Origin of the sequence: Enterobacter cloacae complex sp. P24RS, assembly GCF_014982165.1 — a bacterium.
Classification (GTDB): Bacteria; Pseudomonadota; Gammaproteobacteria; order Enterobacterales; family Enterobacteriaceae; genus Enterobacter; species Enterobacter quasihormaechei.
On sequence record NZ_JADCKU010000007.1, the window covers coordinates 1 to 56,753 of the forward strand.

The window sequence follows — 56,753 nt, forward strand, 5'->3', positions numbered from 1 at the left end:
ATATTCAACACATTTATAACTTTGAATGTTGAATCCTGAGTGATAAAAATCTATATGATAATAAAATGTTGCTTTCATTCTCTGTTTTTTAACAATATTTAAACGTCAGAACATTTATCTAATTAAAGTTTCTTTATGGATTTATATAAAAAACAACCAAAAATTATCTTAATTTTCAATGACTTGTGATTATCAATTAAAGGCGTTAAGCCATATCCTAACCAGGTGGATTTAGGAATAGTCAAAACAGCGCGTTAAATCCGCTTAAAACTCTGGCAACATAAATGAATCTAAATTAACAAATGGTAACCCCGAACAATATCTTGCAACATGGTTAGGAGAATAATCTATTCAAATCAGCAGGTTACCTGCATGTGAGCGAGGTCATTATTTCCCCATATCGGTAACCCTCTAAAAATCTCCTGGATCAACATCCAGGACTGAACATATATAAAGGAAAAATGACCATACCTGTGCCACAGCTGTCTGGCGTAGGCAACTATATAGTCAACAGTGTAAACATTTCACGGACTGATATCATTACGCCAGGGTATTAATAATATTTTAATAATCATCTTTAATTGAATGATGATTGAATGCGCGCGCGTAGGGTGAATAAGTGATTAGTTAATCGCTTTGAATTACGTATGGGCTCCCGTTGTATACCCGCCCTTTGTAAAAGGTTATCCGTGCGCTGCTTTACACAAAACAGTTCATTGCATTCAACAAAGTTTCTTTTACTAACATCAAAATAATTGGGGGAGCTTAGTTCTGTATAGGTGAGAACAGGGTGGTTGCCCAATTTAACAAGGGTAACAGTGCATTTTTCGCCATTTCACCCGTCATTATGCGCTGCACGCTGCTGCTTCAGATAAGCGGAATTCTCGCATGCTTTTCGCCATGTTGCTGACCTGAACCCAGACGGTCTTAAGATTTTCTGAGCATAACTGCGCTTTAAAGCATAGGCCGGATCGTAATAACCTTGTCCGCCCTGGATTTTTGAAAAAGGTTTAACACGGTTTCCCTGTGGGGTGTTGTGACTGTAGTTGTTTTTTCAACAACCTTAATGATTTAAATATGTGATGAAATCAATTCACATTTTGCGCTATTTTGTGTGTGGCTATTGCTATAGAGTGAAGTCTCAGGAGGATCTCATGGAGCCAAAACTCGAATTTTCTTTCAGTGTTGATATTGTTGTCGATCGGCCGATCGTTGTTTCTAACTCTCCTGTGACAGGAAAGCGTCAGTTAATACCTATTTTGAGTGGAAAAGTTTCCGGGGGACTAACGGGTGAGGTTCTGCCTGGTGGTGTTGATAGTCAGATCATAGAGCCTAATGGAGTCTGCCGACTTTCTGCAAGGTATGCTTTAAAGGTCTCAGAAGGGACAATTTATATTGAAAATAACGGTATACGCAAAGTGCCAGCAGAGTTTACACATTTGCTTTTTACCGAGGACATGAGTTTTTTCAATCACATTTTACCCTCTGACATTTATTTTAAAACGGTGCCTGTTTTTGAGGTCGATTCGCCTGAACTTGAATGGCTGAGGACATCAATTTTTATCTGTTCTGCAAGCCGTACATCTGATGGTGTAAAGCTAGATTTTTATCGTGTGAGCTGATTTCCGTCTCGTATATTTTTGACTACTCCCCACCGTAACCTTTATAGCAGTGATGGGACTAAGAATTGACAGGCTCTCCGTGGGATAAACCTGCCCGCCCGGGAGTTTACATATTACCCAGTAGTATTACGTTCTCCCATCACCCGCCTCAGTGCGCCGTTATATAAGGCTCTTTCACAAACTCCGCCAGCAGCCAGACCATATCATGCAACAGCCCGGTGAGTTCTTTCGCCACGCTCGCAGGCAACGTCCCGCCCATCACCGCCAGCGTTAACGCCACGGCATAATCCACCTGTAGCGCCGTTTCTTGCCAACATTCCGGCACGCAGGAGGCGATCTTTTCCCCCGCAATGAGCCGTTCAACCAGATACGGCGGAAGTGCCGAGTCACAGCATTCGCGCAGCCGCTTCAGCGTAGCCAGCAGTCGCTCGCATAGCGTGGCAAATGTCACTGCGTCGTCAGTTTCCACCAGTACGCTTACGTAAGCGGCGCAGGCATCGGCCAGTTCGAAGAGATCCGCAGAGTCGGAAATTGGGTGGTTGATGAGCTGATGAACAGCACTTTCCTCAGAAAGCGCGTAGGAAAATTCAGGGGTAGTCGCCATTTAGCATCCTCTTGGTCCAAACATGTTATGTCATGCTAACGGGTTCCTACGCCCGGTTGCGGATGTGCCGCAACGCAGGCACTTTACGACCGCGGAGAAGGGATGAAAAGGGATAACCATGAATTACATAAGGTTGCTTGCAGGTTTGCGAGGCGGCTTCCAGAAAGGCATTGCCGGGTGGCGGCTACGCCTTACCCGGCCTACAAAACCCAAAGCCCCAACCCGCGACACGAACCGTAGGCCCGCGCAAGCGCAGCGCCGCCGGGCACAGCCGCACCGTAGCTACCCCTCGCTCATCATCGCCAGAAACCGCTTCACCGTCCGCGAGCGTTCAAACCGCCGCCAGCAGAGCGCGATATCGGTATAAAGCTCCGGTGAGCGCAGCGCATGATAGGTGACATTCGGCGGCGAAATAGCGGCCATGGATTTCGGCACCAGCGCGAACCCGCCGCCGGCGGAGACCATGCTCAGGGAAGAAGAAAGTTGTGAAGATTGCAGCATGTGCTGCATATCGATTCCGGCCCGCTCGCAGCTGCCGTAAACGCGGTCGTACAGCCCCGGCGCGACCTCCTGCGGGAACAGCACCACCGGCGTATCCCGAAGTTCCTCCAGCGCCAGATCGCCGCATGTCGCCAGGGGATGATCGCGATGCAGCGCCACCACCATTGGCTCCCGGTCGAGGATTTTTAATTCGAACACCTTGCTGCTTTCGCACGGCAGGCGCACAAAGGCGATATCCAGCTCACCCTCCGCCAGCATCGTGGTCAGCGAGGACATGTTGGCTTCCACCTGATGAACCTGCACCGCCATGTTCTGCACCTGAAACTGGCGGATCAGGGCGAAGATCTTGGGATGAAAGGCATCCGAACTGGTAATGCCAATCGACAGGCTGCCGTTCAACCCGCGCGCGATGCCCCGGGCCTTTTCCAGCGCGGCGTCGCTCAGCGCCAGGATCTTACAGGCGTCCTCATAGAAGGCTTCTCCCGCCTCGGTCAGCTCCACGCCCCGCGTCAGGCGCCTGAACAGCGGCGTGCCCACTTCCTCCTCAAGCCGTTTGATCTGCTGGCTCAGAGGAGGTTGTGAAATACCCAGCGCGTTGGCCGCCCTGGTGAAGTGTCGCTCGCGTGCTACCGCGACAAAATAGCGCAGATAACGAAGTTCCATATCAAAAACGTCTCAAACCAGCATGGATTCTATATTGGAACTCTCTGCTGAATCGGGTCAACATTTATTTAACCTTTATAAATAAAGTTGAAGAGGACGAGCATGATGATGCATTCATCTGCATGCGACTGTGAGGCGAGTTTATGCGAGACCCTGCGCGGGTTCTCGGCTCAACATCCTGACAGCGCGATCTATCAGACATCGCTAATGAGCGCCCTGCTAAGCGGCGTGTACGAAGGGGAGACCACCATCGCCGACCTGCTGGCACACGGTGATTTTGGCCTCGGCACCTTTAACGAGCTGGACGGCGAAATGATTGCCTTCAGCAGCCAGGTGTACCAGCTGCGCGCCGACGGCAGCGCCCGCGCCGCGAAGCCGGAGCAAAAAACGCCGTTCGCGGTGATGACCTGGTTCCAGCCCCAGTACCGCAAAACCTTTGACGGGCCGGTCAGCCGTCAGCAGATCCACGACGTGATCGACCAGCAGATCCCCTCCGATAACCTGTTCTGCGCGCTGCGCATCGACGGCAACTTCCGCCATGCCCACACCCGCACCGTTCCGCGCCAGACGCCGCCGTACCGGGCGATGACCGACGTGCTGGACGACCAGCCGGTGTTCCGCTTTAACCAGCGCGAGGGCGTGCTGGTGGGGTTCCGTACCCCGCAGCATATGCAGGGGATAAACGTGGCGGGCTATCACGAACACTTCATCACCGACGACCGACAGGGCGGCGGCCATCTGCTCGATTACCAGCTGGAAAGCGGCGTCCTCACCTTCGGTGAAATCCACAAGCTGATGATTGACCTGCCTGCCGACAGCGCGTTTTTACAGGCCAACCTGCACCCCAGCAACCTTGATGCGGCTATCCGCGCCGTCGAAAACTAACAGGAGAACTACCGTGAACAGTGATAAACAGTCACGTCAGTGGGCGCACGGCGCCGATATGGTTGTCGGCCAGCTGGAAGCGCAGGGCGTGAAGCAGGTGTTCGGGATACCGGGGGCGAAAATCGACAAGGTTTTTGACTCCCTTCTGGACTCCTCCATCGAGATCATTCCCGTACGCCACGAGGCCAACGCGGCGTTTATGGCGGCGGCAGTGGGGCGGTTGACCGGCAAAGCCGGGGTGGCGCTGGTCACCTCCGGACCGGGCTGTTCAAACCTGATCACCGGTATTGCCACCGCCAACAGCGAAGGCGACCCGGTGGTAGCGCTGGGCGGGGCGGTGAAGCGGGCAGATAAAGCCAAGCTGGTGCATCAGAGCATGGACACCGTCGCAATGTTCAGCCCGGTGACGAAATACGCCGTAGAAGTAAACTCCCCGGACGCGATTGCCGAGGTGGTGTCCAACGCGTTTCGCGCCGCCGAGCACGGCAGGCCGGGCGGGGCGTTTGTCAGCCTGCCGCAGGATATTGTCGACCAGCCCACCACGGGGGCGATCCTGCCCGCCAGCGGTCCGGCGCTGATGGGCCCGGCACCGGAATCCGCCATTAACGACGTGGCGAAGCTTATCGAAAAGGCCAAAAACCCGGTCATCTTACTCGGCCTGATGGCCAGCCAGCCCGCGAACAGCGCCGCGCTGCGCAAGCTGCTGGAGAAAAGCCGTATCCCGGTCACCAGCACCTATCAGGCCGCCGGGGCGGTCAATCAGGAGCACTTCACCCGCTTCGCCGGGCGCGTCGGCCTGTTTAACAACCAGGCGGGCGACCGGCTGCTGCATCTGGCGGACCTGATTATCTGCATCGGCTACAGCCCGGTGGAGTACGAGCCTTCTATGTGGAACAGCGGCGACGCCACGCTGGTGCACATTGACGTGCTGCCCGCCTATGAGGAGCGCAAGTATGTTCCCGATCTGGAGCTGGTGGGGGATATCGCCGCCACGCTGAACCTGCTTGCTAACCGGATCGATCGCAAGCTGGAGCTGAGCCAGCGTGCGTCAGAAATTCTGGTCGATCGCCAGCATCAGCGGGACCTCCTCGACCGCCGCGGCGCATCGCTTAACCAGTTTGCCCTGCATCCGCTGCGCATCGTGCGCGCCATGCAGGACATCGTGAACAGCGACGTGACGCTCACCGTCGATATGGGCAGCTTCCATATCTGGATCGCCCGCTACCTCTACAGCTTCCGCGCGCGTCAGGTGATGATCTCCAACGGTCAGCAAACCATGGGCGTGGCGCTGCCGTGGGCGATTGGCGCGTGGCTGGTCAACCCGGGGCGCAAGGTCGTGTCAGTCTCCGGGGACGGCGGCTTTTTGCAGTCGAGCATGGAGCTGGAAACCGCCGTGCGCCTCAACGCCAACGTGCTGCACATCATCTGGGTGGATAACGCCTACAACATGGTGGCGATCCAGGAAGAGAAAAAATACCAGCGTCTTTCCGGCGTGGAGTTCGGCCCGGTCGACTTCAAAGCCTATGCCGACGCGTTCGGCGCAAAAGGTTTTGCCGTCGAGAGTGCCGACGCGCTCGAATCGACGCTGCGTGCGGCAATGGATGTCGACGGCCCGGCCGTGGTGGCCATTCCCGTCGACTACAGCGATAACCCGCTGCTGATGGGCCAGCTCCATCTCAGCCAGATTTTGTGAATCAACATAAGGACAGAGAAATGCAAAAAGTGGCTCTCGTAACCGGCTCCGGCCAGGGGATTGGCAAAGCGATCGCGCTTCGTCTGGTGAAGGATGGTTTTGCCGTCGCTATCGCCGATTACAACGAAGCGACGGCGAAAGCGGTTGCCGATGAAATCATCCGCAGCGGCGGGAAGGCCGTCGCCGTGAAGGTCGACGTCTCTGACCGCGAGCAGGTGTTTGCGGCCGTGGAGAAAGCCCGTACCGAGCTGGGCGGCTTCAACGTCATCGTCAATAACGCCGGGGTTGCGCCGTCTACCCCCATCGAATCCATCACCCCGGAGATTGTCGACAAAGTCTACAACATCAACGTGAAAGGGGTGATCTGGGGCATTCAGGCCGCGATTGACGCGTTCCGCAAAGAGGGGCACGGCGGCAAAATCATCAACGCCTGCTCCCAGGCGGGGCATACCGGTAACCCGGAGCTGGCGGTATACAGTTCAAGCAAGTTCGCGGTACGCGGCCTGACCCAGACGGCCGCGCGGGATCTCGCCCCGCTGGGGATCACCGTTAACGCCTACTGCCCGGGCATCGTCAAAACGCCGATGTGGGCGGAGATCGACCGTCAGGTCTCCGAGGCGGCGGGCAAACCGCTTGGCTATGGCACGGAAACCTTTGCCAAACGCATCACGCTTGGCCGTTTGTCCGAGCCGGAAGACGTGGCCGCGTGCGTCTCTTACCTTGCGGGGCCAGACTCCGACTACATGACCGGCCAGTCCCTGCTGATTGACGGCGGGATGGTGTTTAACTAAAAAATAACGATAAGCTCTGACATGAACTTTCCCCTGCTCCCGTGCAGGGGCTTTTTTTGTCTCCTCAGCCATTGTGGATTACACTGCGCGCTGCAAAACTTTAGTCTTGAGATCTGACAGGCGGTAACAGCGATGAACGGTACAATCACAACGTGGTTTAAAGATAAAGGCTTTGGATTTATCAAAGATGAAAACGGCGACAACCGCTATTTTCATGTGATTAAGGTCGCCAACCCTGATCTGATTAAAAAAGATGCGGCGGTGACCTTCGAGCCAACCACCAACACCAAAGGCCTTTCCGCGTATGCGGTGAAGGTGATCCCGGAGAGCAAGCATCTCTATATCGCGGGCGAGCGCGTGAAGCTCACCTCGATCAAGTCCTTCGTGGTATTCAGCGAGGAAGAGCCCGTTGAGACCAAAATCGACAAAGAGAACGCGGTGCTCTCGGTGGGGCTGCTGATGAACAGCATCAAACCAAAATCCGACAAGAAGCCGGGCGAAATGCGTACGGTGAAGAAGCTGGCGATCACCACCTTCCAGAACACGACGATGATCTTTACCGAAGATGAAATCGACATCGACGCCACGGTAAAACTGCTGAAGTAATCTTATGCCGGGTGGCGGTTCCACGTTACCCGGCCTGCATTTCCTCTCTTTTCGTCCGCTTTTTAACCTGCTATAACACACTCCTTACCTTTCAGGGAGTCATCGCCGTGCCCGAAATCAATCAACATGGTCAAACCGTTAACGATATCGTCCCGGACTGGAAATGCGCCCGCGCGCTGGCCCGCACCGCGCTCGTTGGTCAGTATTGTCGTCTGGAGCCGCTCGATGCCGATCGCCATTCCGCGGATCTGTATGAAGCGTATGCCCTGGGCGACGACAGCGACTGGACGTGGCTTGCCAGCAGCCAGCCCATGAGCGTGGAAGCCACCGCGCACTGGGTGCTCGGCAAAGTGCTGGATGACGATCTGGTGCCCTATGCCGTGATTGATTTGCGCACCGAGCGCGCCGTGGGGCTGGTCTGCTACATGGCGATAGAGCGGTTCCAGGGCTCGGTGGAGATCGGCCATGTGACCTGGTCGCGCAGAATGAAAGGTACCCGCATTGGCACCGAAGCGGTGTGGCTGCTGCTGAAAAATGCCTTCGAGCATAAATACCGTCGGCTGGAGTGGAAGTGCGATTCGATGAACACCGCCTCACGCAACGCGGCGGAGCGGCTGGGGTTTGTCTGGGAAGGACGTCTGCGCCAGAAGCTGGTGCGTAAGGGGCGTAACCGCGACAGCGACATGCTCTCTATTATTGACGGCGAATGGCCGCAGAGGGACGCGGCGCTGCGCGCGTGGCTGGCAGCAGAGAATTTTGACGCGCAAGGGCATCAGATTAAGCAGCTTGAGGCATTGCGCTAGAACGGTATCGCGGGCAGAGCGCAATGCGGCTGCTCTGCCCACGAACGTTATTTCTCGATCATCTGGATAATTTGGTCGCGGTTGATAGCATGTTCATTGCCCGCAACGTCCTCATAGGTAATTAAACCGTTGTCATCATCGACTTCCGGCTTTCCGTGGGTAATAATCATTTCGCCATTTTTCTTTTGTAATACGTAGTCGCTGGAGCACCCTGTAACCGTCAGGGTCATCAGTGCCAGACTCATTACTGCTGCTAAATTTTTCATCTTAATGCCTGTAATTAAAAAGACCACCGGGGCCGAATAAGGTTACTGACATTCACCTCATAAAAAGGGAGATATCAGTAACACTGTATATATTAAAAACATAAACAGGAGCGTCACAATAACAACGCGACGTTCAAGGGGCGTAACGGCCGCTTTAGATCTTTCATCTGGTTTCGTTGACATGATTTTCTCTCATTTAGCCTGCGAGCGTTAGACTAAGCCGTGACCACGCCAGTAATAGCGTGCCAGTGACAAATAAACAGCAAAAAAGCAGTTCAGGATGATATACCTGCGTAATGACAACGTTATTTATTTTTCCCGAGCGCCAGGTTAAGCGTAAGGCGACATGAATAGACCTCACGCTATTTAATAAAATATAAAGCGTTTATGATAATTCGCAGCAGTAACCCGACTGGATCCTTTCACCCACGTTTACGCAGCACGTCCGTGTGCTTACAGAATAAAGGTTCCTTCAATCATCAGGCACGCTTTGCCTGAGAGCTCGACGCGTCCGTTGTCCTTAACATGGCAAATCAGTTCGCCTTTACGGCTTCCGCCCTGTTGCGCGCGCAACGTCTTCTTCGACAGTTTTTCGCTCCACAACGGTGCCAGAAAGGTGTGGGCAGAACCCGTCACCGGATCTTCATTTACTCCCACCTGCGGGCCGAACCAGCGGGAGCGAAAATCGAAGGTGCGTGAGGCGGCAGTAACCACCACGCCGCGCGTGTTAAACCTTTCCAGCGCGGAAAAATCAGGCTTCAGCGCATCCAGCCTGTCTTCATCATCAATGACGACGATGAGATCGGACGCCTGCCAGGTTTCTCCGGCGTTTTCCTCCAGCCCTAGCGCCTTAAACAACCCTTCCGGAGCGGTAATGCGGGACGGGATCGCCTGCGGGAAATCCAGCGTGTATTGCTCACCATCCGAGGTGACGTTCAGCTCGCCGCTGCGGGTGAAAAAACGCACGCTTTCAGAGGCGTGGTCACGGCTCAAGAGAACGCTCGCAGCGGCAAGCGTCGCATGACCGCAAAGATCCACTTCCACCGCAGGGGTGAACCAGCGAAGCGCGAAGCCGTCGTCCTGCTTAACCACAAACGCGGTCTCGGAAAGATTGTTTTCCGTAGCGATACGCTGGAGAACATGCGCGTCCGGCCAGGCGTCCAGCAGGCAGACGGCCGCGGGATTGCCCGTAAAGGGACCGTCAGAGAAGGCGTCAACCTGGTAAAACGGAATGCGCCGGGGACTGTTATTTTTCACCCATCACCTCAAGATCGTTATAAACCGTATAGCGCGTCACGCCCAGGGCCTGTGCCGCGTGCTGGACGCCACCCCGCATTTTGAAAATGCCTTTCGCATGCATTTCAGCGACTATTTTAAGCCGCTGCGCTTTCTGAACCTTTTTGCCCGGGACCGAATGTTTATCGATGATTTCCTGGATTGACTGCTCGATGATGCCGCCCAGGTTCATATCCTGCGGGTCTGAATCGGCAAGCGGGCTGCCCGTAATCGCGTCCAGGCACTTGCGCATTTGCTCGTAAGGAGAGGTATCGATATTGATGCAAAAGGCCATCAACGGTACGCCTTCCTCGCTGTAGTAAATTGTCGAGGCGCTGCTCAGGATCCGTCCGGACGCCGTGACGGTTTTATAATTTTTTACCGTGACCGGGGTGCTGTCTTTGCTGTTTTTAAGCAGCAGGGCAAATCCTTTGTCTTTTTCCGGGCCGGACAAAAGATTGTCACCCGCTTGTCTGCCGCTGACGTGCCCGTTGATGATTTTTACCACGGACTGCTCTGGCATGGTGAGGTTGTGCAGGACTATCTCATGGTTCGCCGACAACGTACCTGCAAGCGCTTCCATTGCCGCTTCCAGCGGCCCGGAAATCAGTTCAATCTGTTTGGCGTAATCTGATTTCATCGTTGTTCCTTTATGTTTGGCATGGTCAGATGTCGTGCTTAAAACCTCACTTAGCTTAAAATATATCGATAGTGTTTAATTATCAACAAAAAGTTGATAAAAGCGTCGCTTGCGCGTAGATTTAATGCCGTACCAGGCGGTTAAAGAGACCGTAACCAACTAATGCTTAAAGGATAAAATGAAATTTCTGACTGTGATTGTGGCTGTTTCGCTGCTGACGGCATGCCAGCTGGTACGTCCCTTTGGCAATGCGACCACCTATAAACCTTTTACCGTATCAGCGCATCCTGGACTGGATGGACGATATCACTGTATGCGAAGCGCGCTTGAGGCCGAAGGCTATGAGGTGGAATACATCTTCCCCGAGCGGGATACGCCTAACTTTTTTGATATCTCCAGGGGGAACCGGCTGATTGCCCAGGTTGATATGACTCATACCACAGGGGCAAACTTTCTGGATATTACGCTTATATCGGGGTCAAAGCAGACTAATGAAGAGCTTGGCCGGGCAATTGCACCCTGTGTCAGCAGATGAGCATCCATTAAATAAAAAAGCCTCTGGTGAAAGAGGCTCAGGGGTTCGTATTCTCAGCGGTTTTGAAGGGCATGACGCGTTTTGCCGTGAGGGCAGGACTTGAAAATGCAGCGGGTTGTGGTCGTACAATACGGATTTTCAGGTTCTCTGTCTCCCGGACAGCTGGACATATTGTGCATTACCCGCCAGAGCGTTGGGCTGTATTTATCAATCTGAATAATGTTCACCGAACGTAGTTTCCCGGAAATAACAAAGCCTTTGTTACTAACCTTAATGTTATCTCCCGGCTTGATAAGATAGTCGCCATTATACCAGAGCAGATATTTATGATTATGTTGTGTAACTATTTTAGTGAAAAACGTTCCAGTAATAGGGCTGACAATCGTCCCTAACGAAATCCATAATTTTGTTGTTTCCACTTATTTACCTTTTTAACAAATAATATACTCTTTGAAAGCAGTTTAGCTACCTCCGTAAAGAGTACATAATAGATATTGCCTATCCATCGGATTAACGCCGATATGCATCGAATAAATCTTCTGTCAAATATATCGTCAATAATTTACATTAATAAAACTTTGCGTTGAAATTTTCACAAAAACGTCTTCACGGTGTTGATGCAGGCGAAGGATATAGGGGAGTCTGATTAATGCTCATCCCAGAGAGACAGCACCTCCTCGACGCTTCTTACCCCATCGCGAAAGAAATTAACATGACGCTTTTCGATATAAAGAATTTCAAGCGTTAACACCAGAAAGAGAAACACAACGAAGCAGATTAAAAGATTTTTGATCATAAAGTATACCGGGCGACGTGATACCTGACGGGATAAAGCTGCCGCTCAGTGTCCTGTTGAATTCGAAAACAGATTTATCACCATCACGCCGGCAATAATAAGGCCTATTCCTGTCAGGGCCGCCATATCCAGCTTTTGACCATAAATAATCCATCCTGCCAGGCTAATCAGTACGATCCCGGCCCCTGACCACACCGCATAAATAATTCCCGTTGGGATTGTTCTCATGGGGATGGTTAATGACCAGAACGCAATGATGTAAAACATCACCGTGATGAGGGAGGGCCACAACCGGGTGAAGCTGTCGGATAGTTTTAATGCCGTCGTCGCAATGACTTCAGATGCTATTGATAATAAAAGAAAAAGATAGGTATTCATTCAGCTGCCTGTTTTTTGATACTCCGGTTTCCCAGGTGGGGGGAAAAATATTATCAACAATAAGTTGTAAATTAAACTCATTGTTTAATTTGTGTGAGCCAGCGCACCTTCTTTGGCCTGAAGGACGGCAGCCGGAGAATGGCTGAGGGGAGCAATCAGAGGACGTTCACTCGATTGGATATAATTTGACCTAATTTGTCGTTCTGTAAAAAACGTAATAATAAGTAATGGATATTGTCACGCAGCGGGATAATCGGGATAGTGCGCTTCACAGGAAAAAACCACATAAGGAAAATGGTTTATGAAAACGTTCGTTTCTCTTACCGTACTTCTCGGGATTGCCTCAACTTCTGCTTTTGCCGCGACCGCGCCTGACTGCGTAAAAGCGGATAATCAGCAAATTGAAGCGCTTTTTGATAAATGGAATGCTTCACTCCAGACGGGAGATGCCCATAAGGTCGCGGAGAATTACCTGAGCGATGCGGTTTTGCTGCCGACCATATCCAATCAGGTCCGGCTGACCGATCAGGAGCGCGTGGATTACTTCCAGGATTTTCTGAAGAAGAAGCCGTTCGGGAAAATTGATAGCCGCACCATTCGTCTCGGCTGCAATAAAGCGATTGATACAGGGACCTACACGTTTACCTTTGCCGATAAAACGTCCGTGACCGCACGTTATACCTTCACCTACGCGTGGGATGGAAAAGCGTGGAAAATTTCATCGCACCACTCTTCAGCGATGCCAGAAGGGTAAATTCTGTCCCCCTCGCCCTGGCGGGGAGAGGGGGAATGTCTTATCGGCGAACCGGCGCGCCGTTCGCCACGTAATACGCCGCCGTGCTCTTCGCCAGCGGCTCGCGCCCGCGAATGGCATCAGCAATTTTCTCACCGATCATAATCGTGGTAGCGTTCAGGTTGCCGGTAATAATCTGCGGCATGATCGACGCATCCACCACGCGTAATCCTTCCAGCCCGTGAACGCGGCCTTCACCGTCAACCACCGCCATCTCGTCGTAGCCCATTTTGCAGGTGCCGCACGGATGGAAGGCGGTTTCAGCATGGTTACGCACGAACTCGTCCAGCTGTTCGTCGGTCTGGCATTCGACGCCCGGGCTGATTTCACGACCACGGTATTTGTCCAGCGCCGGCTGGTGCATGATCTCGCGGGTGATGCGGATCGCGTCGCGGAACTCCTGCCAGTCCTGCTCGTGGGACATATAGTTAAACAGGATCGCCGGATGCTGGTGCGGATCGCGAGATGTAATGCGCACGTGCCCGCGGCTCGGGGAGCGCATGGAGCCGACGTGGCACTGGAAGCCGTGTTCCTTCACCGCGTTCGAGCCGTTGTAGTTAATCGCCACCGGCAGGAAGTGGTACTGAATGTTCGGCCACGCGAACTCCTCGCGGCTGCGGATAAATCCGCCCGCTTCGAAGTGGTTGCTCGCACCTACGCCGGTGCCGCCAAACAGCCACTCCGCGCCAATCTTCGGCTGGTTCCACCATTGCAGGGCAGGGTAGAGGGAAACCGGCTCCTTACATTCATACTGGAGGTACATCTCCAGGTGATCCTGCAAGTTTTCCCCCACGCCGGGTAAATCATGCACCAGCGGGATATCGAACTGCTTCAGCAGCTCAGCGTTGCCCACGCCGGAACGCTGGAGGATCTGCGGAGACGCAATGGCGCCTGCGCACAGGAGAACTTCTTTATTCGCCGTCGCTTTTGACGGAATGGTGCTTTCACCTTCCAGCCACTCAACGCCCGCCGCGCGCTTGCCGTCAAAAATAATGTGATCGGTCATGGCGTGGGTACGGATGGTCAGGTTAGGACGCGGTTTTGCCTGGTCCAGATAGCCGCGCGCGGTGCTGGCGCGTCGGCCCTGCGGCGTGACCGTGCGGTCCATCGGGCCAAAGCCTTCCTGCTGGTAGCCGTTGAGATCGTCGGTGCGCGGATAGCCCGCCTGCACGCCTGCTTCCACCATTGCTTCAAACAGCGGGTTCACACCCGGCTTAGAGGTGGTGACGCTCACCGGACCGTCGCCGCCGTGGTAGTCATTCGGCCCCACGTCGCGGGTCTCTGCCTTGCGGTAGTAGGGCAGACAGTTGAGATAGCTCCAGTGCTCCAGACCCGGTGCTTTCGCCCAGTTGTCCAGATCCATCGCGTTGCCGCGCACGTAGCACATGCCGTTGATCAGCGACGAGCCGCCCAGCCCTTTTCCGCGTCCGCACTCCATGCGGCGGTTGTTCATGAAAGGCTCTGGCTCGGTTTCATACGCCCAGTTGTAGCGCTTGCCCTGGAGCGGGAAGGCCAGCGCGGCGGGCATCTGGGTGCGGAAATCAAAGCGGTAGTCCGGCCCGCCCGCCTCAAGCAGCAGGACGGTGGTGTTCGGATCTTCAGTCAGTCGTGTAGCCAGTACGTTGCCGGCAGAGCCGGCCCCGATAATGATGTAGTCAAATTGCAAATAAACCTCCCGGTTAAAATATGGACTGGAATTTACCCATCTCAACCTGGATGGACTTCACCTGGGTGTAGCTCTGAAGCGTCATCACGCCGTTTTCGCGGCCAATGCCGGAGTGCTTGTAGCCGCCAACCGGCATCTCCGCGGCGGATTCACCCCAGGTGTTGATCCAGCAGATGCCCGCTTCGAGCTGATGAATCGCGCCGTGGGCGCGGTTCAGATCGGCGGTGACGATGCCCGCCGCCAGACCGTAGTCGGTGTCGTTGGCGCGGCGAATGGCTTCTTCATCGCTTTCATAGGTGAGGATGGACATCACCGGGCCGAAGATCTCTTCGCGCACGATGGTCATCTCGTCGGTGCAGTCGGTGAACACGGTCGGGGCTACCCACGCGCCGTTATCAAACCCGTCGCCCTTCAGCACGTCGCCGCCGCACAGCACGCGCGCGCCTTCTTCTTTGCCTTTGGCGATGTAGCGCATCACGCTGTCGCGGTGCGGGAAGCTGACCATCGGGCCAAAGTTGGTGTTTTCATCGAACAGCTCGCCCGCGCGGATGCGGCCCACGCGCTCTACGATTTTCTGTTCAAACGCGGCCTTATATTTTGCAGGCACGAACACGCGGGTGCCGTTGGTGCACACCTGTCCGGAACTGAAGAAGTTAGCCATCATGGCGATGTCTGCGGCGAGATCCAGATCCGCATCGTCAAACACTATCAGCGGAGATTTGCCGCCCAGCTCCATCGTCACCTCCTTAAGGGACGAGGCTGCGGAGTTAGCCATCACCTTTTTGCCGCTGGCGACGCCGCCGGTGAAGGATACTTTGGCAATGCCCGGATGCTCGGTCAGGTACTGGCCGGTTTCCGCGCCCACGCCCGGCAGGACGTTAAACACGCCGTCCGGCAGGCCCGCTTCGGTGTAGATTTCCGCAAGCTTCAGGGCGGTGAGCGGCGTCACTTCGCTCGGCTTGAAGATCATCGCGTTGCCCGCCGCCAGCGCCGGGGCGGATTTCCACAGGGCGATCTGGATCGGGTAGTTCCACGCGCCGATGCCCGCCACCACGCCCAGCGGCTCGCGGCGCGTGTAGACGAATGAGGTGTCGCGCAGCGGGATCTGGCTGCCTTCCAGCGCCGGGATAAGCCCCGCGTAGTACTCCAGCACGTCCGCGCCGGTGACGATGTCGACGGTCGAGGTTTCAGAAAACGCCTTACCGGTGTCGAGGGTTTCAAGCTTCGCCAGCGCGTCGTTGCGCTCGCGCAGGATATCGACGGCGCGACGCAGGATGCGCGAGCGCTCCATGGCGGTCATCGCCGCCCAGATTTTTTGCCCGCGCGTTGCGCTCGCTACGGCGCGGTCCACGTCTTCACGCCCGGCGGCCTGCACGCTCGCCAGAACTTCACCGTTGGCCGGGTTGATGGTCTCGAAGGTGCGACCGCTGGTGGCGGATGTATAACCACCATTTATATAAAGCTGCTGTTCTGCCATTCGGGACATGCTTCCTCCTCGGTTATTCGGTCGGTAAATGCTGGCTGATAAAGTGGCTGGTGAGCGATTGCGCGAGGGTTTTGTCCAGCGGTTTGCCGCTCAGCGCGGCGCGCAGCCACAGCCCGTCAATCAGCGCGGCGAGCCCGTAGCCCGCCTCTTCAGCCTGTTCACGCGGCAGCTCGCGGCGGAACTCGTACACCAGGTTTGAGAGCAACCGGCGGCTGCTGACCTGCTGCAAACGGTAGAGCATCGGCTGATGCATGCTGCTCGCCCAGAAGGCCAGCCAGGCCTTCATCGCCGCGCCGCTGACCTGGGTTTCATCAAAATTGCCGCCGACAATCGCCTGCAAACGCTGCTCCGCGCTGCCGTTCGGCAGGGCGCGTAAGCGGCTTAATACCGCGTCGCGCAGCTGGCCGGTGATGTCGCGCATGGTCGCTTCCAGCAGGCCGTTTTTATCTTTGAAATAGTGGCTGATGATCCCCGTGGACACGCCCGCCCGACGGGCGATCTGCGCGATGGTTGCGTCATGCATTCCCACTTCATTTATTGCTTCCAGCGTGGCGTCGATAAGCTGCCTGCGCCGGATCGGCTGCATCCCCACTTTGGGCATTTTTGCCACTCCATTCATCAGCGTTGGTAATCTATTAAAGCGGTTTTTGATTGGACGTTCAATATAAAATGTGTCTTAATTGTTGCGATTTTGGATTTCAATAGTTACAAAAACAGTGGGGATACTGGATGACAGACCTTTCACAAGACAGAGAAAAAGACAAAATCAACCCGGTCGTTTTTTATACGTCCGCCGGGCTGATTTTGTTGTTTTCCCTGACGACCATTTTCTTTAGCAATTTTTCTGCCGAGTGGATTGGCCGCACCCTGAACTGGGTGTCGAAGACCTTCGGCTGGTACTACCTGCTGGCGGCGACGCTCTATATCGTCTTCGTGGTCTGCATTGCCTGCTCGCGCTTTGGCTCGGTGAAGCTCGGGCCAGAGCAGTCCAAGCCCGAGTTCAGCCTGCTGAGCTGGGCGGCAATGCTGTTTGCCGCGGGCATCGGCATCGACCTGATGTTCTTCTCGGTAGCCGAACCGGTCACGCAGTATATGCAGCCGCCGGAAGGGGCGGGGCAGACGATGGAAGCCGCGCGACAGGCGATGGTCTGGACGCTGTTCCACTACGGCCTGACAGGATGGTCGATGTATGCCCTGATGGGGATGGCGCTCGGATACTTTAGCTATCGTTATAATTTGCCCCTCACCATCCGCTCCGCGCTGTACCCAATTTTCGGGAAAAGAATTAACGGCCCGATTGGCCACAGCGTCGATATCGCGGCGGTCATTGGCACCATCTTCGGCATCGCGACGACGCTCGGCATTGGCGTGGTCCAGCTCAACTATGGGCTGAGCGTGCTGTTTGATATCCCGGATTCGATGGCGGCGAAAGCAGCGCTGATTGCGCTCTCGGTGATTATCGCCACCATTTCGGTGACCTCCGGCGTGGATAAGGGCATCCGCGTGCTCTCTGAGCTAAACGTGGCGCTGGCGCTGGGTCTGATCCTGTTCGTGCTGTTTATGGGCGACACGTCGTTCCTGCTCAACGCTCTGGTACTGAACGTGGGGGACTACGTGAACCGCTTCATGGGCATGACGCTGAACAGCTTCGCCTTTGACCGCCCGGTGGAGTGGATGAACAACTGGACCCTGTTCTTCTGGGCATGGTGGGTCGCATGGTCGCCGTTTGTCGGCCTGTTCCTGGCGCGTATTTCGCGCGGGCGCACCATTCGTCAGTTTGTGATGGGCACCCTGATCATCCCGTTCACCTTTACCCTGCTGTGGCTGTCGATTTTCGGCAACAGCGCGCTGCACGAGATCATCCACGGCAACGCAACCTTTGCCCAGGAAGCGATGGCGCACCCGGAGCGCGGCTTCTACAGCCTGCTGGCGCAGTATCCGGCGTTTACCTTTAGCGCCTCGGTAGCGACTATTACCGGCCTGCTGTTTTACGTCACCTCGGCGGATTCCGGCGCGCTGGTGCTTGGGAACTTCACCTCAAAGCTGAAGGACATCAACAGCGACGCGCCGAACTGGCTGCGCATCTTCTGGTCCGTCGCCATCGGCCTGCTGACGCTCGGCATGCTGATGACCAACGGCATTTCGGCGTTGCAGAACACCACGGTGATCATGGGCCTGCCGTTCAGCTTTGTGATCTTCTTCGTGATGGCCGGGCTGTATAAATCGCTCAAGGTGGAAGACTACCGCCGCGAAAGCGCCAGCCGCGACACCGCGCCGCGGCCGATGGGCGCCCAGGACCGGCTGAGCTGGAAGAAACGCCTGTCGCGCCTGATGAATTACCCGGGCACGCGCTACACCAGCCAGATGATGGAAACCGTCTGCTTCCCGGCGATGGAAGAGGTGGCGCAGGAGCTGAAGCTGCGCGGTGCGTACGTGGAGCTGAAAAACCTGCCGCCGGAGGAGGGCGAAACTCTGGGGCACCTGGATCTGCTGGTGCACATGGGCGACGAGCAGAACTTTGTCTATCAGATCTGGCCGCAGCAGTACTCGGTGCCTGGGTTTACCTACCGGGCGCGCAGCGGGAAATCAACCTACTACCGGCTGGAGACGTTCCTGCTGGAAGGGAGCCAGGGGAATGATTTGATGGATTACAGCAAGGAGCAGGTGATTACGGACATTCTGGACCAGTATGAACGGCACCTGAACTTTATCCATCTGCACAGGGAAGCGCCGGGGAATAGCGTGATGTTCCCGGATGTTTAAGTAATGACAAACTCCTTTAATTAAAAATCCAGCCATTTTTATGCCTGGTGGCGCTGCGCTTACCCGGCCTACAAAACTCCAAAACTGCTTTTCCGTAGGCCTGATAAGCGAAGCGCCATCAGGCACGCCCTTCATTGACATAACTTTAATGATAACCATTTTCATTTAAATATAGCCTGTGCTATACCTTATAGCACGGGCTAATTTTGCTTTGAATTTAACCACCTCAGGAGACTTCTGCGATGCACCCACTGCAAGGATTAAAGCGTCTGTTGCTCGGCGCGCTGCTCACGGCTACCACCAGCACGGGCGCGCTGGCGGCTGAAAAGTTCCAGGTCATCACCACCTTTACCGTCATCGCGGATATGGCGAAAAACGTGGCGGGGGATGCCGCAGACGTCACCTCCATCACCAAACCGGGCGCTGAAATCCATGAGTACCAGCCGACGCCGGGGGATATCAAACGCGCGCAGAAGGCGCAGCTGATCCTGGCGAACGGCATGAATCTGGAGCTGTGGTTCCAGCGTTTTTATCAGCATCTGAACGGCGTGCCGGAGGTGATTGTCACCCAGGGCATTACCCCGATGGGCATCAGCGAGGGGCCGTACGACGGCAAGCCCAACCCGCACGCGTGGATGTCGCCGGACAACGCGCTGATTTACGTAAATAACATCCGCGACGCGCTGGTGAAGTACGATCCGGCGAATGCGCAGACGTATCAGCGCAACGCTGACGCCTACAAGCAGAAGATCGTCGCGACCCTCGAACCGCTGCGCAAGCAGGTGGCGGCTATCCCGGAAGACAAGCGCTGGATGGTGACCAGCGAAGGCGCCTTCTCCTATCTTGCGCGGGATCTGGGCATGAAGGAACTTTACCTGTGGCCGATCAACGCCGATCGGCAGGGGACGCCGCAGCAGGTGCGCAAGGTGATCGATCTGGTGAAGAAACATCGCATCCCGGCGGTATTCAGCGAAAGCACGGTATCCGATAAGCCGGCGCGTCAGGTGGCGCGGGAAACCGGCGCCCACTACGGCGGCGTGCTGTACGTCGACTCCCTGAGCGCGGAAAACGGCCCGGTGCCGACCTATATCGATCTGCTGAACGTCACCACCCGCACGCTGGTGCAGGGCATTCGCGACGGCATGAAGGAGTGACCATGCAAAAGGGGATTGTCGTCACGGACGTGACCGTGACCTACCGCAACGGCCACACGGCGCTGCGCAATGCGTCGTTCAGCGTGCCCGGCGGATCGATTGCCGCGCTGGTGGGGGTGAACGGCTCCGGCAAGTCCACGCTGTTTAAGGCGGTGATGGGCTTTGTGCGGGCGGCGAGCGGCAGCATCACCCTCCATGGGCTGCCGCCTCACCGGGCGCTGCGCCAGAACCTGGTCGCCTATGTGCCGCAGTCGGAAGAGGTCGACTGGTCGTTTCCGGTGCTGGTCGAGGACGTGGTGATGATGGGCCGCTACGGGCATATGGGATTTCTGCGGCGGCCTAAAGCGCAGGATCGGCAGATCGTAACCGACGCCCTGAAGCGCGTGGATATGCTCGAGCTGCGCCATCGGCAGATTGGCGAGCTCTCCGGCGGGCAAAAGAAGCGCGTCTTCCTGGCGCGGGCGATTGCCCAGCAGGGCGAGGTGATCCTGCTCGACGAACCGTTTACCGGCGTGGACGTTAAAACCGAAGCCAGAATCATCAGCCTGTTGCGCGAGTTGCGCGACGAGGGCAAAACCATGCTGGTCTCGACCCACAATTTAGGCTCTGTCACGGAGTTTTGCGATTACACGGTGATGGTCAAAGGCACCGTGCTGGCGAGCGGTCCGACGGAAACCACCTTTACCGCCGAAAACCTTGAGCGCGCCTTCAGCGGCGTGCTGCGCCACGTGGTGCTCAGCGGCTCGGAAGATCGCATTATTACTGACGACGAGCGCCCCTTCGTGACGCACCGGCAGGAGGCCAAATGAACGCGCTTCTCGAACCCTTCAGCTATGAGTACATGCTCAACGCGATGTGGGTCTCGGCGATGGTGGGCGGGCTGTGCGCGTTTCTCTCCTGCTACCTGATGCTCAAAGGCTGGTCGCTGATCGGCGATGCGCTCTCGCACTCCATTGTGCCGGGCGTGGCGGGCGCTTACATGCTCGGGCTGCCGTTCTCGCTGGGGGCGTTTTTATCGGGCGGGCTGGCGGCGGGCAGTATGCTGTTTCTCAACCAGCGCAGCCGCCTGAAGGAGGATGCCATCATCGGGCTGATCTTCTCCTCCTTTTTCGGGCTGGGGCTGTTTATGGTCTCGCTCAACCCGACCTCGGTGAATATTCAGACTATCGTCCTCGGCAATATTCTGGCTATCGCCCCGGAGGATATCGTCCAGCTGGCGATTATCGGCGTGGTGTCGTTGGTTATCCTGCTGTTCAAATGGAAAGATCTGATGGTGACCTTTTTTGATGAGAACCACGCCCGCGCCATCGGCCTGCGCCCGGCGCGCCTGAAGGTTCTGTTCTTCACGCTGCTGGCGGTCTCCACCGTGGCGGCACTGCAAACCGTCGGCGCGTTTCTGGTGATTTGCCTGGTGGTTACGCCCGGCGCAACCGCGTGGCTGCTCACCGACCGCTTCCCGCGCCTGCTGATGATTGCCGTCGCCATTGGCAGCCTCACCAGCTTCCTCGGCGCGTGGGCCAGCTATTATCTGGACGGCGCCACCGGCGGCATTATCGTGGTCGCCCAGACGCTGCTGTTCCTGCTGGCGTTCGTCTTTGCGCCGAAGCACGGGCTGCTCGCCAGCCGCCGCCGCGCGAAGGAGGCACACCCATGATGGCGCTGCTCCTTGAACCCTTCCAGTTTGCGTTCATGAATAACGCGCTGCTGATTTCACTTCTGGTGGCCGTACCCTGCGCGCTGCTGTCGGTTTTTCTTGTGCTGAAAGGCTGGGCGCTGATGGGCGATGCCATGAGCCACGCGGTGTTTCCCGGCGTGGTGCTGGCGTGGGTAATGGGCCTGCCGCTGGCGGTGGGTGCATTCGTTGCCGGTCTGTTCTGCGCGATCGCCACCGGCTACCTGAAGGACAACAGCCGGATCAAGCAGGATACGGTGATGGGGATTGTTTTTTCCGGGATGTTCGGCGCCGGGGTGATCCTCTATATCGCCGTCAAGCCTGAGGTGCATCTCGACCACATTCTGTTCGGCGATATGCTGGGCATTAACGGGATGGACATTCTGCAAAGCGGCATCGTGGCGGGGATGATTGCGCTGGTGATTGGCCTGAAGTGGCGCGATTTCCTGCTGTTCTGCTTTGACTATCAGCAGGCGCAGGCGAGCGGACTGCGCGCCCGCTGGCTGCACTACGGCTTACTGTGCATGGTCTCGCTGACCATCGTGGCGACGCTGAAGGCGGTGGGGATCATTCTGTCGATTTCGCTGCTGATTGCCCCCGGCGCGGTGGCGGTGCTGATCGCCCGACGCTTTCACATGGCGCTGCTGGTGGCAGTGGCGGTGTCAGTACTGGTGTCGGTCAGCGGCGTGTATGCCTCGTTTTATCTCGACAGCGCGCCCGCGCCGACCATCGTGGTGCTGTTCGCGGTGGTGTTTATCGTGACGTTTGTGGTGACCAGCGTGAAGGCGCGTCGGCAGGAACGTGTGACAGCAGGGTGATCGCCTGCTCGCCGTGCTGCTGCCAGTGCAGGGTGAAGGCGGTGCCTTCGTTAAAGCCTGCCAGTTGACGGGTCAATGCCAGCGTAAGCGTCTTATCGTCGAGCAGGGTAACGTGGGCGCTGTCAAAACCCATATATGCCTGCACCTGGGGAAAGAGGGCCTTGAACAGGCTCTCTTTGGCGCTGAAAACCAGCGTCAGGGCGAGGGCGAACGGGTATCCCGAGTGGGAAAACACGCGCTCTTCATGGGCATCTATAATGCCATCTTTGATTTCCCTTGCTTCATTTTCGGGCAGAATGGTTTCGCAGTCGATGCCGATGAGCGCGTGTCGATCGCGAACCACTACCGCCATGGCCTGGGTGCCGCTGTGGGTGATGCTGCCGGAAATTCCGTCCGGCCAGAGCGGTTCCCCGCTGGGGCCGATGGCGGGAACGGTGTGGTCAGGCAAGGCGTGCGCGGCGGCGATGCGTCCTGCCAGATGGTCAGCCTTGCGTTTACGTCCGGCGTCAGCGAGCTGGGCGTGATGAGGAAGCCAGAGGAGATCGGCGTCGGTGAAGGTGCTGGAATCGAAGGTGATGCGGTGGAGGGTGAGGCCGGCGAGAGAAAATGTGCTGTGGGTGGTGTGCATGGTTTTTCCCCTCACCCTGACCCTCTCCCCGGCGGGGAGAGGGAAGGATTGACTTCAGTGCCTTAAAAACGTGTATTCACGCTCATGTACCAGGTGCGACCCGGTTCATTATACGTGTAGGCACCCGCACCGTACATATACGCACCGGTGGTGGCATTTCCGGTCGTCTGGGCATTACCCGCGCGCCACTGGCGCTTGTCGAAGACGTTGTCCACGCCGCCGGTCAGGCTAACGTTTTTGGTCACGTCCCAGGTGGCGCTCAGGCCAACGATGCTGTACGGGCTGACTTCGTCTTTCTCAGACCCGGTCACCGGCTGACCTTTGTAGTTGTACTTCTTCGGCTGCTGCTTGCCGTACCAGGTGAAGGTCGACTGCAATGACACATCCTGGTGCACCTGCCAGCTCAGGGTCGAGTTCAGCGTGTACTCCGGAATGATCGACAGGCGATCGCCGGTCTCCTTGTTCTTGCTTTGCAGCATATAGGTGATGTTGTTGGTCCAGTTGATGGTGTCGCTGACCGGCACGTTCAGGGAGCCTTCCAGACCTTCCACCACCGCCTTCGGCACGTTTTCCCACTGGTAGATATCGGTGGTGACTTTACCGGTGGAGGTCTGGCCAATCGGCGCGTAGCCCGCTTCAATCTTGTTGCGGTAGTCGTTGCGGAACCAGGTCACGCCCGCCAGCCAGCCGTCGCGTTTCCACTCCAGGCCAATCTCTTTGTTGATGCTGGTTTCCGCTTTCAGATCGTCGTTACCCATCATGTAGCAGCCCACGCCGTCGGAACTGGCGTAGCAACCCTGGCCTTTACTGTACAACAGGTAGTTCGGGTTGGTCTGGTACAGGCTTGGCGCTTTGTAGGCACGCGCGATGCCCATCTTCAGGGTGAAGTCATCCCCCAGACCCTGCGACAGGTTCAGGGACGGGCTCCAGTTATTGCCCACGATGGTGTGGTGATCGAAGCGCAGGGCAGGGGTCAGCATGGTGCTGTCGGTCAGCTCCATGTTGTTCTCAGCGAACAGGGAGAAGATCTCCGCTGACGTGTACGGGCTACGGTCTTCGCTCATGCCCGGGATGGTGCCACCCTGCTGAGTTTGCGTGAAGGAGGTTGAATCCTTCATCCGCTGCTGGTTCCACTCGGTGCCGAGCGTCAGGTTCTGGTTCACAATGAAATCAATCGGCAGGTTGATTTCGCTGTGCAGCATCACGTCGGCCAGATCGGTATCGGTGAATTTATTACTGTTGAACAGGCCTTCCAGACCGCCCGCCAGCCCTTCGCCCAGACGGGAGTTGCGGGTGTGTTCGTACTGCGCCCAGTTGCTGGTGGTAATGCCGTTATCCCAGCCGCCGTTCCAGGTCACGGCGAAGTTCTGGCGATAAATACGGTTCGTCTCTTTGCCGTAGTTTTTCTTCACCAGCGCGTTGTCGTTGTTGGTGTTCTGCGTGTCACCCGCATACAGGTTGTTCTGGCGGCTGTAGCCCGCTTCAAACTCCAGCGACTGCATCGGCGCGAAGTCCCAGCGCACCACGCCGTTGATGTCTTTGTTCTCTACACCCTCGCGGCCCGCGGGCAGGGTGTTGGCGTAAGCGCCCGTACGGTCAGACTGATGGCCCTGGTTAATGTCCCACGCGTCGGCCTGGGTTTTGTCCAGGTTACCGAACATGCGGAAGCTGAAGTCGCCGCCCAGCGGGCCGCTCAGGCTAAAGTTGGTGCGCTTGGTAGAACCTTCGTCTTTATGTTCTGGCGCGTTCAGGTAGGTGTTCCAGGAGCCGTGCCACTGGTCGTCGAATTTTTTGGTGATGATGTTCACCACGCCGCCCGCCGCGCCGTTACCGTAGCGGGCAGCGGCCGGGCCGCGGATCACTTCGATGCGCTCGATCATCTCCGGCGGCACCCAGCCGGTATCGCCGCGGGTATCACGCTCGCCGCGCCAGCCCAGGCGAATCGAGTTGCGGCTGGTGACGGGCTTGCCGTCGATCAGGATCAGGGTGTTTTCCGGGCCCATGCCGCGAATGTCGATCTGACGGTTGTTCCCGCGCTGGCCGCTGGTGGAGTTCCCGGTCAGGTTAACGCCCGGCATGGTGCGGATGATTTCCGCCACGTCCCGCGCGGGCGGGTTTTTGCGGATCTCATCGGCGGTGATGGTCGACACGCCAGGCGCCTGCAAATTCTGCTCGGCGGCGGTGATCACCATGGTGTCTTCGTGCTGCGCGGAGGCGGCGTTGTCGTCTGCCATGGCGGGCAGCGCGACGCCATAAATCCCTAAATTGACCAGCAAGGCCAGAGAGTGAATCTTCTTATTCATTGTACGTCCCGCTTTTATGGTTATTTATGAACGCGCTTCCCACAGCGCGGGCAATACGCTATTGCAAATGCAAATAGTTATCAATAATATTATCAATAAAATTTGCTCTGAAACAAAAAATATTGTTAAACATGGGGTTATAAGGGTGACGGCGTTAACAACCGGAAGTGAAGCGTGGTGGCAGACGAAAAACGGGCCGGAATGGGAACGTCATGAGGAAAACTATCGCGTCACATTCTGGTGGCGGGACCCGGCAGGAACCCAGCAGACCTCAACGATCAAGCGCGTCTGGCTCTACGTTACCGGCGTGACCGACCACCATCAGAATGCCCGCCCGCAATCGCTTGAACGTATCCCGGATACCGACGTCTGGCACTGGCAGGGGGAGTTCAGCCCCGAATGGCGCGGCAGCTACTGTTTTATCCCCTCCGATAACGAAAACGATTTTTCCGATGCAGTGTTTGAAGGCGAGCAGCCGGACCGCATGGCGCTGCGCGAAGGCTGGCGAAAACTGCTGCCGCACGCAATTTCTGACCCGCTGAATGTGCAGAGCTGGCGCGGCGGGCGCGGGCACGCCGTCTCGGCGCTGGAAATGCCTGCGGCCCCCGTTCAGCCGGGCTGGAACCATCCCGATACGCCTTATAAAAAGCCCGTTTGCATTACGTGGGACAGCGCGCGCCTGAAGAACCGTCGCCGCGTGTGGATTTTTACCACCGGCGATGATAACCCCGGTCGCCCGCTGGCGGTCTTCCTCGACGGGCAGTTCTGGGCCGAAAGCATGCCCGTCTGGCCCGCGCTGGCGTCGCTCACCCGTGAAGGCAAACTGCCGCCAGCGGTTTACGTGCTGATCGACGTGATAGACACCGCGCACCGCAGCCGCGAGCTGCCCTGCAACCCTGATTTCTGGCTGGCGGTGCAGGAAGAGCTTCTCCCGCAGGTGAACAGCATTGCGCCCTTCAGCGATCGCGCCGATCGCACCGTGGTGGCGGGCCAGAGCTTCGGCGGGCTCTCTTCGCTCTATGCCGGCCTTAACTGGCCGCAGCGGTTTGGCTGCATCCTCAGCCAGTCCGGATCTTACTGGTGGCCGCACCGCGGTGCACAGCAGGACGGGCTGCTCATCGAACAACTTAAAGCGGGTGAAAAAACCGCTCGCGGGCTGCGCATCGTCCTTGAGGCCGGGCGCAATGAGCCGCTTATCTTGCGCGCAAACCAGGCGATTTACGCCGAACTACACGCACTGCAACCGGTATTCTGGCGTCAGGTTGACGGCGGACACGATGCGCTTTGCTGGCGCGGTGGGCTGACGCAGGGGCTGATGACCCTCTGGCAGCCGCTCATTCAATAACGGAGTCTGTATGGAATTCATCAATCCTTTCGATAATCCGCAGGGACAGTTCGCCATTTTGCAAAATGACCAGGGGCAGTACAGCCTGTGGCCGCAGCAGTGCGAGTTGCCTGCGGGCTGGCGCGTGGTCTGCGAACCGCACTCTCAGGAGGCGTGCCAGCAGTGGCTGGCGCAACGCTGGCAGACGCTTGAGCCGTCCTGTTTTGCGGGGGAGCGCGCATGAACCGTCTTCCTCTCGTCGCCGCCCAGCCGGGTATCTGGATGGCAGAGCAGCTTTCCTCGCTGCCAAACGCCTGGAGCGTGGCGCACTACACCGAGCTGAAAGGCAATATCGACGCGCCATTGCTGGCAAAAGCCATTGCGCAAGGCATGATGCAGGCCGATACCCTGCGCACGCGTTTCGCTGAAGATAACGGCGAGGTCTGGCAGTGGGTCGATGAGACCCTGATCCTGCCGGAGCCGTCCATCGTTCGCGTTGATTCTCACGACGCTGCCGTGGCGCTGATGGAGGCCGATCTCAGTCAGGATCTGCGCGTGGACAGCGGTCAGCCGCTCGCTTTCCATCAGCTGATTCAGGTCGGTGACAACCGCTGGTACTGGTATCAGCGCTATCACCATCTGGTGGTGGATGGCTTCAGTTTCCCGGCGATTACCCGCCAGATCGCCGCAATTTACGCTGCATGGAAGAAAGGGGAACCCACCCCAGCCTCACCGTTTACCCCGTTCGCCGAGGTTGTTGACGAGTATCAGCGCTATCGCGACAGCGAGGCCTGGCAGCGCGACGGTGCTTTCTGGGCCGGGCAGCGCAAACAGCTTCCTCCTCCGGTCTCGCTCTCCTCCGCGCCGCTGCCGGGACGCGCCGCCACTACCGACATCCTGCGCCTGAAAATTGCCATGGACGCTCGCGCCTTTAGCCAGCTGGCGCAGGCCGCCGGGCAGGCACAGCGCACCGATCTGGCGCTTGCGCTGGTGGCGCTGTGGCTCGGCCGCCTCACCGGACGGCTGGACTACGCCGCCGGGTTTATCTTTATGCGCCGCATGGGGTCCGCCGCGCTGACCGCAACCGGCCCGGTGCTTAACGTCCTGCCGCTGGCGGTGAATATTAATCCGCTTGAGAGCCTGCCGGAGCTGGCGCTGCGCCTGGCGAACCAGCTGAAAAAAATGCGCCGCCATCAGCGCTACGACGCCGAGCAGATCGTGCGCGACAGCGGGCGGGCCGCAGGGGACGAACCCTTGTTTGGGCCGGTGCTGAACGTGAAGGTGTTCGATTATCAGCTGGATATCGACGGCGTGGAGGCCATCACCCACACACTGGCGACCGGCCCGGTGAACGATCTTGAGCTGGCGCTGTTCCCGGACGAGCAGGGCGGATTAAGCATTGAGATCCTCGCCAACAGGCAGCGTTACGACGACGCGACGCTGAAGCGCCACGTTTCGCGCCTGAACGCGATGCTGGCGCAGTTTGCCGCGAACCCGGACCTGCGCTGTGGCGCCGTGGAAACCGTATCCGAGCAGGAATACGCCCGGCTGGCGCGCATCAACGATACTGGCCTGGCGCTGCCTTCCACCACGCTGGCGGATCTGGTGGCGGAGCAGGCAAACAAAACGCCGGACGCCCCCGCGCTGGCGGATGCCCATATTGAGCTGAACTACCGCCAGATGCGCGAACAGGTGATCGCGCTGGCAACCCTGCTGCGCGCGCGCGGCGTGAAGCCCGGCGACAGCGTGGCGGTGGCGCTTCCGCGTTCGGTGTTCCTGACCCTGGCGCTGCACGGCATTGTTGAAGCCGGTGCCGCCTGGCTGCCGCTGGATACCGGCTACCCGGACGATCGTCTGCGGATGATGCTGGAGGACGCGAAGCCGTCGCTTCTCATTACCACCGACGCGCAGCTTCCGCGCTTTAACGATCTGCCGATACCTTCGCTTAGTTACAACATGCTATTGCCGGCCACGGACGCTGAACCTCTGCGGCTGGCGAAGCCGGAGCAGACCGCGTACATCATCTTTACCTCAGGTTCAACGGGACGCCCGAAAGGGGTGATGGTGGGGCATACCGCCATCGTTAACCGCCTGAAGTGGATGCAGGATCATTATCCACTGGCGGCGGATGACGTCGTGGCGCAGAAAACGCCGTGCAGCTTTGACGTGTCGGTGTGGGAGTTCTGGTGGCCGTTTATCGCCGGCGCAAAGCTGGTGATGGCCGAGCCGGATGCGCACCGCGACCCGCAGGCGATGCAGAGCTTCTTCGCAGAATATGGCGTAACCACCACCCACTTCGTGCCGTCGATGCTGGCGGCGTTTGTCGCCTCGCTGACGCCGGAAAACGTCGACTGTTGCAGGACGCTGAAGCAGGTGTTCTGTAGCGGCGAGGCGCTGCCAACGGCGCTGTGCCGCGAGTGGGAGCAGCTCACTCATGTACCGCTGCACAACCTCTACGGCCCAACCGAAGCGGCGGTGGACGTGAGCTGGTATCCGGCGTACGGCCCGGAGCTGGCGGCGGTGGAGGGCAACAGCGTGCCGATCGGCTTCCCGGTGTGGAATACGGGGCTGCGCATTCTGGACGCGATGATGCGCCCGGTACCGTTCGGCGTGGCGGGCGATCTGTATCTCACCGGCATTCAGCTGGCTCAGGGGTATCTGGGACGCCCCGACCTCACCGCCAGCCGCTTTATTGCCGATCCGTTTGCCCCAGGCGAGCGGATGTATCGCACCGGAGACGTCGCCCGCTGGCTGGACAACGGGGCGGTGGAATATCTGGGCCGCAGCGATGACCAACTGAAAATCCGCGGTCAGCGCATTGAGCTGGGCGAAATCGACCGGGCGATGCTGTCATTGCCTGACGTGGCCCAGGCCGTGGCGCATGCGTGCGTGTTCAACCAGGCAGCGGCAACGGGCGGCGATGCCCGCCAGCTGGTGGGGTATGTGGTGTCCGAATCCGGTTTGCCGCTGGATCGCGACGCGCTGCTGGACTCGCTCAGGGCACAGCTGCCGCCGCATATGGTGCCGGTGGTGCTGCTGCAAATCAGCGCGCTGCCGCTGAGCGCCAACGGCAAGCTGGATCGCAAGGCGCTGCCGCTGCCGGAGCTGACCAGCAAAACCTCCGGTCGCGCGCCCGAGACACAAACCGAAGCCGCCGTGGCGCAGGCGTTTTCCGCGCTGCTGGGCTGCGAAGTGAACGATATCGACGCCGACTTCTTTGCCCTCGGCGGCCACTCGCTGCTGGCGATGCGCCTCGCGGCACAGCTTGGCCGTGCGTTCAGCCGCAAGGTCACGCCGGGGCAGATTATGGTCGCCTCGACGGTCGGCAAGCTCAGCGCGCTGCTGGACTCGCAACTGAGCGACGAACAGGCGCAGCGTCTGGGGTATGAAACCTTGCTGCCGCTGCGTGAAAGCAACGGCCCGACGCTGTTCTGCTTCCATCCGGCGTCCGGCTTTGCCTGGCAGTTCAGCGTCCTGGCGCGTTACCTCAGCCCGCGCTGGTCCATCGTCGGCATTCAGTCGCCGCGGCCAAACGGCCCGATGCAGCAGTGCGCGGATCTCGATGGGGTGATCGAACATCACCTGAAAACGCTGCGTAAGCAGCAGCCGCAGGGACCGTATTATCTGTTCGGCTATTCGCTCGGCGGCACGCTGGCGCAGGGCATTGCGGCGCGTCTGCGCGAGCAGGGCGAAGCGGTGGCGTTTCTTGGTCTGCTGGATACCTGGCCGCCGGAAACCCAGAACTGGGCGGAGAAAGAGGCCAACGGTCTAGACCCGGAAGTGCTGGCGGAGATCGAGCGCGAGCGTCAGGCGTTTATCGCCGCCCAGCAGGGGCAGGGCTCCAGCGAATTGTTTAACACCATTGAAGGCAACTACGCGGACGCGGTGCGGCTGCTCACCACCGCGCACAGCTCACGGTTCGACGGTAAAGCGACGCTGTTTGTTGCCGAACGTACGCGAACGATGAATCCGCATACGGCCTGGGCGCCGTGGGTGGGCGAGCTGGAGGTCTACAGCCAGGACTGCGCCCACGTGGATATCATTTCACCGCAGGCGTTCGAGAAGATAGGACCGGTGTTGAGGGAAATATTGGAGTAACGTCAACAGCGCCGGGTGGCGGCTACGCCTTACCCGGCCTACGGGAGCTGACTGTAGGCCGGGTCCGGCAATTACCGCCGACCTAACGGCACCACCAGCGGTGTACCCGCCACCGGATCGTCAATAATCATGCAGCGCATGCCGTAGATCCGCGCGATCAGCTCTGGCGTCACAATCTCCTTCGGCGCGCCCTGCGCCACAATTTCGCCGTCGCGCAGCGCAATCAGATGCGTCGCGTAGCGGCAGGCCTGATTTAAATCATGCAGCACCGCCGCCAGGGTGTACCCCTGCGTGCGGTTCAGCTCGCTCAGCAGCTCCAGCAGGTCAATCTGATGGCTGATGTCCAGCCAGGTCGTCGGCTCGTCCAGCAGCATAATGGCGGTTTCTTGCGCCAGCACCATCGCGATCCACGCCCGCTGTCGCTGTCCGCCGGAGAGGGTATCCACGCTTTGCTGAGCCAGATCGGTGATGCCCGTTGCTTCCATCGCGCGCTTCACGGCCTCGTCGTCCTCTTTGCGCCAGCGGGTAAACAGCGGCTGGTGTGGGTAGCGCCCGCGCGAGACCAACTCCTGCACCGTGATATCTCCCGGCGTGGTGGCGTTTTGCGCCAGCAGCCCGATGCGCCTGGCCACCTCTTTGCTAGCGAAGCGCTGGATCTGCTCTCCGTCGAGGAATACGCTGCCCTCTGTCGGCGACATCAGGCGGCTCAGGGTGCGCAGCAGGGTCGATTTGCCGCAGCCGTTCGGACCGATAATCGCGGTGAAGTGGCCGTCCGGAATGGCGACGGTTAAATCACGGGCAATGATTTTTTTGCCATAGCCGAGGGTCAAGTTTTCGCCGCGCAAGCGGGTTGTTGAATCTGTCATTTCTTGCGTGACTCCTGAACGAGCAAGACGATGAGGTAAATCCCGCCGAGGCTGACGGTCACCACGCCCACCGGAAGTTGATAAGGCATAAACAGCCGCTGGGCGCAGAGATCGGCGGCCAGCAGCAGCATCGCACCGCACAGGGCAGCCTGGGTCAAGCCCCAGCGTGCGGTGCCGCTAAGACGCCGCGCGATATGCGGCGCGACAAGGGCAATAAACGAGATCGGCCCGGCAATCGCGGTGGACGCAGCGGTCAGCAATACCGCGACCAGCATCAGCATCAGGCGCGAACGCTCAACGCTCACGCCCAGCGCGCAGGCGCTGTCGTCGCCCATCTCCAGCAGGCGCATCCGGCGTACCAGCAGCAGGGCGCCGATAAACATCAGCAAAATCAGCGGCGCGGCGGGCCAGGTTTTGCCCCACGTCAGGCCGTTAAGTGAACCGGCATACCACAGCCCGGCGGAGAGCGCGGTTTCCAGAGACGCCTGCAACAAAAGCCAGGTGTTAAACGCCATCAGCATCGCGCGGATGCCGATCCCGATAATGATCAGCCGGAAGGTGTCAATGCCGTTGCGCCAGGCCAGGGCCCAGATAAGCAGCGAGGTCAGAATGCCGCCCGCCATCGCCGTAAAGGTAATGGCCGTCAGATGCTGCCCGAACAGCACCATCGCCACCAGCACGCCGCTCCACGCGCCGGTATTCAGGCCCATCACGTCCGGGCTGCCGAGGGGGTTACGCATCAGCGACTGGAAAATCGCGCCGCTGACGCCAAGCGCCGCACCCACCAGGATCGCCATCGCCACGCGCGGCAGTCGCCATTCGGTGACCACCATGGTGATGTTACGCGGCGCGCTGCCGGTGAGGGCGTGAAAGACCTGCGCGAAATCAAGCGTTACGGCACCGCTTTGCAGGCTCCAGACCGCCAGCAGAGTAATGGCGATGGCCAGCAGGAAGACACTGGTGAGTAAACGGCGGGACGGAGCCATCATGCGCCACCCCCGCGTCTGCGACGTACCAGGAAGATCAGCACCGGCGCGCCGATAAACGCGCTCACCACCGAGACGCGCAGCTCGCCGGGCACCAGCAGGCGGCCCAGCACGTCGGCAAACAGTAGCAGTGCAGGGGTCGCCAGCAGCGTGACCGGCAGCGACCAGCGGTGGTCCGAGCCCACCAGCCAGCGCGCCATGTGTGGCATCATCAGGCCGATAAAGGCGATCGGGCCGACCACGGCGGTTGCGCTACCGCTCAGCACGGTGATAGCGAGCAGGCCAGTCAGCTGCGTGCGCGCCACGCGGTTGCCGAGGGCGGTCGCGGTGTCGCTGCCGAGGCTCAGGCTGTTCAGCGACCGGCTTAAACACAGCGCCACGACGGCGGCGATAATGACCGGGATCGCCACCACGTTTAAGGTTTCAAGGGTCCGGATATCCAGCGAACCGGCCTGCCAGAAGCGCAGCTGGTCATACACGTCCGGGTTGAGCAGGGCGATACCGCTGGACAGACCTTCCAGCACCGCCGCCAGCGCCACGCCTGCCAGGGTTAAGCGTACCGGGCTGAGCTGGCCGCCGCCCTGACTGCCGGTAAACGCCACTACCAGCGAGGCCGCCAGCGCGCCGCAGAAAGCCATCACCAGCTGTTCAGAGGGCGACGTTAACCCGAACAGCGCTGCGCCGAGCACGATGGCAAAGCTTGCGCCGGAGTTCACGCCGAGAATACCGGGGTCCGCCAGCGGGTTACGGGTAAGGGTTTGCATCAGGGCACCCGCAAGGCCGAGCGCGCCGCCGGCCAGCAGTCCGGCAAGGGTACGGGGCAGGCGAGCGTCGAGCACGATGGTGCAGTCGGCGCTCTGACAGGTTCCGGAGAGCGCATCGACAATAACGGACGCGGGCAGCGGTTTAGCGCCGACCAGCAGGCTGAGTGCAATCGCAAGGATTAGCAGTAGCAATAATACGGGCACGGCAATGGCGCGCACCGCAGAAGAGGAAAACGACATAGCAACATCCATGATTTGATAATGATAGTGATTATCGTTATCTATCTTATTTGGCTATGTTAGCATGTGCGCCCATGGAATTGGTAGAAATAGACTCAAGGCCTTGTCATGAATCAAAAATCCTGGCTGCTTAACCTCAGCCTGCTTAAGACGCACCCGGCGTTTCGTGCGGTCTTTATCGCCCGTTTTATCTCCATTTTGTCCCTTGGCCTGCTCGGCGTCGCCGTGCCCGTCCAGATCCAGACCATGACGCACTCCAGCTGGCTGGTGGGGTTATCCGTGACCTTAACCGGCGGGGCGATGTTTATCGGCCTGATGGTCGGCGGCGTGCTGGCAGATCGCTACGAGCGTAAGAAGCTGATCCTGCTGGCGCGCGGCACCTGCGGGGTGGGCTTTATCGGGCTGTGTCTGAACGCGATGCTGCCGGAGCCGTCGCTGGTGGCGATTTATGCCCTTGGCCTGTGGGACGGTTTTTTCGCCTCGCTCGGCGTGACGGCGCTGCTGGCGGCGACGCCCGCGCTGGTGGGGCGCGAGAACCTGATGCAGGCGGGGGCGATCACCATGCTCACCGTCCGCCTCGGCTCGGTGATTTCGCCGATGGTCGGCGGCCTGCTGCTGGCCACCGGCAGCGTGGCGTGGAACTATGGCCTTGCAGCGGCGGGAACCTTTATCACCACGCTGACGCTGCTGCGTCTGCCGCTGTTGCCACCGCCGCCGCAGCCGCGCGAGCACCCGCTGAAGTCGTTAATGGCCGCGATTCGTTTTCTGTTCAGTAACCCGCTGATTGGCGGCATTGCGCTGCTCGGCGGCCTGCTGACCATGGCGAGCGCCGTGCGCGTGCTTTACCCGGCGCTGGCGGGAGAGTGGCAGATGAGCGCCTCAGAGATTGGTGTGCTGTACGCCGCCATTCCGCTCGGCGCGGCCTGCGGAGCGCTGACCAGCGGTAACCTGGCCCAAAGCGCGCGTCCGGGCTTGATTATGCTGGTGGCGACGCTGGCCTCGTTTATCGCCATCGGCTTCTTCAGCCTGATGCCGGTCTGGGCGCTGGGGGTGATGTGTCTGGTGATTTTCGGCTGGCTGAGCGCGGTCAGCTCACTTTTACAGTACACCCTGATCCAGACCCAGACGCCGGAAGGGATGCTGGGGCGTATCAACGGCCTGTGGACGGCGCAGAACGTGACGGGCGATGCGATTGGCGCGGCGATCCTCGGCGGGCTGGGAGCAATAATGACTCCGGTGGCGTCGGCGAGCAGCAGCGGGTTTGTGTTAGCAATGGTTGGCGCGATCTTACTGGTGACGCTGGTGGAATTGCGGCGGTTCAGCCCCTGTAGGTCGGGTAAGGCGTAGCCGCCACCCGACAAAACGCCCGGTGGCGCTGCGCTTACCGGGCCTACGGGGAATATGCCAATTATTTAAAAATTGAATCTAAACGCTGTAACACCAACATCGCGCTGTAATAATCCAGGCGGAACGTCTCCGTTCCCAGCGCCCAGACGCGCTTGTTTTTCACCGACGGTAAATGCGCCAGCAGCGGGTTGGCATAAATCGCATTCACGTCTTTCTCGTCACCGGCAAACACGAACAGCCCTTCGCCGTTCAGCCCTGTCGCCAGGTTTTCTCCACCCAGCTGAATAATGTCGTGACGCTTGCCCTGGCTTTTTGAGGTGTGCAGCCCATCGGGTAACGCCGCCAGCGTAAAGCCCAGCTGGTGTAACAGCTTGCCCTGCGCCGATTCTGTCGTCCACAGGTTCGCCGTGTGCGCAGCGGCGGTGTAGACGATGGCGTTCACCGGCTGCGGCGGCAGTTTCATCTGCTGTTTCACCTGCGCGAGCTGTTTGTCGAATGCGGCGATGCGTTCAGCGGCCTGTTTTTCATGCCCGGTCATCGTGCCCAGCTGGGTCAGCAGTTCCTGCCAGCTTTTGTCGTCGTAATTGATGATAAGCGTCGGGGCGATGGCGGAGAGCTGATCGTAGAGCGCCAGCGCGGAATCCCCGCCGGTGGCGCTGATTAGAATCAGGTCCGGCATCTGGGCGGCCACCGCTTCGGCGCTTGGCTCGCCGATATACAGCCGGGCAACTTTGCGCTGTTTCGCGATATCGCCCCACTGGCGCAGGAACCCCTGCGCATCCGCCACGCGGTTGTTGGGCGTGGTCGCACCGCTGGCAATGACCGGCGCGTCAATGGCCAGCAGGGAGCCGGTTAAGGTCACGCTGGTGGAGACAATGCGCGTCGGCTTGCTCTCAAGCGTGTGCACGCCGCGGCTGTCTGTGACCTGGCGCGGCCAGTCGTCGGCGGCGGCTGAGGTTAGTCCTAAAACAAAAAGTCCTGTCAGAAGAAGGGCATTGCGGCAAACGGCAGCGATTTTCACAGAGCGGCATCCTGTTTTTATTGAAGATAATGCTTCTCATTTTCATGGTTGCCGGGAAGGGATGCAAGCGTTTGTCGCACAAGTTAATGGCCCGACGGTTGACAGCGGCGCGCTGTGGGATTAGGTTAGCCGACGAAAATATAAATGATAATCATTATTGCTTCTTTTATCATTTTAAGGAGGATGATATGGACACGTCCCTGGCTGAGGAAGTTCAGCACACCGCGACCACGCTGCAATCAGACAGCTTTTTCTTTATGTCGCCTTACCGCAGTTTTACCACGTCCGGCTGTTTTGCCCGTTTTTCTGAACCCGCCGTCGGCGGTGACGATCCGGCGGGGGCCTTTCAGCAAAAACTGGCTCAGGCTTTCAGAAATGCGAAAAACAGCGGCATTGCCCATCCGGTAATGGTAGGGGCGATCCCCTTCGATACCCGCAAACCGTCGTCGCTGTTTATTCCGCAGCGCTGGCAGACCTTCTCTCGTCCTGCGCGTCAGCAGACTGCACGCTACGCCTCCGGCGCACAGACGCTGAACGTGCAACAACGCACCGAGATCCCACCGCAGCCGGTTTTCGAGGAGATGGTCGCCCGCGCCGCGTCGCTCACCGCCACGCCGCAGGTGAATAAGGTGGTGCTGTCGCGCCTGATTGATATCGCTACCGACAAAACCATTGATAGCGGTGCGCTGATGGAGCGTTTGATCGCCCAGAACCCGGCGAGCTTTAACTTCCACGTGCCGCTGGAAGATGGCGGCGTGCTGCTGGGCGCCAGCCCGGAGCTGCTGCTGCGCAAAGAGGGCGCGCACTTTAGCTCCCTGCCGCTGGCAGGCTCCGCGCGGCGTCAGCCGGATGATGTGTTGGATCGCGAGGCGGGCAATAAGCTGCTGGCCTCTGAAAAAGATCGTCACGAACACGACCTGGTCACTCAGGCGATGAAAACTATTCTGGAACCGCGCAGCCATCAACTGAGCATGCCGGCTTCCCCGCAGCTCATCACCACCCCGACGCTGTGGCACCTGGCGACGCCAGTAGAAGGCGAGGCGCGTGAAAACGAAAACGCCCTGACGCTCGCCTGCCTGCTGCACCCGACCCCGGCGCTGAGCGGTTTCCCGCATCAGGCGGCAAAAGAACTTATTGCCGAGCTGGAGCCCTTCGACCGCGAACTGTTCGGCGGCATCGTTGGCTGGTGCGACAGCGAAGGCAACGGCGAGTGGGTGGTGACCATCCGCTGCGCGCGGCTGCATCAAAATACCGTTCGCCTGTTTGCCGGCGCGGGCATTGTGCCTGCTTCCTCCCCGGTGGGCGAGTGGCGCGAGACGGGCGTGAAGCTCTCCACCATGCTTAACGTGTTTGGTTTGCACTAAGGAATACCCATGACCATCCCTTTTACCCGCTGGCCTGAGGATTTTGCCCGCCGCTACCGTGAAAAAGGCTACTGGCAGGATCTGCCGCTGACCCACATCCTGACGGACCATGCGCAAAGCGATGCGGTCGCGATTATCGACGGCGATCGCCACATCACCTACCGCGCGTTTAATGAGGCGGTGACGAATCTGGCGTCTGCCCTTCAGGCGCAGGGGCTGCATCGCGGTGAGACCGCGCTGGTGCAGCTCGGCAACGTGGCCGAGTTTTACATCACTTTCTTTGCGCTGCTGCAAATTGGCGTCGCGCCGGTCAACGCGCTCTTTAGCCATCAACGCAGCGAACTGAACGCCTACGCGGTGCAGATCAAACCCGCCGTACTGATTGCCGATCGCCACCACGCCCTTTTCGCGGGCGACGAATTTCTCAATACGTTTATCGACGAGCATCGCTCGGTGCGCGGGGTACTGCTGCGTGGCGATCGGGGCGATCGCGCGCTGGAAGCGGCGATTGCCCGTCAGGCGGATAATTTTATCCCTAACCCGACGCCCGCCGACGAAGTGGCGTTCTTCCAGCTCTCCGGCGGCAGCACCGGCACGCCGAAGCTGATCCCGCGTACGCATAACGACTACGACTACAGCATCCGTCGCAGCAACGAAATCTGCGGTATCACTGCGCAGACCCGCTATCTGAACGCGCTTCCCGCAGCGCACAACTACGCCATGAGCTCGCCAGGATCGTTAGGCGTGTTCACGGCGGGCGGCTGCGTGGTGCTGGCGAACGATCCGAGCGCCACGCTCTGCTTCCCGCTGATTGAACAGCATCAGGTTAACGTGACCTCGCTGGTACCGCCGGCGGTCAGCCTGTGGTTGCAGGCGATTGCTGAAGGGGCGGGCAACGCCCAGCTTGCGTCGCTGAAGCTGCTCCAGGTAGGCGGCGCACGGCTCTCCGCCACGCTCGCAGCGCGTATCCCGGCGGAAATCGGCTGCCAGCTGCAACAGGTGTTTGGCATGGCGGAGGGGCTGGTGAACTACACCGCCCTCGACGATGCGCCGGAACGCATCATCAACACCCAGGGCCGCCCAATGTGTCCGGACGACGAGGTGTGGGTGGCGGACGAGGACGGCAATCCGCTCCCGCGCGGGGAAGTCGGACGTTTGATGACGCGCGGCCCGTACACCTTCCGCGGCTATTTCAACAGCCCGGAGCACAACGCCAGCGCCTTTGATGCCAACGGTTTTTACTGCTCCGGCGATCTGATCGCCATCGACGAGCAGGGCTACATCACCGTGCAGGGGCGCGAGAAAGATCAGATTAACCGCGGTGGCGAAAAGATTGCCGCCGAAGAGATTGAAAACCTGCTGCTGCGCCACGAAGCGGTGATCCACGCCGCGCTGGTGAGCATGGAGGACAGCCTGCTGGGCGAAAAAAGCTGTGCGTATCTGGTGGTGAAACAGCCCCTGCGCGCGGTTGAGGTGCGTCGCTTCCTGCGCGAGCAGGGCGTTGCCGAATTTAAGCTGCCGGACCGCGTGGAGAGCGTGGATGCGCTTCCGCTCACGCCGGTCGGCAAAGTTGATAAGAAACAGTTGCGCCTGTGGCTTGCTGAACGCGCCCGGGGCTGAGGAACAGAGAATGGCCATTCCAAAATTAACCGCTTACGCGCTGCCAACCGCCGCAGAGCTGCCGACCAACAAGGTGAACTGGGCGTTTGAGCCGGAGCGCGCCGCGCTGCTGATCCACGATATGCAGGAGTATTTCCTTAACTTCTGGGGCGAAAATAGCGACATGATGCAGCAGGTAGTGGCGAACATCGCAAAACTGCGCGCGTACTGCAAAGAACACAATATCCCGGTGTACTACACCGCGCAGCCGAAAGAGCAGAGCGATGAAGACCGTGCCCTGCTGAACGACATGTGGGGGCCGGGCCTGACCCGCTCGCCGGAGCAGCAGCGCATCGTGGCTGAACTGACGCCGGACGAAGCGGACACCGTGCTGGTGAAGTGGCGCTACAGCGCATTTCACCGCTCGCCGCTGGAGCAGATGCTGAAAGAGACCGGCCGCAACCAGCTGCTGATTACCGGCGTGTATGCCCACATCGGCTGCATGACCACCGCCACCGACGCCTTTATGCGCGACATCAAGCCGTTCTTTATCGCCGATGCGCTGGCGGACTTCACCCGTGACGAGCACCTGATGTCGCTGAAATACGTGGCAGGACGTTCTGGCCGCGTGGTGATGACCGACGAGCTGCTGCCGTCCGTTCCGGCAACGAAAGCCGCGCTGCGTGAGCTGATCCTGCCGCTGCTGGACGAGTCCGACGAGCCGATGGATGACGAAAACCTGATCGACTACGGTCTGGATTCAGTGCGCATGATGGGGCTGGCCGCGCGCTGGCGGAAGGTGCACGGCGACATCGACTTCGTGATGCTGGCGAAAAATCCGACCCTCGACGCCTGGTGGGCGCTGCTCTCCCGTGAGGTGAAGTGATGGCCGGGTTCGATTTTACCGGTAAAACGGTTTGGGTAACGGGCGCGGGTAAAGGTATTGGCTTTGCGACCGCGCTGGCCTTTGTGGAGGCGGGCGCGCGGGTGACCGGGTTCGATCTGGCCTTCCCACAGGACGATTATCCGTTTGCCACCGAAACGCTGGACGTGGCGGACGCGGCGCAGGTGGGCGATGTCTGCGGACGCTTACTCGGCACCCTTGAGCGCCTCGACGTGCTGGTTAACGCGGCGGGCATTCTGCGCATGGGCGCGACGGACGAGCTCTCGCTGGAGGACTGGCAGCAGACCTTCGCGGTTAACGTCGGCGGCGCGTTTAACCTGTTTCAGCAGACGATGGGCCAGTTCCGCCGTCAACAGGGCGGGGCGATAGTGACCGTGGCCTCCGACGCGGCGCACACCCCGCGCATCGGCATGAGTGCCTACGGCGCGTCGAAGGCGGCGCTGAAAAGCCTGGCGCTGACCGTCGGGCTGGAGCTGGCGGGCAGCGGCGTGCGCTGTAATCTGGTGTCGCCGGGCTCCACGGATACCGACATGCAGCGCACCCTGTGGAAAAGCGACGACGCGGAGCAGCAGCGCATTCGCGGCTTTGGCGAGCAGTTCAAGCTCGGCATTCCGCTGGGCAAAATTGCTCGTCCGCAGGAGATTGCCGCGACCGTGCTGTTCCTTGCGTCCGATGCCGCCAGCCATATTACCTTGCAGGATATCGTGGTGGACGGCGGCTCCACGCTGGGGGCGTAATGATCTGGAAACGTCATTTATCCCTCGACGCACTGAACGCCACCAGCCAGAACACGATGGTGGCGCACCTGGGCATCGTCTATACCCGCCTCGGGGACGACACGCTGGAAGCGGAGATGCCGGTAGATGTGCGCACCCATCAGCCGTTTGGCCTGCTGCACGGCGGCGCCTCGGCCGCGCTGGCGGAAACGCTGGGTTCAATGGCCGGTTTTCTGATGACCCGCGACGGGCAGAACGTGGTGGGCACGGAGCTGAACGCCACGCACCACCGCGCGGTGTCGCAGGGCAAGGTACGCGGCGTGTGTCAGCCGCTGCATCTGGGACGTTCCAGCCAGAGCTGGGAGATCGTGGTATTCGACGAGCAGGGGCGGCGGTGCTGTACCTGTCGGTTGAGCACGATGGTGCTGGGGTAAGTCATTCAGCTGAAAGTGATCGGCTTAACACTGTAGTGTAAATCTCTGGTTTGACCACGCATTATTGCGTTTCAAAGTTGTTAAATTTTATCCGTTGTTCTAGAAACAAAATGTAACATCTCACTGTTTCACAACAACGGATAACAGCTATGAACAACTCAGGGAAATACCTTACGTGGGCGGCGCTCTCCGTTGTGGGAGCCTTTGCCCTGGGCTATATCGCCCTCAATCGGGGGGAGCAGATCAATGCGCTCTGGATCGTCGTCGCCTCCGTCTGCATTTATCTCATCGCGTACCGTTTTTATGGCCGCTACATCGCAAAGACGGTACTGGGCGTAGACGGCACGCGCATGACGCCTGCCGTTCGCCACAACGATGGTCTGGACTACGTGCCGACCGATAAAAAAGTGCTGTTCGGTCACCATTTCGCGGCGATTGCCGGTGCAGGCCCGCTGGTGGGGCCGGTGCTGGCGGCGCAGATGGGCTATCTGCCGGGGATGATCTGGATCCTCGCGGGGGTGGTGCTGGCGGGCGCGGTGCAGGACTTTATGGTGCTGTTCGTCTCCACCCGTCGCGACGGTCGTTCGCTGGGCGAGCTGGTGAAAGAGGAGATGGGCGCGACCGCCGGGGTCATCGCGCTGGTGGCGACGTTTATGATCATGGTGATCATCCTCGCGGTGCTGGCGATGATCGTGGTGAAAGCGCTGACCCATAGCCCGTGGGGCACCTACACCGTCGCCTTTACCATTCCGCTGGCGCTATTCATGGGGATCTACATTCGCTACCTGCGCCCGGGCCGCATCGGGGAAGTCTCGGTCATTGGCCTGGTATTCCTGGTGTTCGCGATTATCTCCGGCGGCTGGGTGGCGGAAAGCCCGACCTGGGCACCGTTCTTCGACTTTACCGGCGTGCAGCTGACCTGGATGCTGGTGGGCTACGGCTTTGTGGCGGCGGTGCTGCCGGTGTGGCTGCTGCTGGCCCCGCGCGATTACCTCTCAACCTTCCTGAAAATCGGCACCATCGTCGGGCTGGCCATCGGCATTCTGATTATGCGCCCGACCCTGACCATGCCTGCGCTAACCAAGTTCATCGACGGCACCGGCCCGGTCTGGACCGGCAACCTGTTCCCGTTCCTGTTTATCACCATCGCCTGCGGCGCGGTGTCCGGCTTCCATGCCCTGATTGCCTCCGGGACCACGCCGAAGATGCTGGCCAACGAGAATCAGGCCTGCCTGATTGGCTACGGCGGCATGCTGATGGAGTCCTTCGTGGCGATTATGGCGCTGGTCTCCGCCTGCATTATCGATCCGGGCGTGTACTTCGCGATGAACAGCCCGATGGCGGTGCTGGCCCCGGCCGGCACCGTTGACGTGGTCGCCTCTGCCGCGCAGGTGGTGAGCGGCTGGGGCTTTGCCATTACCCCGGAAACGCTGACGCATATCGCCAATGAGGTGGGCGAGCAGTCAATTATCTCCCGCGCGGGCGGGGCGCCGACGCTGGCGGTGGGCATGGCCTACATCCTGCACGGCGCGCTGGGCGGGCTGATGGACGTCTCGTTCTGGTATCACTTCGCCATTCTGTTCGAGGCGCTGTTTATCCTGACGGCGGTGGATGCGGGTACGCGTGCGGCGCGCTTTATGCTTCAGGATCTGCTGGGGGTGATCTCGCCAAACCTGAAGCGGACCGATTCGCTCCCGGCTAACCTGCTGGCGACGGCGCTGTGCGTGCTGGCGTGGGGCTACTTCCTGCATCAGGGCGTGGTCGATCCGCTGGGCGGAATCAACACCCTGTGGCCGCTGTTCGGTATCGCCAACCAGATGCTGGCGGGCATGGCGCTGATGCTCTGTGCGGTGGTGCTGTTCAAGATGAAGCGCCAGCGTTACGCGTGGGTGGCGCTGGTGCCAACCGCGTGGCTGCTGATCTGTACCCTGACGGCGGGCTGGCAAAAAGCCTTCAGCCCGGACAACAAGGTGGGCTTCCTGGCCATCGCCAACAAGTTCCAGGCGATGATCGACAGCGGTAAGATCCCGGCGCAGTACACCGAATCCCAGCTGTCGCAGCTGGTGTTCAACAACCGTCTGGATGCCGGGCTGACCATCTTCTTTATGGTGGTGGTTGTGGTGCTGGCGTTGTATTCTCTGAAAACTGCGCTGGCGGCGCTGAAGGTCGACAAGCCGACGGCGAAAGAGACGCCGTACGAGCCCATGCCTGAAAATCTGGACGAGATTGTGACCCAGGCGAAAGGGGCGCATTAACCCGTGTGCCGGGTGGCGCTAGCGCTTACCCGGCCTACATTTCCAGTGAGACCAGAATGATGTTCGACACCCTCTCCAAAGCAGGTAAATACCTGGGCCAGGCCGCCAAAATGATGATTGGCGTGCCGGATTACGACAACTACGTCGAGCATATGCGCGTCAACCACCCGGACCAGACGCCAATGACGTACGAAGAGTTTTTCCGCGATCGCCAGGACGCCCGCTACGGCGGCAAGGGCGGGGCGAAGTGCTGTTAACCCTCTTTCGGTAAATAGAGGCTGATCTGCTCCTGTTTACAGCCGTAGATCGCCGCCAGCTTTTCGCGGGTGCGCTTTTGCGGGCGGGAGTCCAGCGCTTCCAGCTGTGACACGGCGGACTGTGTGATGCCAAGTTTTTCCGCCACCTCCTGCTGGGACATGCCGCGCAGAATGCGCCACGCGGCCTGTAGGCTGACGTTCTGCCAGGTCATGATGCTGCATACTTCCCCAGGCAATTCCACGTCATCCAGACTATCGTGTTCGACCTCAATATCCTCCAGGTCGTCGTCGGTTTCGTCGTCGATCTCTGCCATCTGTAAGCACATGCGAAAATATTCGTGATAGGGCATGACCACGAACTGTGTTTTCCCTTTATCGTCCTTAATTAGCTGAACAGCCATAGGTGGCTTTCTCCTCGTGCAGGTAAGTTGTTGATGTTCTGCGCTTAACGGCCAAAACATAACAATGGGTATCAGGATCGTCCCGAAGCGTATAGACGATGCGGTAATCGCCTACGCGAAGCCGGAAATGATCTTCTGTCGCCGATATTTTTTTGATATCGGGCCGGGGAGCCGAGCGGTCATCCAGTTCAGTAAGCTTTACCTCAATGCGACGCTGATACCGCTCGTCAATTCTGGAAAATGCCTTTTTTGCACCATTGGACCACACAATCTTCATCCGTACCTCCACTGTACGCCCACACAAAACATAAGGAAATAATAAGTCTATTAGATAAATTCCGAATTTCTTATGGGGTACTGTAGAGCGGAGAAAAAGCGGGAGAAAGCGGCAAAACGTGAACCGTCGAGAGCGCTCGAGAAGGCCTCTGCCGAACGACAGAGGCTTGCAGAAAAATTGCGATCAGGCGTTCAAACCACCGTCGACGTCCAGACCGGTGCCGGATATTTGCCCCGCAGCCGGGCTGGCGAGGAAGGTGACCGCTGCCGCGACGTCTTCCGGCTGGCCGTAATGGCCCAGGGCAATAAGCTGACGCTGTGAGTCAGCCTGTTCCCCGTCTTCCGGGTTCATATCGCTGTTGGTCGGGCCGGGGTGCACCAGGTTCACGGTAATGCCGCGTGGGCCAAGATCGCGGGCCAGACCGCGGGTCAGGGAGTTAAGAGCAGATTTGGTCATTGAGTAGACCGCAATCCCCGGCTGCGCCACGCGGTTCGCCAGGCAGCTGCCGATGTTGATAATGCGCCCGCCGTCGGACATGTGCACCAGCGCTTCCTGAATGGCGATCACCACGCCGCGGATGTTGACGTTGATGAGGGCATCGATGTCCGCCAGGGTCATGGACTCCAGCGGGCCGCCGCGCGCAATGCCGGCGTTATTGACCAGAATATCCAGTCCGCCAAGGGAGCGTGCCGCCTGCGTGACCGCATCCTGAATCGCCTGCGCGCTGGCGCTGTCCGCCTGAATGGCCTCGCCGTGCCGCCCCAGCGCCTTAATCTCATCGACGACCGCCTGGGCTTTATCGGCGGATTTTTCGTAGGTGATAACCACATCAGCACCGGCTCGCGCCAGCGACAGCGCAATCGCCCGGCCCAGCCCACGACTGGCACCGGTAACCAGCGCCTTTTTACCTGTTAAATCGATCTGCATGATGACCTCGTTACGAGAGTGGTGAGAATCATCATTAGGTATAGCCCGTCGGCGCGATTAACGGCTGAAGGATTCCACCTTCACAAACGCGGCGCGCAGAACCTCAGGCGTTAACGTAATGGGTAAATAGTGAATCGACTCCACCGGGCGCAGGGTGTGGGCGATGACCCTATCCAGCTCGTCGCGGTTATTGATGTCGACGTCCAGCTCGCGAAGCCGGGTCGGCAGATTAAAGCGCTGGTACGCCGCCACCAGCTGCGCCAGCACGTCGTCCTGGCCGAGCAGGGCACTCTGCACCAGAATGCCGTAGGCCACCTTAGTGCCGTGCAGGTATTTTTCCGTCTGCGGCAGCACGGTTAAGCCGTTATGCACCGCGTGCGCCGCCGCCACGCGGGTATAGCGCTCCCCCAAACCGCCAACCATACCGCCGCCGGCAATAATGGCATCCACCACGTCCCGGAACGCCTGCGTTTGTTCGCCGCGCTGCTGGTCGGCAAGCGCCTCTTCGCTGCGCTCCAGCAGCACGTCGCGGATCGCCAGCGCACCGTTCAGGCCGAGACGCACGGTGAGCGGCAGGATCTCAGGTTCAGGAGCGAGCACCGCCGCTTCGTACCACTTCGCCAGCGTATCGCCGATGCCCGCCAGCAAATACTCTGCCGGGGCGTTCAGAATGATCCGCGGCTCCACCAGCACCAGAAAGTTAGCGTCGTCAAAAATCTCAAACTGTAGCGCCTGACCGGCATCGTTGTACCAGACGGAGAGCGGCGTCCACGCTGCGCAGGTGGCGGCGATGGTGGGAATGCCCACGAACGGCACGCCCAGACGACGCGCCACGGCCTTGACGGTATCCATTACCGCGCCGCCGCCGATGCCAATCACCACGCTGGCTTCGCTTCCCGCTTCGTTCACCAGACGGGTGACGTCACGCTCGCTGCAATGGCCCTTAAACAGCAGCTGTTTTGCCCCCGGCGCGGTAAAACTCTGCGGCAGATAAGAGCGCGCGCCCTCAATCGCCCGCTCGCCGTAGATCCACACCGCTCGGGAAAGCTGTTCCGGGGTAAAGAAATCATCCAGGCGCGCAAGGCTTCCCGGGTGAGAGAAGTAGTTCGCCGGGCCGGGCACGACGCGAATATCGGTGTTGCTCATGAAGTTGTCCTTATTTTAGCAAGCGCTAACCCGATGTTATGTCTGGACATCCGGATGGCTAATAATATTTCGCTTTATCTTATGCCTTTTCCGTCGTTGTCAGTCAACCGGAGCTGTGAAAAATTTGCTAAATCAGAAGAGTTATGAAGGATTTACGCGGATGGTTTCCAGTCGCCTTGAGATGCGCGGTATCAGCCTGGCCTTTTCCGGCTTTCAGGCGCTGTCGCGCGTGGACTTTACCCTGAACGGCGGGTCGGTGCATGCGCTGACCGGGGCCAACGGCGCGGGGAAATCGACGCTGATGGCGGTACTGTGCGGGACGCACGATCGTTATGAAGGCGAAATCTGCATCAACAACCAACCGGTATGTATCCGCGAGCCGCTGGACGCCAAACGGCTGGGTATCCATCTGGTGCAGCAGGAGGTGGACGTGGCGCTGATCCCCGGGCTGAGCATTGCGGAGAACATTATGCTCGACCAGCTGGCGCAGCCGGGACATCACTACAGCTGGCGCGCCGTTCGCCAGCAGGCGCGGCAGGCGCTGGCGCAGCTGGGTGTTTCGCTGGTCGTTCGCCGTTCCATCGACAGCTGCACCCTTGCCGAAAAGCAGCAGATTTTGCTGGCGCGGGCGCTGTCGCACCATTGCCGATTTTTGATCCTTGATGAGCCCACCGCGCCGCTGGACGCGCACGAAAGCGAGCGTCTGTTTGCGGTGGTGAGACGTTTAAAAGAGCAGGGCATCGGCGTGGTGTTTATCTCCCACCGTATTCACGAGCTGAAGGCCATCTGCGACACCCTGACGGTGCTGCGCGACGGCAAGCTGATTGAGTCCGGCCCGATGGCCGATCTCAGCGGTGAAGAGATTGTTGAGAAGATGCTGGGCCACGAGCTGAGCGATATCTACCCGCCCGCGCGACCGCCGCACGGCGACGAGACGCTGCTGCGCATCGACGGGCTTCACGACGATGTCCTGTTGAAAGACATCTCCCTGCACCTGCGCAAAGGCGAAATCCTCGGCATTGCCGGGCTGGCGGGGGCGGGGAAAACCGAACTCTGCAAGGCGCTGTTTGGCGCCAGCAAAAGCCGCGTGGCGCGCGGCGAGCTGAACCATCAGGCCTGGAAACCGCGCGATCCGGCAGACTCGGTGCTGCGCGGCCTGGCGCTGGTGCCGGAGGAGCGGCGCAAGGAGGGTATTTTTATCGACGAGACGGTAAGCATGAACCTTGCCGTGAGCGCCGATAACAGCTTCTCGCGCTGGAGTCTGTTTGGTCATCGTCAGGCGTGGCGCTGGGCGGAAGAGGTCATTGCCCGCATCGGTGTGCGCGCTCGGGGACCGGGGCAGGTGCTGCGCCGTCTGTCCGGCGGTAACCAGCAGAAGGTTGCCATTGGCAAATGGTTGCGTAATGACGCCAGCGTGTTGATTTTCGACGAGCCGACCAAAGGCGTGGACGTGAAGGCCAAAACCGATCTGTTCCAGCTGATTGACGGCCTGGCGCGCGAGGGCAAAGGGGTGATTTACGCCTCCGGCGAGTTCGCCGAGCTGGTAGGGCTGTGCGACCGCATCTGCGTGCTGTGGGACGGGCGCATCGTGGCGGAAATCGCCGGGGCCGAGGCTCGTGAAGAGACACTACTTTATTATTCAACCGGAGGAACGGCGTCGTGAGCAAGGCCCTTTCAGTGACCGCGGCGGCGTCTGGCCGTCAGCAACTTTTTGATTTTCTCTATAAATGGGGCATGTTGCTCACCGTCGTCGCGCTGGTGGCCGTCTTTGGCCTGGCGTCGGACAGCTTCCTCGACCCGAACAACATCATCAATATTCTGCGCTCGATTGCCATCGTGACGGTGATTGCCGTTGGCGTGTCGATTTCCCTGACCGTCGGCGGGTTCGATCTTTCCGTGGGCTCCACGGCGTCGCTGGCGAACGCGCTGGTGATTTCGCTTTTCGTCTGGCACGGCTTCGGCACTACCGAGTCGATTGTGATCACCCTTGCGCTCTGCACGCTGGTCGGCCTGTTTAACGCTTTCCTGATCGTCATCCTGCGCATTCCTGACATGCTCGCCACGCTCGCCAGCCTGTTTGTGATCCAGGGCGTGGCGATGACCTACAGCTACGGCGGATCGATTACCGAGAACATGGTGCTGCCGAGCGGCGACATGGCGGAAGGGACCATTCCGGCGGCGTTTGGCCTGCTGGGGCAGGTGCCGACCATTGTCATCATCATGCTGGCGGTGACGCTGCTGGCGCAGCTGGGGCTGTCGCTGACCACCCATGGACGCCGGATGTACGCCATTGGCGGCAACCCGGAAGCGGCGCGCCTCTCGGGCATTCGCACCACGCGCTACAAGGTGGCGGCCTACGTGATTGCCTCGCTGCTGGCGGGGCTGGGCGGCATTCTGCTGGCCTCGCGCATCGGATCGTCGCAGGTCAATGCGGGCGGCGGCTATCTGATGGATGCGGTGGCAGCGGCGTGGATTGGCTTCTCGCTGGCCGGGTCCGGCAAGCCGAACGCGCTGGGCACGCTGGTGGGAGCGGTGATCCTCGGCGTACTGTCGAACGGGCTGGTGATGCTCTCCGTGCCGTATTACGCCATGGACATAATAAAAGGGCTGGTGCTCGCGGTAGCGCTGGCGATTACCTACATACAAAAACGCTGACAACACAACGGGATAATAAATGAAAAAGATTGCGCTCTCTTTGGTGGCACTGGGGTTACTCACTTCTCTGCCGGGATTTGCGGCCACGCCCGCGCCGGTTCCGGCTTCCATTGCCAGTCATGACGGCCCGATCCGCATCGCGGTGATCCGTAACCTCGGCTCGGACGACAACACCACGCAGTTTGTTGCCGGGGCCATTCAGGAAGGGAAAAAGCTCGGCTTTAAGGTCAGCACCTTTTTGAGCAACGGTGACGACGCCAAATTTCAGGACTTTGTTAACCAGGCCATCAGCCAGAAATATGACGGGATCATCCTGTCGCAGGGCCGCGATCCGTACTCCACCGCGCTGGTGAAGAAGGCGGTGGATGCCGGGATCAAGGTCGCCGTATTTGATACCGCCGTTAACGGCGAGATCCCGGGCGTGACCGTTACCCAGCAGGACGATGCCTCCCTGACGAATCTCTCCTTCGGCCAGCTGGCGAAAGATTTCAACGGCAAGGCCAACATCGTCAAGCTGTGGGTGGCGGGCTTCCCGCCGATGGAGCGCCGTCAGGCAGCCTATAAAGAACTGCAAAAGCAGTACCCGGAGATTAAAGAGCTGGAGTCCATCGGCGCCGTTTCCTCTGACGTGCAGGGCGATACCGCCAACAAGGTGGGGGCGATCCTGGCGAAATACCCGAAAGGCAAAATCGACGCGATCTGGGGCACCTGGGACGCCTTCAGCCAGGGGGCGTATAAGGCGCTGAAGGAGAATGGCCGCACCGAGATCAAGCTCTACAGCATTGATATCTCCAACCAGGACTTACAGCTGATGCGCGAGCCGGGTAGCCCGTGGGCAGTGAGCGTGGCGGTGGATCCGAAGCTGATTGGCGCGACCAACGTGCGCCTGATCGCCAACAAGATTGCCGGGGAAGCCACGCCTGCCACCTACGACTTCAAAGCCGCCGCGATCCCGCAGGCGCTGCTGACCGCGCAGCCGGGGGCGGTGAACGTGGCGTCGCTGGGCAAAATCATTCCGGGCTGGGGCCAGACGGACGATTTTATCGCGCCGTGGTTTGCGACGCTTGCCGCTAAAAAATAAGTAAACCAAGCCGGGTGGCGGCTGCGCCTTACCCGGCCTACATTTTGCACCCGTAGGCCCGGTAAGCGCAGCGCCACCGGGCATAAGGAGCTCAAGGTGTCTCAATTACCCACCCCCGAATACAGCCGCAATATGCGGCTGATCGGCCATAGCGACCAGGGCGGCCGACCGGACGGCGTGCAGCTGATGGTGCATCGCGGCTTCGCGTATATCGGCCATATGGTGTCGCAGGGCTTTTCCATTGTTGACGTGCGCGACCCGAAAAACCCGAAAGCCGCGGGCTACGTGCCCGCGCCGCCGGGTACCTGGAACGTGCACCTCCAGGCGCATGACGACCTGCTGCTGGTGATTAACGCCCGGGATCTGTTTGCCGATGCCCGCTTTGCCGACGAGAAGGTCTACTACACCCGTCAGGTAGGAGAGACCGTCAGCGACGTGCAGGATAAAGGATGGAGCGCCGGGCTTCGCGTTTTTGATATCTCCACACCGGACGCGCCACGCGAAATTGGCTTTCTGTCGCTGAGCGGTATCGGCATACACCGCATCTGGTACGTGGGTGGCCGCTGGGCGTACGTGTCAGCGCTGATCGACGGCTTTACCGACTACATTTTCCTGACCATTGACCTGGCGGACCCGCGCAAGCCCGAGGTGGCAGGGCGCTGGTGGCTGCCGGGGATGAACCAGGCCGCAGGGGAACAGCCCAACTGGCCGGAGGGCAAGCGCTACGCGCTGCACCACGCGATTATCGCCGGCGATACGGCGTACGGCAGCTGGCGCGACGGCGGCTTAACGCTGCTGGACGTGAAGGACCGTACCCAGCCTAAGCTTATTAGCCACCGCAACTGGAGCCCGCCGTTTGGCGGCGGGACGCACACCGCGCTGCCGCTGCCGGACCGCGATCTGCTGGTGGTGCTGGACGAAGCGGTGCTGGATAACCAGCAGGACGGCGAGAAGCTGATCTGGCTGTTTGATATCCGCGAGCCGTCCAACCCGGCGAGCATCTCGACCTTTCCGCAGCCGAATGAAACCGACTACGTGGCAAAAGGGGCGCATTTCGGCCCGCACAACCTGCATGAGAACCGGCCCGGAAGCTTCGTCAGCTCAACGCTGATTTTCGCGACGTATCAGAACGCGGGCGTGCGCGCGTATGACATTTCCAACCCGTATCGGCCAGTGGAAACCGGGGCGCTGGTGCCCGCCGCGCCGGAGAGAATGATGGACACGCGGCCAAATCGCCCGCAGGTGATCCAGTCCTGTGACGTGTTTGTGGACGCGCAGGGGATTATTTACAGCACGGACTATAACGGCGGGCTGTCGGTGATTGAGTATCTGGGGTGAGTTTTTGCCGTGTGCGAAATGTAGGCCGGGTAAGGCGCAGCCGCCACCCGGCAAACAAACGGCACTCAACTGTACTGCCGCACCCTTGCTACCAGCGCTTCCGCGCTGTCGATGCGGTCGGCAATCAGAATCAGTGCTTTACCAAGCGTAATGGCGTGGCGCAGGCATTCGTGGCGCATCGCCTCGTCCTGGATGCTGTCGATATCCGCGACGTGAGAAAGCCCGACGCTGCGGCGAATTAATTCGGTACCGCAAAAGCCGATGGCATCGTGCCAGACTTTTTTCAGGAACGCGGAGGCATAGCCCGGCGCGCTGAGCGCGGCGTCGCGGGCTTTCTCGTTTGCCAGCGTCTGGAAGCGTTCCGCGAAGCTGTTCCACAGTTCCTGAATATCGGTCAGGCGCTGCTCGCGCGCGGCGGCGGCATCACGAATGCCCAGATGGCCCGGCAGGCCGCAGAAGTTGAGCAGCAGGTTGCCGATGGCGGTGCCGACGTCAAAGCCTATCGGGCCAAAGTAGCCGAACTCGGCGTCGATGGCCTTCAGGCTGCCGTCGGCCACAAAAATCGAGCCGCTGTGAATATCCCCGTGCAGCAGCGCTTCGGCATGCGAGAAAAAGCGGTGCTTCAGGGAGGCCACGGCAATTTTTAGCGGGGCGTCGTCGCGCAGGGCGGCGACGTCATTTTCCAGCTCGGCAGGGTAGTTATTGCGCTCATGAACCTGGTACGGATCGTTAAAAAACAGATCTTCAGTGATCTCGCACATCTCCGGGTTGATGAACTTCGCCACCTGCGCTTTTTTCTCGTGCGGGTGCAGGTAGAAATCGCTGGTGTGGAATAAGGTGTGAGCGAGATATTCACCCAGCTGCCGCGCCGCCTGCGGGTAGTAAACATTGTTGATCAGCTCGCCGCGCCAGATGCGATGGCTGGAGAGATCTTCCATCACCATCACCGCCAGTTCCGGGTCATAGTGGTGGATTTTTACGGTGTGCTGCGGGCTATGCCTGTGATGCTCGACCAGGGTTTGCGCCTCGAGACGAGCGCGATCCAGCGTCAGCGGCCAGGACTCCCCGACGCAGCGCACGTAGGGCAGCGCCTGCTTGACGATGATGCGGCTGACGCCCGCGCTGTCGTAAATTTTAAAAACCAGATTGAGGTTGCCGTCGCCCACTTCCTGCGCCTCTACCAGCGATGACGGATCGTCAAGCCCGCCAAACTGCCTGGCATACTCCACGGCGTCCTGAGCGGTAAAGGTACGGTATTGCGACATGGCCTGCTCCTCACGAGTTAACTAATTAAGACATGTAGACGTCTATACATCTGGATTTCATCCTGACACAATGTGCTACAACAACGCAACAGGGAATTAACGACATGCAGACATTACAGACGACCAGCCTGCGGGTGGCGGATAATCAGCTCTTTATTCTCGACCAGCAGGCGCTTCCGCAGGAGAAACGCTGGCTGGATGCCTCAACGGTAGAGGCGCTGGTCGGGCATATTCACGCTCTGCGGGTGCGCGGCGCGCCGCTGATTGGTCTCTCTGCAAGCCTACTGCTGGCGCTGCTGGCGGAAAACGGCAAAAGCCGCGACGCGCTGACGGCGGCGCTGGACACGCTTCGCGCCGCACGCCCGACGGCGGTAAACCTGATGAATAACCTCGACCGCATGAAGCTTGCGCTGTGGGAGGAGGATTTCGTTCCGGCGCTGGTGGCTGAGGCGCTGCGCCTGATTGACGAAGACCGGCAGCTCTGCGATGCGATTGCAAAAGCGGGCAGCGCGCTGGTGAAGCCCGGTAGCCGTCTGCTGACCCACTGCAACACCGGCGGGCTGGCAACCGCGGGCGTCGGTACGGCGCTGGGGGTGATTGCCCGCGCGCATCAGGAAGGCAACGTCAGCAACGTGTGGGTGGATGAAACCCGTCCGCTGTTGCAGGGCGGCAGGCTGACCGCATGGGAGCTGGGCGAGCTGGGCGTGCCGTATCAGCTGATTACCGACTCCATGGCCGCCAGCCTGATGGCGAAAGGGCAGGTCGATGCCGTGTGGGTGGGGGCAGACCGTATCGCCGCTAACGGTGACGTGGCGAATAAAATCGGCACTTATTCACTGGCGGTGCTGGCGAAATTCCACGGCATTCCGTTTTACGTCGCTGCCCCGCAAACGACGCTCGACCCGGCCTGCCCGAACGGGGATGCGATCCCCATCGAGCAGCGCGCCTCCAGCGAAGTGACGGGCGTTGCCGGAAGCTTTGGCGCGGTGCAGTGGGCGCCGGAAGACGCGCAGGTCTATAACCCGGCGTTTGACGTCACCCCTGCCTCGCTGATTAGCGGCTGGGTGCTGGACACGGGCGTGGTCAGGCCGGATGAGGTGGCGGCAGGGAAATTTGCCTGAGAATAGCTTGCCTGAAGGGGCGCCCGACTGGTGAGGCAGATGAAGGGGCGGTGTACGCTGATGCCCTCACCCCGGCCCTCTCCCACGGGGAGAGGGAGCAAGGCGAATACCTATGCCAGGCGTGGATACGCATCCGCAATCGTATCCCCGGTAAACTGCGCCACCCATCCCTCCGGATTGTCGAAAATACGGATTGCCGTAAAGTTCGGCTCTGAGCCCATATCAAACCAGTGCGGCGTGCCCGCGGGCACGGAAATCAGGTCGTTTTTCTCGCACAGTACCTGGTACACCTCATCGCCAATGTGCAGGCAAAACAGCCCCGCACCTTCCACGAAGAAGCGCACTTCGTCTTCGCCGTGGGTGTGCTCGTTGAGAAACTTCGCACGCAGCGCCTCTTTCTGCGGATTGTCGGCGCGCAGGCTGATGACATCCCAGCTCTGGTAGCCTTTCTCCGCCACCAGCTTGTCGATCGCATGTTGATACGCTTCGATCACGGCTTCGGGCGCAGGATCCTGCCCTAAATCACGATCTGCCGCCCAGCGCTCAAAGCGCACGCCCTTAGCGTTCAGCTGTTGAGCGATCTCGGCGGCGTCGGTGCTGTGCCACAGGTGTTGACTTGCGTCTTTATCGGAATAAATGGTCAATGCGCTCATGAAGGGATCTGCTCCGGATTAATCTCGTCAAACTGGTGGATCTGATGGTGATGGCTCGCGCCGTCATCTTCACCGCGAATCAGTTGCAGGGTGCGAAAACCCGCCTGTTCAGCCGCGTCCAGCTCCTGATGAACATCCGACAGGAACAGGATCTGCGACGGGGCGATGCCCGTTTGCGCCGCTATGTTCTGGTAAGACTGCACTTCGCGCTTGGCGCCGATGTGCGTATCAAAATAGCCGCTGAACAGATGAGTAATATCACCTTCGTCGCTGTAGCCAAATAACAGTTTCTGCGCAGCAACGGAGCCTGAGGAATAAACATAGAGATCAATTCCTTGCGCCTTCCATTTTTCCAGCGCCGGCAGAACGTCAGGGTAGAGATGGCCGGTAAAGTCACCATTGATGTAGCCCTCCTGCCAGATGATCCCTTGCAGGGCTTTAAGCGCCGTTGATTTGCGGTCTTCATCCATAAAGCTAAACAGCACGTTGATAAGCTCGCTGACGCCGGCATGCGGATCGCTGATTTCATCGCGCAGGTTGTCCAGAATCGATTTGACCGGCTCGGCGTACTGCTGTGCGGTCACGAAGGCCGCCAGCCGCTCACGCGCATAGGGGAACAAAACATCATGGACAAAACGGATATCGCTGGTGGTCCCTTCAATATCCGTCACAATTGCGCGAATCATATTCTCTCCAGTTGTCGTAAACGCATTTCGCATTCAAATAGAAATTCTAATCCTTCCAGATGACGGCGGGCTTCGGCCACGTCACGTCCCCAGCAGGTTAAGCCATGACCGCGCAGAAGAAAACCATAATTAAGCGGACGCTCCTGGGCGTAATGGGCGATGCGCGAGGCGAGGGCGTCGATGTCCTGGTCGTTATCAAACACCGGGATGGCGACGGTATCCAGATGCGTGGTCTGTCCGGCGAGGGATTTCTGCATCTCGAAACCGCTGATATTCAGCTCCGCTTCTTTGACCAGACGCGACAGCACCGTGGCATTAACGGTGTGAACGTGCAGGACGGCGTTGGCTTCCGGGAACAGGCGATAGATGAGGGTGTGCAAACCGGTCTCTGCCGAGGGTTTTCGGCCAGACGGCGCGCGGTTGGTGGCGATCTCAACCTGTAGAAAATCGTCGGTGGTCAGGCTGCCTTTGTCCTTGCCGGACTCGCTGAGCCAGCAGAGGTGCTCGTCCTGACGCACCGACATATTGCCGCCGGTGGCAGGTGCCCAGCCTTTGGCGCCTATCCAGCGGCAGGCGTCGACCAGGTGTGTGAGCAGCAGGTTGTCTGTCATTTCCTTTTACCCCTCGACCAGGAATATTGATATGGTTTAGACGTCTAAGCGTCTTGATTGCCAAAGATTAACATCGTGTTATAGTGGCAGCAACATAAGTATTACAAGCAGGCACGACAACATGAGCAATAACGCATTGATCCCGCAGAGTAAACTTCCTAACCTCGGTACCACCATCTTTACGCAGATGAGCGCCCTGGCGCAGCAGCACAACGCCATTAACCTCTCGCAGGGGTTCCCCGATTTTGACGGTCCGAAATATTTGCAGGAACGTCTGGCGCACCACGTGGCGCAGGGGGCGAATCAGTATGCGCCGATGACCGGCGTGCAGGCGCTGCGGGAAGCCATTGCCGACAAAACGGTGGCGCTGTATGGCTATCAGCCCGATGCGAACAGCGATATCACGGTGACCGCAGGGGCGACCGAAGCGCTCTATGCGGCCATCACCGCGCTGGTGCGCGCGGGGGATGAAGTGATTTGCTTTGACCCGAGCTACGACAGCTATGCACCTGCGGTTGAACTCTCTGGTGGCGTGGTGAAGCGCGTGGCGCTCCAGCCGCCGCACTTTCGTCCTGACTGGCAGGCATTCGCCGCGCTGCTGAGTGATAAAACCCGTCTGGTGATCCTGAATACTCCGCACAATCCGTCGGCGACGGTCTGGCAACAGGCCGATTTTGCCGCGCTGTGGCAGGCCATCGCTGAGCGGGAAATTTACGTCCTGAGCGATGAAGTCTACGAACACATCTGCTTTGCGGCGGAAGGGCATGCCAGCGTGCTGGCCCATCCGCAGCTGCGCGAGCGCGCGGTTGCGGTGTCGTCATTCGGGAAGACCTACCATATGACCGGCTGGAAAGTGGGGTACTGCGTGGCCCCGGCGGCCATCAGCGCGGAGCTGCGCAAGGTACACCAGTACCTGACCTTTGCGGTCAACACGCCCGCCCAGCTGGCGCTGGCGGACATGCTGCGCAGCGAACCGCAGCACTATCGCGAGCTGCCGGATTTTTACCGCGCGCGTCGGGATCTGTTCGTGGCCGCGCTCAGCAAAAGCCGCCTGGAAATCCTGCCCTGCGAAGGGA

General features: G+C 59.2%; 54 protein-coding genes (1 of these 54 running past the window's edge). 30 read left to right on the forward strand and 24 right to left on the reverse strand.

All coding sequences use genetic code 11. The annotated features are described in order from the left end of the window. Window positions 1-1,154 precede the first annotated feature (1,154 nt). Window positions 1,155-1,622: a DUF3237 domain-containing protein gene (locus INF58_RS09110; protein WP_107534866.1), complete on the forward strand. Its 468-nt coding sequence runs from the start codon at window positions 1,155-1,157 to the stop codon at window positions 1,620-1,622. 148 nt (window positions 1,623-1,770) lie between these two features. Here the strand turns inward: INF58_RS09110 and INF58_RS09115 are convergent, their stop codons facing one another. Continuing rightward, a complete protein-coding gene (locus tag INF58_RS09115; protein WP_064910863.1) occupies window positions 1,771-2,226 on the reverse strand; it encodes a hypothetical protein in 456 nt (151 codons plus the stop codon). A 282-nt stretch (window positions 2,227-2,508) separates the two neighbouring features. Beyond that, window positions 2,509-3,390 carry a LysR family transcriptional regulator gene (locus INF58_RS09120; RefSeq protein WP_107534868.1) on the reverse strand — a complete coding sequence of 294 codons (882 nt, stop codon included), beginning with the start codon at window positions 3,388-3,390 and terminating at the stop codon, window positions 2,509-2,511. A gap of 105 nt (window positions 3,391-3,495) precedes the next feature. On the opposite strand from INF58_RS09120, the gene budA reads away from it, so the two are divergent. The 5 genes from budA (at window position 3,496) to INF58_RS09145 (ending at window position 8,168) form a co-directional block, all read left to right on the forward strand. After that, complete coding sequence (gene budA, locus INF58_RS09125) at window positions 3,496-4,275, forward strand: acetolactate decarboxylase (RefSeq protein WP_193527633.1); 780 nt, start codon at window positions 3,496-3,498, stop codon at window positions 4,273-4,275. Continuing rightward, complete coding sequence (gene alsS / locus INF58_RS09130; RefSeq protein WP_193527542.1) at window positions 4,247-5,968, forward strand: acetolactate synthase AlsS; 1,722 nt, start codon at window positions 4,247-4,249, stop codon at window positions 5,966-5,968. The genes budA and alsS overlap by 29 nt, the downstream gene beginning before the upstream one ends. A gap of 20 nt (window positions 5,969-5,988) precedes the next feature. Then, the gene (locus tag INF58_RS09135; protein WP_193527543.1) at window positions 5,989-6,759 is read left to right on the forward strand and encodes a (S)-acetoin forming diacetyl reductase; all 771 of its coding nucleotides are present in this window, start codon (window positions 5,989-5,991) and stop codon (window positions 6,757-6,759) included. Window positions 6,760-6,891: 132 nt separating this feature from the next. Continuing rightward, window positions 6,892-7,365 (forward strand): cold-shock protein, encoded by a 474-nt coding sequence (locus INF58_RS09140; protein WP_045260739.1) that lies wholly within the window; start codon window positions 6,892-6,894, stop codon window positions 7,363-7,365. A gap of 107 nt (window positions 7,366-7,472) precedes the next feature. Next, complete coding sequence (locus INF58_RS09145; RefSeq protein WP_193527544.1) at window positions 7,473-8,168, forward strand: GNAT family N-acetyltransferase; 696 nt, start codon at window positions 7,473-7,475, stop codon at window positions 8,166-8,168. 47 nt (window positions 8,169-8,215) lie between these two features. On the opposite strand, the gene INF58_RS09150 is transcribed toward INF58_RS09145, so the two are convergent. The 3 genes from INF58_RS09150 to INF58_RS09160 form a co-directional block, all read right to left on the reverse strand. Then, entirely contained in the window at window positions 8,216-8,434 is a 219-nt protein-coding gene (locus INF58_RS09150) for a YgdI/YgdR family lipoprotein (protein ID WP_107534873.1), read from the reverse strand. 453 nt (window positions 8,435-8,887) lie between these two features. Further along, a complete protein-coding gene (locus tag INF58_RS09155; protein WP_193527545.1) occupies window positions 8,888-9,691 on the reverse strand; it encodes a PhzF family phenazine biosynthesis protein in 804 nt (267 codons plus the stop codon). Further along, window positions 9,681-10,349, reverse strand: coding sequence for a transcriptional regulator (locus tag INF58_RS09160; RefSeq protein WP_193527546.1), 669 nt, complete (start codon window positions 10,347-10,349; stop codon window positions 9,681-9,683). Before INF58_RS09160 ends, INF58_RS09155 begins: the two co-directional genes overlap by 11 nt. A gap of 178 nt (window positions 10,350-10,527) precedes the next feature. Here INF58_RS09160 and INF58_RS09165 point away from each other — a divergent pair, with 178 nt between their 5' ends. Continuing rightward, entirely contained in the window at window positions 10,528-10,884 is a 357-nt protein-coding gene (locus INF58_RS09165; protein WP_193527547.1) for a hypothetical protein, read from the forward strand. Window positions 10,885-10,937: 53 nt separating this feature from the next. Here INF58_RS09165 and INF58_RS09170 read toward each other — a convergent pair whose 3' ends face one another. Together INF58_RS09170 and INF58_RS09175 are read right to left on the reverse strand one after the other, a co-directional pair. Further along, the gene (locus tag INF58_RS09170) at window positions 10,938-11,303 is read right to left on the reverse strand and encodes a hypothetical protein (RefSeq protein WP_131797697.1); all 366 of its coding nucleotides are present in this window, start codon (window positions 11,301-11,303) and stop codon (window positions 10,938-10,940) included. 422 nt (window positions 11,304-11,725) lie between these two features. Further along, entirely contained in the window at window positions 11,726-12,058 is a 333-nt protein-coding gene (locus tag INF58_RS09175) for an SMR family transporter (RefSeq protein WP_063866011.1), read from the reverse strand. 301 nt (window positions 12,059-12,359) lie between these two features. On the opposite strand from INF58_RS09175, the gene INF58_RS09180 reads away from it, so the two are divergent. Then, complete coding sequence (locus INF58_RS09180; protein ID WP_193527548.1) at window positions 12,360-12,812, forward strand: SgcJ/EcaC family oxidoreductase; 453 nt, start codon at window positions 12,360-12,362, stop codon at window positions 12,810-12,812. Between the two features lie 40 nt (window positions 12,813-12,852). On the opposite strand, the gene betA is transcribed toward INF58_RS09180, so the two are convergent. From betA to betI, 3 genes are read right to left on the reverse strand one after another with little or no spacing between them, the layout of a single operon-like run. After that, window positions 12,853-14,517 (reverse strand): choline dehydrogenase, encoded by a 1,665-nt coding sequence (gene betA, locus INF58_RS09185; protein ID WP_193033296.1) that lies wholly within the window; start codon window positions 14,515-14,517, stop codon window positions 12,853-12,855. Window positions 14,518-14,530: 13 nt separating this feature from the next. Then, the gene (betB, locus tag INF58_RS09190) at window positions 14,531-16,003 is read right to left on the reverse strand and encodes a betaine-aldehyde dehydrogenase (RefSeq protein WP_193527549.1); all 1,473 of its coding nucleotides are present in this window, start codon (window positions 16,001-16,003) and stop codon (window positions 14,531-14,533) included. Window positions 16,004-16,016: 13 nt separating this feature from the next. Then, complete coding sequence (gene betI / locus INF58_RS09195; RefSeq protein ID WP_023334836.1) at window positions 16,017-16,604, reverse strand: transcriptional regulator BetI; 588 nt, start codon at window positions 16,602-16,604, stop codon at window positions 16,017-16,019. 128 nt (window positions 16,605-16,732) lie between these two features. Here betI and betT point away from each other — a divergent pair, with 128 nt between their 5' ends. The 5 genes from betT (at window position 16,733) to INF58_RS09220 (ending at window position 22,410) form a co-directional block, all read left to right on the forward strand. Next, window positions 16,733-18,766 (forward strand): choline BCCT transporter BetT, encoded by a 2,034-nt coding sequence (betT, locus tag INF58_RS09200; RefSeq protein WP_063449428.1) that lies wholly within the window; start codon window positions 16,733-16,735, stop codon window positions 18,764-18,766. Between the two features lie 242 nt (window positions 18,767-19,008). Then, the gene (locus tag INF58_RS09205; protein WP_193033294.1) at window positions 19,009-19,920 is read left to right on the forward strand and encodes a metal ABC transporter substrate-binding protein; all 912 of its coding nucleotides are present in this window, start codon (window positions 19,009-19,011) and stop codon (window positions 19,918-19,920) included. A 2-nt stretch (window positions 19,921-19,922) separates the two neighbouring features. Then, a complete protein-coding gene (locus INF58_RS09210) occupies window positions 19,923-20,729 on the forward strand; it encodes a manganese/iron ABC transporter ATP-binding protein (RefSeq protein WP_193527550.1) in 807 nt (268 codons plus the stop codon). Continuing rightward, the gene (sitC, locus tag INF58_RS09215; RefSeq protein ID WP_193527551.1) at window positions 20,726-21,574 is read left to right on the forward strand and encodes an iron/manganese ABC transporter permease subunit SitC; all 849 of its coding nucleotides are present in this window, start codon (window positions 20,726-20,728) and stop codon (window positions 21,572-21,574) included. The genes INF58_RS09210 and sitC overlap by 4 nt, the downstream gene beginning before the upstream one ends. Next, the gene (locus INF58_RS09220) at window positions 21,571-22,410 is read left to right on the forward strand and encodes a metal ABC transporter permease (RefSeq protein WP_193527552.1); all 840 of its coding nucleotides are present in this window, start codon (window positions 21,571-21,573) and stop codon (window positions 22,408-22,410) included. The genes sitC and INF58_RS09220 overlap by 4 nt, the downstream gene beginning before the upstream one ends. Here INF58_RS09220 and entD read toward each other — a convergent pair. Together entD and INF58_RS09230 are read right to left on the reverse strand one after the other, a co-directional pair. Beyond that, window positions 22,346-23,038, reverse strand: a complete 693-nt coding sequence (gene entD / locus INF58_RS09225) for an enterobactin synthase subunit EntD (RefSeq protein WP_193527553.1) — start codon at window positions 23,036-23,038, stop codon at window positions 22,346-22,348. The two genes, INF58_RS09220 and entD, sit on opposite strands and share 65 nt — an antisense overlap. A 62-nt stretch (window positions 23,039-23,100) precedes the next feature. Next, the gene (locus INF58_RS09230; RefSeq protein WP_107534884.1) at window positions 23,101-25,341 is read right to left on the reverse strand and encodes a TonB-dependent siderophore receptor; all 2,241 of its coding nucleotides are present in this window, start codon (window positions 25,339-25,341) and stop codon (window positions 23,101-23,103) included. A gap of 145 nt (window positions 25,342-25,486) precedes the next feature. On the opposite strand from INF58_RS09230, the gene fes reads away from it, so the two are divergent. From fes to entF, 3 genes are read left to right on the forward strand one after another with little or no spacing between them, the layout of a single operon-like run. Beyond that, window positions 25,487-26,686 carry an enterochelin esterase gene (gene fes / locus INF58_RS09235; RefSeq protein ID WP_193527554.1) on the forward strand — a complete coding sequence of 400 codons (1,200 nt, stop codon included), beginning with the start codon at window positions 25,487-25,489 and terminating at the stop codon, window positions 26,684-26,686. A 10-nt stretch (window positions 26,687-26,696) separates the two neighbouring features. Then, window positions 26,697-26,909, forward strand: a complete 213-nt coding sequence (locus tag INF58_RS09240) for an MbtH family NRPS accessory protein (RefSeq protein ID WP_193527555.1) — start codon at window positions 26,697-26,699, stop codon at window positions 26,907-26,909. Next, window positions 26,906-30,763 (forward strand): enterobactin non-ribosomal peptide synthetase EntF, encoded by a 3,858-nt coding sequence (entF, locus tag INF58_RS09245; RefSeq protein ID WP_193527556.1) that lies wholly within the window; start codon window positions 26,906-26,908, stop codon window positions 30,761-30,763. The genes INF58_RS09240 and entF overlap by 4 nt, the downstream gene beginning before the upstream one ends. A gap of 71 nt (window positions 30,764-30,834) precedes the next feature. On the opposite strand, the gene fepC is transcribed toward entF, so the two are convergent. Genes fepC through fepD form a run of 3 tightly spaced genes read right to left on the reverse strand, consistent with a single transcriptional unit; the run spans window position 30,835 to window position 33,619 of the window. Further along, on the reverse strand, window positions 30,835-31,629 hold the full coding sequence (gene fepC, locus INF58_RS09250; RefSeq protein WP_028012291.1) for an iron-enterobactin ABC transporter ATP-binding protein: 795 nt from the start codon (window positions 31,627-31,629) through the stop codon (window positions 30,835-30,837). Continuing rightward, entirely contained in the window at window positions 31,626-32,615 is a 990-nt protein-coding gene (fepG, locus tag INF58_RS09255) for an iron-enterobactin ABC transporter permease (protein ID WP_120266909.1), read from the reverse strand. The genes fepC and fepG overlap by 4 nt, the downstream gene beginning before the upstream one ends. After that, window positions 32,615-33,619 carry a Fe(3+)-siderophore ABC transporter permease gene (gene fepD / locus INF58_RS09260; RefSeq protein ID WP_063866037.1) on the reverse strand — a complete coding sequence of 335 codons (1,005 nt, stop codon included), beginning with the start codon at window positions 33,617-33,619 and terminating at the stop codon, window positions 32,615-32,617. The genes fepG and fepD overlap by 1 nt, the downstream gene beginning before the upstream one ends. Before the next feature lie 108 nt (window positions 33,620-33,727). Here fepD and entS point away from each other — a divergent pair, with 108 nt between their 5' ends. Further along, on the forward strand, window positions 33,728-34,966 hold the full coding sequence (gene entS, locus INF58_RS09265; protein WP_063866039.1) for an enterobactin transporter EntS: 1,239 nt from the start codon (window positions 33,728-33,730) through the stop codon (window positions 34,964-34,966). 61 nt (window positions 34,967-35,027) lie between these two features. On the opposite strand, the gene fepB is transcribed toward entS, so the two are convergent. Beyond that, on the reverse strand, window positions 35,028-35,987 hold the full coding sequence (gene fepB / locus INF58_RS09270) for a Fe2+-enterobactin ABC transporter substrate-binding protein (protein WP_107534890.1): 960 nt from the start codon (window positions 35,985-35,987) through the stop codon (window positions 35,028-35,030). Between the two features lie 188 nt (window positions 35,988-36,175). Here fepB and entC point away from each other — a divergent pair, with 188 nt between their 5' ends. From entC to INF58_RS09305, 7 genes are all read left to right on the forward strand, one after another. Then, on the forward strand, window positions 36,176-37,351 hold the full coding sequence (entC, locus tag INF58_RS09275; protein WP_107534891.1) for an isochorismate synthase EntC: 1,176 nt from the start codon (window positions 36,176-36,178) through the stop codon (window positions 37,349-37,351). A gap of 9 nt (window positions 37,352-37,360) precedes the next feature. Then, entirely contained in the window at window positions 37,361-38,971 is a 1,611-nt protein-coding gene (gene entE, locus INF58_RS09280; protein WP_193527557.1) for a (2,3-dihydroxybenzoyl)adenylate synthase EntE, read from the forward strand. Between the two features lie 10 nt (window positions 38,972-38,981). Further along, window positions 38,982-39,836: an isochorismatase gene (locus INF58_RS09285; protein WP_193527558.1), complete on the forward strand. Its 855-nt coding sequence runs from the start codon at window positions 38,982-38,984 to the stop codon at window positions 39,834-39,836. Further along, window positions 39,836-40,591 (forward strand): 2,3-dihydro-2,3-dihydroxybenzoate dehydrogenase EntA, encoded by a 756-nt coding sequence (gene entA / locus INF58_RS09290; protein WP_193527559.1) that lies wholly within the window; start codon window positions 39,836-39,838, stop codon window positions 40,589-40,591. Before INF58_RS09285 ends, entA begins: the two co-directional genes overlap by 1 nt. Then, window positions 40,591-41,004 (forward strand): proofreading thioesterase EntH, encoded by a 414-nt coding sequence (gene entH, locus INF58_RS09295; protein WP_193527560.1) that lies wholly within the window; start codon window positions 40,591-40,593, stop codon window positions 41,002-41,004. The genes entA and entH overlap by 1 nt, the downstream gene beginning before the upstream one ends. Window positions 41,005-41,153: 149 nt before the next feature. Further along, window positions 41,154-43,259, forward strand: a complete 2,106-nt coding sequence (gene cstA / locus INF58_RS09300; protein WP_193527561.1) for a pyruvate/proton symporter CstA — start codon at window positions 41,154-41,156, stop codon at window positions 43,257-43,259. A gap of 59 nt (window positions 43,260-43,318) precedes the next feature. Further along, window positions 43,319-43,516, forward strand: coding sequence for a YbdD/YjiX family protein (locus INF58_RS09305; RefSeq protein ID WP_006809671.1), 198 nt, complete (start codon window positions 43,319-43,321; stop codon window positions 43,514-43,516). On the opposite strand, the gene INF58_RS09310 is transcribed toward INF58_RS09305, so the two are convergent. The 4 genes from INF58_RS09310 to INF58_RS09325 all read right to left on the reverse strand — a co-directional run bounded on the left by INF58_RS09310 (window position 43,513) and on the right by INF58_RS09325 (window position 46,267). After that, entirely contained in the window at window positions 43,513-43,917 is a 405-nt protein-coding gene (locus tag INF58_RS09310) for a helix-turn-helix domain-containing protein (protein WP_193527562.1), read from the reverse strand. The two genes, INF58_RS09305 and INF58_RS09310, sit on opposite strands and share 4 nt — an antisense overlap. Next, complete coding sequence (locus INF58_RS09315) at window positions 43,898-44,194, reverse strand: type II toxin-antitoxin system RelE/ParE family toxin (protein WP_193527563.1); 297 nt, start codon at window positions 44,192-44,194, stop codon at window positions 43,898-43,900. Before INF58_RS09315 ends, INF58_RS09310 begins: the two co-directional genes overlap by 20 nt. A 183-nt stretch (window positions 44,195-44,377) precedes the next feature. Beyond that, complete coding sequence (locus INF58_RS09320) at window positions 44,378-45,121, reverse strand: SDR family NAD(P)-dependent oxidoreductase (protein WP_112792634.1); 744 nt, start codon at window positions 45,119-45,121, stop codon at window positions 44,378-44,380. A 57-nt stretch (window positions 45,122-45,178) separates the two neighbouring features. Beyond that, entirely contained in the window at window positions 45,179-46,267 is a 1,089-nt protein-coding gene (locus tag INF58_RS09325) for an oxidoreductase (RefSeq protein WP_193527564.1), read from the reverse strand. 160 nt (window positions 46,268-46,427) lie between these two features. On the opposite strand from INF58_RS09325, the gene INF58_RS09330 reads away from it, so the two are divergent. The 4 genes from INF58_RS09330 to INF58_RS09345 all read left to right on the forward strand — a co-directional run bounded on the left by INF58_RS09330 (window position 46,428) and on the right by INF58_RS09345 (window position 51,341). After that, window positions 46,428-47,930 (forward strand): sugar ABC transporter ATP-binding protein, encoded by a 1,503-nt coding sequence (locus INF58_RS09330; protein WP_193527565.1) that lies wholly within the window; start codon window positions 46,428-46,430, stop codon window positions 47,928-47,930. Further along, complete coding sequence (locus INF58_RS09335) at window positions 47,927-48,922, forward strand: ABC transporter permease (RefSeq protein WP_063866052.1); 996 nt, start codon at window positions 47,927-47,929, stop codon at window positions 48,920-48,922. Before INF58_RS09330 ends, INF58_RS09335 begins: the two co-directional genes overlap by 4 nt. A 19-nt stretch (window positions 48,923-48,941) precedes the next feature. Then, window positions 48,942-50,003, forward strand: coding sequence for a sugar ABC transporter substrate-binding protein (locus INF58_RS09340; RefSeq protein ID WP_193527566.1), 1,062 nt, complete (start codon window positions 48,942-48,944; stop codon window positions 50,001-50,003). Window positions 50,004-50,099: 96 nt separating this feature from the next. Continuing rightward, complete coding sequence (locus INF58_RS09345; RefSeq protein WP_193527567.1) at window positions 50,100-51,341, forward strand: LVIVD repeat-containing protein; 1,242 nt, start codon at window positions 50,100-50,102, stop codon at window positions 51,339-51,341. Between the two features lie 65 nt (window positions 51,342-51,406). Here the strand turns inward: INF58_RS09345 and mtnK are convergent, their stop codons facing one another. Beyond that, window positions 51,407-52,606 (reverse strand): S-methyl-5-thioribose kinase, encoded by a 1,200-nt coding sequence (gene mtnK, locus INF58_RS09350; protein WP_193527568.1) that lies wholly within the window; start codon window positions 52,604-52,606, stop codon window positions 51,407-51,409. A gap of 104 nt (window positions 52,607-52,710) precedes the next feature. On the opposite strand from mtnK, the gene mtnA reads away from it, so the two are divergent. Beyond that, a complete protein-coding gene (gene mtnA / locus INF58_RS09355; RefSeq protein ID WP_193527569.1) occupies window positions 52,711-53,727 on the forward strand; it encodes an S-methyl-5-thioribose-1-phosphate isomerase in 1,017 nt (338 codons plus the stop codon). 110 nt (window positions 53,728-53,837) lie between these two features. On the opposite strand, the gene INF58_RS09360 is transcribed toward mtnA, so the two are convergent. From INF58_RS09360 to INF58_RS09370, 3 genes are read right to left on the reverse strand one after another with little or no spacing between them, the layout of a single operon-like run. Beyond that, a complete protein-coding gene (locus INF58_RS09360) occupies window positions 53,838-54,380 on the reverse strand; it encodes an acireductone dioxygenase (protein WP_193036200.1) in 543 nt (180 codons plus the stop codon). Further along, window positions 54,377-55,066: an acireductone synthase gene (gene mtnC / locus INF58_RS09365; protein WP_112792627.1), complete on the reverse strand. Its 690-nt coding sequence runs from the start codon at window positions 55,064-55,066 to the stop codon at window positions 54,377-54,379. Before mtnC ends, INF58_RS09360 begins: the two co-directional genes overlap by 4 nt. Then, a complete protein-coding gene (locus INF58_RS09370; RefSeq protein ID WP_193033275.1) occupies window positions 55,063-55,677 on the reverse strand; it encodes a methylthioribulose 1-phosphate dehydratase in 615 nt (204 codons plus the stop codon). Before INF58_RS09370 ends, mtnC begins: the two co-directional genes overlap by 4 nt. A 121-nt stretch (window positions 55,678-55,798) precedes the next feature. On the opposite strand from INF58_RS09370, the gene INF58_RS09375 reads away from it, so the two are divergent. Beyond that, a protein-coding gene (locus tag INF58_RS09375) for a pyridoxal phosphate-dependent aminotransferase (RefSeq protein ID WP_193527570.1) crosses the window boundary here: on the forward strand, window positions 55,799-56,753 show its 5' portion. The gene runs 206 nt beyond the window's last position; the window shows 955 of its 1,161 coding nt (coding positions 1-955); the start codon lies at window positions 55,799-55,801; its stop codon lies beyond the right edge, outside the window.

Bases quoted from the DNA above. Each gene is read 5' to 3' on its own strand.
- INF58_RS09230 (WP_107534884.1), bottom strand. From the start codon at position 25,341: ATGAATAAGAAGATTCACTCTCTGGCCTTGCTGGTCAATTTAGGGATT.
- fepC (WP_028012291.1), bottom strand. From the start codon at position 31,629: ATGACAGATTCAACAACCCGCTTGCGCGGCGAAAACTTGACCCTCGGC.
- INF58_RS09140 (WP_045260739.1), top strand. From the start codon at position 6,892: ATGAACGGTACAATCACAACGTGGTTTAAAGATAAAGGCTTTGGATTT.
- INF58_RS09115 (WP_064910863.1), bottom strand. From the start codon at position 2,226: ATGGCGACTACCCCTGAATTTTCCTACGCGCTTTCTGAGGAAAGTGCT.
- INF58_RS09210 (WP_193527550.1), top strand. From the start codon at position 19,923: ATGCAAAAGGGGATTGTCGTCACGGACGTGACCGTGACCTACCGCAAC.
- entA (WP_193527559.1), top strand. From the start codon at position 39,836: ATGGCCGGGTTCGATTTTACCGGTAAAACGGTTTGGGTAACGGGCGCG.
- INF58_RS09320 (WP_112792634.1), bottom strand. From the start codon at position 45,121: ATGCAGATCGATTTAACAGGTAAAAAGGCGCTGGTTACCGGTGCCAGT.
- entF (WP_193527556.1), top strand. From the start codon at position 26,906: ATGAACCGTCTTCCTCTCGTCGCCGCCCAGCCGGGTATCTGGATGGCA.
- INF58_RS09180 (WP_193527548.1), top strand. From the start codon at position 12,360: ATGAAAACGTTCGTTTCTCTTACCGTACTTCTCGGGATTGCCTCAACT.
- INF58_RS09220 (WP_193527552.1), top strand. From the start codon at position 21,571: ATGATGGCGCTGCTCCTTGAACCCTTCCAGTTTGCGTTCATGAATAAC.
- mtnC (WP_112792627.1), bottom strand. From the start codon at position 55,066: ATGATTCGCGCAATTGTGACGGATATTGAAGGGACCACCAGCGATATC.
- INF58_RS09240 (WP_193527555.1), top strand. From the start codon at position 26,697: ATGGAATTCATCAATCCTTTCGATAATCCGCAGGGACAGTTCGCCATT.
- INF58_RS09120 (WP_107534868.1), bottom strand. From the start codon at position 3,390: ATGGAACTTCGTTATCTGCGCTATTTTGTCGCGGTAGCACGCGAGCGA.
- INF58_RS09330 (WP_193527565.1), top strand. From the start codon at position 46,428: ATGGTTTCCAGTCGCCTTGAGATGCGCGGTATCAGCCTGGCCTTTTCC.
- INF58_RS09310 (WP_193527562.1), bottom strand. From the start codon at position 43,917: ATGGCTGTTCAGCTAATTAAGGACGATAAAGGGAAAACACAGTTCGTG.
- entC (WP_107534891.1), top strand. From the start codon at position 36,176: ATGGACACGTCCCTGGCTGAGGAAGTTCAGCACACCGCGACCACGCTG.
- INF58_RS09110 (WP_107534866.1), top strand. From the start codon at position 1,155: ATGGAGCCAAAACTCGAATTTTCTTTCAGTGTTGATATTGTTGTCGAT.
- entH (WP_193527560.1), top strand. From the start codon at position 40,591: ATGATCTGGAAACGTCATTTATCCCTCGACGCACTGAACGCCACCAGC.
- INF58_RS09165 (WP_193527547.1), top strand. From the start codon at position 10,528: ATGAAATTTCTGACTGTGATTGTGGCTGTTTCGCTGCTGACGGCATGC.
- cstA (WP_193527561.1), top strand. From the start codon at position 41,154: ATGAACAACTCAGGGAAATACCTTACGTGGGCGGCGCTCTCCGTTGTG.
- INF58_RS09360 (WP_193036200.1), bottom strand. From the start codon at position 54,380: ATGAGCGCATTGACCATTTATTCCGATAAAGACGCAAGTCAACACCTG.
- alsS (WP_193527542.1), top strand. From the start codon at position 4,247: ATGCGGCTATCCGCGCCGTCGAAAACTAACAGGAGAACTACCGTGAAC.
- betI (WP_023334836.1), bottom strand. From the start codon at position 16,604: ATGCCCAAAGTGGGGATGCAGCCGATCCGGCGCAGGCAGCTTATCGAC.
- INF58_RS09325 (WP_193527564.1), bottom strand. From the start codon at position 46,267: ATGAGCAACACCGATATTCGCGTCGTGCCCGGCCCGGCGAACTACTTC.
- INF58_RS09150 (WP_107534873.1), bottom strand. From the start codon at position 8,434: ATGAAAAATTTAGCAGCAGTAATGAGTCTGGCACTGATGACCCTGACG.
- entE (WP_193527557.1), top strand. From the start codon at position 37,361: ATGACCATCCCTTTTACCCGCTGGCCTGAGGATTTTGCCCGCCGCTAC.
- mtnA (WP_193527569.1), top strand. From the start codon at position 52,711: ATGCAGACATTACAGACGACCAGCCTGCGGGTGGCGGATAATCAGCTC.
- fepD (WP_063866037.1), bottom strand. From the start codon at position 33,619: ATGTCGTTTTCCTCTTCTGCGGTGCGCGCCATTGCCGTGCCCGTATTA.
- budA (WP_193527633.1), top strand. From the start codon at position 3,496: ATGATGCATTCATCTGCATGCGACTGTGAGGCGAGTTTATGCGAGACC.
- INF58_RS09285 (WP_193527558.1), top strand. From the start codon at position 38,982: ATGGCCATTCCAAAATTAACCGCTTACGCGCTGCCAACCGCCGCAGAG.
- INF58_RS09160 (WP_193527546.1), bottom strand. From the start codon at position 10,349: ATGAAATCAGATTACGCCAAACAGATTGAACTGATTTCCGGGCCGCTG.
- INF58_RS09135 (WP_193527543.1), top strand. From the start codon at position 5,989: ATGCAAAAAGTGGCTCTCGTAACCGGCTCCGGCCAGGGGATTGGCAAA.
- entS (WP_063866039.1), top strand. From the start codon at position 33,728: ATGAATCAAAAATCCTGGCTGCTTAACCTCAGCCTGCTTAAGACGCAC.
- INF58_RS09305 (WP_006809671.1), top strand. From the start codon at position 43,319: ATGTTCGACACCCTCTCCAAAGCAGGTAAATACCTGGGCCAGGCCGCC.
- fepG (WP_120266909.1), bottom strand. From the start codon at position 32,615: ATGGCTCCGTCCCGCCGTTTACTCACCAGTGTCTTCCTGCTGGCCATC.
- INF58_RS09340 (WP_193527566.1), top strand. From the start codon at position 48,942: ATGAAAAAGATTGCGCTCTCTTTGGTGGCACTGGGGTTACTCACTTCT.
- sitC (WP_193527551.1), top strand. From the start codon at position 20,726: ATGAACGCGCTTCTCGAACCCTTCAGCTATGAGTACATGCTCAACGCG.
- betB (WP_193527549.1), bottom strand. From the start codon at position 16,003: ATGTCCCGAATGGCAGAACAGCAGCTTTATATAAATGGTGGTTATACA.
- entD (WP_193527553.1), bottom strand. From the start codon at position 23,038: ATGCACACCACCCACAGCACATTTTCTCTCGCCGGCCTCACCCTCCAC.
- INF58_RS09175 (WP_063866011.1), bottom strand. From the start codon at position 12,058: ATGAATACCTATCTTTTTCTTTTATTATCAATAGCATCTGAAGTCATT.
- INF58_RS09315 (WP_193527563.1), bottom strand. From the start codon at position 44,194: ATGAAGATTGTGTGGTCCAATGGTGCAAAAAAGGCATTTTCCAGAATT.
- betT (WP_063449428.1), top strand. From the start codon at position 16,733: ATGACAGACCTTTCACAAGACAGAGAAAAAGACAAAATCAACCCGGTC.
- mtnK (WP_193527568.1), bottom strand. From the start codon at position 52,606: ATGTCGCAATACCGTACCTTTACCGCTCAGGACGCCGTGGAGTATGCC.
- INF58_RS09370 (WP_193033275.1), bottom strand. From the start codon at position 55,677: ATGACAGACAACCTGCTGCTCACACACCTGGTCGACGCCTGCCGCTGG.
- INF58_RS09205 (WP_193033294.1), top strand. From the start codon at position 19,009: ATGCACCCACTGCAAGGATTAAAGCGTCTGTTGCTCGGCGCGCTGCTC.